Below are 57,671 nucleotides of genomic sequence, written 5' to 3'. Positions count from 1 at the left end.
GTCCGGAAACCTCCAATGCCCGGATCGCCAGAGCTGCGTTCATGAGCTGGTAGGGAGCTGCAAATGGGATCTCAAACAAAATCTCTTCACCACGATAGGAAAAGCTCATTTCCTGATGTCCTGCCACGCCCGGATCCGGAGATTTTACGAGACAAGGCCGGATCCCGCGACAGACTTCATCCGGCGTCACTGGAAATCCTTCAGATTTCATCTCCTTTGCTTTCGCAAAGATCACCGCCGCTGCTTCCGATGAACTGTCATCATACACCACAGGACGCCGGGACTTCATGATCCCCGCTTTATGTGCCGTGATCTCCGGGATCGTGGATCCTAAAAACGCTGTATGATCGATGCTGATGGACGTGATGACGGAGACAAGCGGATTTTCCACAACATTCGTCACATCGTAAGTTCCGCCCATTCCTGTCTCTAACACGAGCACCCTCACACCCGCGTTCCGGAATATGCAGAGTCCCATGTAAAATAAAAATTCAAAATAGGTGGGATGGGGCTCTCCTCTCCTTTCCCATATTCTGCAGGCATGCTGTACCTCCAGAAATGCCCTGATAAAATCCGGCTCCGGGACTATCTCCCCGTTTATAAGGAACCGCTCCCGGATATCCACAAGATGAGGGGACACGAATGTCCCGCAGGGAATTTTTGCTTCCCGGATCATGGAGGTGAGGAATGCACAGACGGAACCCTTTCCGTTGGTTCCCGCCACATGGATCACCTGAAATTCCCGGTCCGGTTCTCCAAGAAGACCAAGAAATTCCCGTACTTTTAAAAGACTGCTCTTTTTTCTCGCATATCCCGGGATCGCCTCGATCTGATCCCAGACTTCCTGCATCGTTATGTACTCCAAGAAATCGCCTCCTGTTGTGACCTGCAATCGGAACGCTGTCTGGCGTTATTCTCGGTACAGAAAATATATGCCGTAAACGGCAGCGTTTCTTTCACTTATGATACCTGTTTATGGTATTTTTTGCAACCAGAACATGTCGGAAAGATTCGACAGGATTGCTGTATCGGTTCCTGTTCCAGCCCTGAACAAACAGGAACCGCTTTTGCCGATGCTCCTCCCATAAAATGAACAGCCACAGGCTATAAAACCTGCGGCTGCCCTGACAGCAGGTCATGTTCCACCCGCTGTCCTTTCCTGCTGAAACCATTCAGCACTTTCATGCCATGGTCATATTTTCATCGATTACTTACCAAGCTGAGCCAGACGAGTCTTTACCTGCTCCATCATCTCGGTGTACTTCTGAAGTTTTGCCTTCTCCTCATCGATCTTCGCCTGCGGTGCCTTGCTTACGAACTTTTCGTTTGCAAGCATTCCGTTTACGCGGGCAAGCTCTTTTGTGAGGCGCTCTTCTTCCTTCTTTAAGCGCTCGGTCTCCTTCTCGATGTCGACAAGCTCAGCGAACGGCATATAGATCGCTGCCTTCGGGATCACTGCGGATACAGCGTCCTCACCGATTCCTGTCTTATCCTTCTGGATCACTACCTCACTGGCGGAAGCAAGGGTACTGAAGAATACACGGCTGTTCTCGAAGATATCCGTGAGATCGGCATCCTCAGTCACAACAAATACTTTTGCCTTTCTGCTCGGCGGAACGTTCATGGATGTGCGCACATTACGGATCGCGCGGACAGACTCTTTGATGACCTCTACCGCGTGCTCGTCTGCCGCGAAGTTCCACTCTTCCTTATATACCGGCCAGGAGGAGATCATGATGGACGGCTCCTCATCCTGTAAATTGCAGAAGATCTCTTCTGTGATAAACGGCATGAACGGATGTAAGAGCTTTAAGGAATTGATCAGAACCGTCTTTAAGGTCCAGATCGCAGCCGCCTTCGTCCGGTCCTCATCGTTCCAGAGACGCGGTTTTACCATCTCGATATACCAGTCACAGAATTCCTCCCATACGAAGTCGTAGACCTTCTGGAGAGCGATTCCGAGCTCGTACTTGTCCATGTTTTCCGTTACTTCCTTCGCAAGGTCATTGACCTTGGAGAGGATCCATTTATCTGCTGCTGTGAGGTCTGTAAGCTTTGCCTCGCCTGCCGGCGCTTTCTCGATATTCATCATGATGAAACGGCTTGCGTTCCATACCTTGTTTGCGAAGTTTCTGCTGGCCTCGACTCTCTCCCAGTAGAAACGCATATCGTTGCCCGGTGCGTTTCCTGTCATAAGTGTCATACGGAGAGCATCCGCGCCGTACTTGTCGATCACCTCTAACGGATCGATACCGTTTCCTAAGGACTTACTCATCTTGCGTCCCTGAGAATCGCGGACAAGACCATGGATCAGGACAGTATTGAACGGGCACTCGCCTGTCTGCTCAAGTCCCGAGAATACCATACGGATGACCCAGAAGAAGATGATATCGTATCCGGTAACGAGAACGTCGGTCGGATAGAAGTACTTCATCTCATCTGTATCCTTCGGCCAGCCCAGTGTGGAGAACGGCCATAACGCGGAGGAGAACCAGGTATCAAGGGTGTCCTCATCCTGCTTTAAATGTGTGCAGCCGCACTTCGGGCACTTCTCCGGCATCATCTTCGCAACGGTCATCTCGCCGCACTCTTCACAGTAGTAAGCCGGGATTCTGTGTCCCCACCAGAGCTGTCTGGAGATACACCAGTCGCGGATCCCCTCAAGCCAGTGGAGATATGTCTTACCGAAACTCTCCGGAACGAATCTTAATTTGCCGCTCTTTAATGCCTCGATGGCCGGTCTTGCCATCTCATCCATCTTTACAAACCACTGCGGTTTTACCATCGGCTCTACAGTTGTGCCGCAGCGGTCGTGGGTACCAACGTTGTGGCTGTGCGGAACGATTTTTACGAGAAGGCCCATTTCCTTTAAGTCCTCGACCATGGCTTTTCTCGCCTCGTAGCGGTCCATGCCGAAATACTTGCCCGGAACATTGATGGTCGCGTCATCGTTCATGATGCAGATCTCTTCCAGGTTGTGGCGTTTTCCGACCTCGAAGTCATTCGGGTCGTGGGCCGGTGTGATCTTTACGCAGCCGGTTCCGAATTCCTTGTCAACATACTCGTCGGCGATCACCGGGATCTCGCGGTCTGTGAGCGGAAGCTTTAACATCTTTCCGATGATGTCTTTGTAACGCTCGTCCTCCGGGTTTACAGCAACGGCGGTATCGCCGAGCAGTGTCTCCGGTCTCGTTGTGGCGATCTCGACAAATCTTCCCTCTTCACCCACGATCGGGTAGTTGATGTGCCAGAAGAAGCCGTCCTGCTCCTTGTGCTCTACCTCAGCATCGGAGATGGATGTCTTGCAGACCGGACACCAGTTGATGATCCTGGATCCTTTGTAGATATATCCTTTTTCATAAAGGCGTGTAAATACTTCTAAAACAGCCTCAGAACAGCCTGCGTCCATGGTGAAACGCTCTCTGTCCCAGTCAGCGGAGGAGCCGAGCTTGTGGAGCTGTTTGATGATCCGTGTGCCGTACTCATCTTTCCATTTCCAGGCCTCTTTTAAGAATCCCTCACGTCCAAGGTCATTCTTGTTGATGCCCTCTTTTTTTAACTTGTCGATGACTTTGACCTCGGTAGCGATCGCCGCATGGTCCGTTCCCGGCTGCCAGAGTGCCTCATAGCCCTGCATTCTCTTGTAACGGATCAGGATATCCTGCATCGTATTGTCGAGGGCATGTCCCATATGGAGCTGTCCTGTGATATTCGGCGGCGGCATTACGATCGTGAACGGCTTTTTGCCCTCGCGTCTTCCTCTCTCCGCGTCAGCGTGGAAATATTTGTTGTCCAGCCATTTCTGGTACAGACGGTCCTCAATGTCCGCCGGATTGTAGGTCTTTTCCAGTTCTTTCATGGTCTTCTCCTTAAAACTTTATCAACATGTTTCTTTTTTGTAACTGCAAAAATGTGGAGCAGTTACTGCTTTTCAATTTACTTTTTTATTATCAGCGCAAAATGCGCAGACTCACAAAATTATCTCGTTTACATCTGTTTTCTTACAACAGCGTACTCATCATCTGCCTGGTAAAAACCGCAGGAAAAGTCACTTCCGCGGAGGAACGCGGACATCTCGTCCTCGTCGAGATCTGCCTCACAGACATAATATCCATACTCGTCATCATATGTGTAAAAGGTGCAGGTCTCGCAGTTCGTGATCCGTACTTTTTTCTGTTTTGCATCTTTTTTTACCATCATGTACTCCTCTCGAAAGGCTGCTGCTGTGCGCCTGCCGGGCACTCCCTCAGCTGCTGCCAACATTCGTAATCCGGGCTATCGCCCTGCTTACTCATATAAGAAAAGCCCTCTGCACTCTCATGCAAAGGGCGAATCACCGCGTTACCACCTTTATTTACTGTCCGGATCCAGAACGATCCTCCAAACAGCATCTCTTCGTTCTTAACGAGGTCTCTCCCCGGGAACAGCTACTTTTTATTTCACCATTCCGGCTCCGAAGCTACCTTCCATTTTTGCATTCCCGGACCGACTTCCAGCCTGTGATCAGTCCTCTCTGAAGGTGCAGAAAATGTACTCCTCTTCTTCCCAGCCTTTCTTATATTCCATGGAGCAGGTCTCTTTATCAGCCGCCTGTTCCATATCACGGTCATCTGATTTTTCCGGCCGCTCTTACATAATATAGTAGAATCCTGATAAAATGTCAAGGGAAACTACAGCATTCTCCTGTATTCCATCTTCCACTGATTCAGGATATCCCCCGCCGCTGCGATCCGGCCAGCCGGGTCTTTCTCGAATACGGCGGCAAGCTTCAGCGTCTCCGGCGCCTTCTCTGACTCTTCTCTCGCCTCTTCCACTTCTTTATTCCAGACTTCCTTATCGTCCTCCCCGATCATCTCCCGGAATTTATCCTTAAGCGAAAGCTCCGGATTCAGTATCGTGAGGAAGTACATGCGTTTCACATACTCCGCCTCCGGCTTCGCATTCCAGGCATTCTCGTAGGCATGCATAGCTTTCTGGTAACAGAAGAGTTTCGCGTAGCAGGCCGCGATATTGTTCCAGACTTTTCCCCGGAAATCCCCGGAGAGATGGCGTCCGGCCCCATCTAAGATCTGCTCGTAGATCGTGACCGCTTTTCCGAAAAGATCCAGACCATAGAAATAATCTGCGCGGCGCTTCTCGTACTCTTCCTCTGAGAGTTTTTTCAGTCCGTTCACGGTCTGTCGGTAAGCCGCCTGCTCCTTCGGGGTATAATAATTGCATTCCTTGAGGATCAGGTACAGGATCTCCTCCGTTGCCCCGTGGCTGTCCATCCATTTTTCCACCCGTTCCGCAAGAAACGGCATCCGAAGCTCGCTTCTTAAAAACTCAGTCAGGCGTTTATCAATAAATCCCTCCAGCACCAGCAGCGGATTGTTGTAGATCACATAGCAGAGCTCCTGGGAGGAGTAGAGATGGATCCCAAGATCCTCGATATAAAGCGGAACCGTTACCGGTTCCTGTCTGCAGAGAATCAGGCTCATAATGTCACCTCCTGACGGACCACCGCGTCCGTTTTCGGGAACAGTTCCCCAAATCCCTGGTCCGTGAGCTTGACCACCATAGTCTTCTCATCTAAGAATCCCACAGCCACCCGGATCTTCGTCGTCTTATTCGGGCGGTCCGGGAATCCCTCCAGGGGGATCTTCACGGTCCGTTTTTTCTTCGGCTCCTGCTGCGGTGTGATCGTAAAGCAGATCTCCTTCTCCCCGTCCGGGATCACTTCCACCACACTTCTCGCCTCGTACCAGCTCTCACCGGCGGATGCCAGACTGATCTCCGTCTTTGTATCCCGCTTCATAACCTCCAGAGAGACTGTGGACTTTAATTTTCCCTCGCAGAGACATACAAAGGATCCGGAACCGCTCTCGTTTAAGTAATCCTCAGCCTTCATGGCCGCACCTTTTGCGAAGATAGCTGTCTCCACGAAGACTCTTCTCCGGTTACAGATCTGCTTCATAAATTCCGGCGCCCAGTCGGTTCTCGCGAAACCTTTTCCCGTCAGGAAGATCGAGGAAAAGATCTTTTTCTGTAAAAACCGCTCTCCGCAGGCGCACAGGATCTTGTCTGCCATCTTTGCCCCGGAGCCTGTATCGAGAACGCTGAGGCTGAAGCCCTCTTCCAGCTCCTCATGCTCCGCGATGGCTGTCATCCGGCGCGGTCCTCTCGTGACCTTCAGTTCATAGTAACGCAGGTCCTCATCGGATAAGGAAAACATGCCAACCTGACCGCCCCAGACATCTCTTCTCTGGTTCAGCACATAGTAGACGAAGCATTCCGTGTGGCTTGCGATATGGACATTTTCTCTCGGGATCCCAAGAGCTTCCACGCTGGCCGTAAGTCCCTCCAAAAGCTTCATCTCCAAATTTTTGAGGCTGATGACCAGCTCATCGATCCTCTGTCCGGCATACTCCGCACGCACCATGGCGAGGATGCTGCCTAAAAATCTCTGCAGCAGTTCCATTCCACCGTACTTTACGCCTCCAATGGTGGATGTTCCTTCTTTTGCTGCCAGGCTTAGGAGCTTATCAACGATGACGCCCTCGCCCACCAGCGTATATTTATATGCATCTTCCCCCACATACCACTCTTCCGCGGATTTTTTTCTGCAGATGACGGTCGGGAGCATCCACGCCTCCTCACGGCCCAGAACAGCCGCCTGAGTGTAGGTATCACAGAGGTCGATGCCAACGATCAGTTTCTCCATTTATTTGTCCTCATTATGCCAGACGGAACAGCTTTTTCGCGGTCTGACTATCCATCACGTATTCTGTCATGCTTTCTTTTAATTTCCGGTCATCCTTCATTCCGAGATAGAGGTTCATGGCATTTAAAGCCGTGAAGCGGTTTCCTTTATCCCCCGTTGCCGGTTCGCTGCAGGTCACTTCGCCCTCCGCCTTTTTCACCAGTCTTCCGTCCTCATTCTCCCAGATCTCGTACTCCATGATCTCACCATCAAACAGGAGTTTCTGGCGCACATAGATCCCTTTATAGACCATGTTCATCTCTTCCTCATGGAACTCTTCCTCGTCCGGCAGGATCCGGATCTTTAAGATCGGTCTTCCGTCCGGTCGTCCATGGTACTCGATGATCTCCTTATCCATGACCTCGCCCGGCATATCCACATATTTTGCAAGATCCTTGTACCACGCGAATACCATACCTCTGGCGGAAAGGATATCCATCATCCGGGATAGCAGGGCCTTCTGCTCCTCAGTGATCTGTGCCAGAGTCGAATAAAATTTCGCCAGCGCCAGAAGATAGATCTCCGGCACCTTCCGAAGCTCCATACCGTGGATCGCGCCTTCCAGATACGCGAATACCTTATCCCCCGGGACTGTGTCACGCAGGAAGTATTCCGTACACTTCACTGTAAAGTACGCCTTCACGATCACATCACTGGTCTCTTTTCTCGACGCGTAAAGGTCAAATACCGTGTCCATATGCTTCTCACAGCCGGAGAAAAGGCACTGGGCCAGCAGGCGCTCCTCAAGGTCGTATGTCTCCACATGGGTCTTCACTGCTTCCGCAAGGATCCTGAACATAGATTCCCCGCTGCCGTTATAATGCTCGCAGAGATAATCCAGGATCACGCTGTCCCCGTGTCCGTCCGAAAATACACGCCCCGCAAGGTGGAGGAGCAGGTCATCCTCCTCGAACATCCGGTCTAAGATCAGCTGGGATACCAGAGCCGCGAGACGTTTCACACGGATCTGCTCCTCGCCGAACTCCTTTATCATCTCGTATGCCTGAACCATGTAATTCTGGACGATCAGTGTCTCGCAGACATCCACACGTTCCGGTCTGGAGAGTGTCCTCTTGTCAAGCTTTAAGAGGTACGCTCCACCCTCCGCATCCATGGCCTCATCGTCGCCGAAAAGCGCCGCACGGTAGTAGGAAATGATCCTCGTCAGCATTTTCTGCTGGTAGGCCGGCTTCACCGGGAGTGTATCCAGAACAGTCTCGATCCCGGTCACATCTTCCTTCTCAAGGTCCTTTTTCTCCATGATCTCCAGACACGCCTTCATCTTTAACATCGGGTGGTCCGGGTACATCTCAAAGCATTTTTCTTCCAGTTCCTTCTCATCGAGAACCGGCTCCTTCGTATATTCCACGTCCATGTACCTGTTTCCGAAGGTATCCTGGAACATGATCACGCTGTCTTCAAAGAACAACGGCACATAGGCGGTCTGATTCTGCAACGGGTAGGCATCCTCACCGGTCAGGATCTCGTTGGAAACGATCACATACTTCATCGCCGCATCCTTCACCTGGATCCGGTTTGCCTTTAAGATACCGGGCAGCACCCGGGCCACCTGATTATCGATCATATCGCGGTAAATGATATGTTTGTAGATCACCGCAAGTCTCCTGTTGATCCGGGACTCGAAAAGCTGCTCCATGGCAAACTTTTCCATCTCCCGCTCGTACTTTTTATAGAGCGGATCGTCCTGCGGAATATAGGCCGCCACATTGGCATAGAGGGCTGCACGGCTCTTCTGGTCCAGATGGGCGCACTCATAGGAGAAGTACAGCAGTACCTGACGCGGCATCATCTTCTCATAATCATCCGGCAGAGCGTAGAGGAAATATTCGTAGATCCTCGTGAGGCTGATCTCCTCATTGATTCCCTTCTCATACCAGGAGAAGCTCTCTTTTCCGCGGACATTTCCCTTAATTAACAGACAGCACACCGCCGTCAGCATGTCCTTCGTCGGGTATTTCTCGTAGAGCTTTGCAAGCAGGCGGTAATACAGGCGGTGGAAGAACTTCGCTCCCGGCGCCAGCGCGCAGATCCGCTCCGCCAGTTCCTGCCCCACGAGGCCATTCATGACTCCGTAGTAGAGGGCATGGATCTCAAAGGCATCCATCGTCTTTAAGAGTTCCGGATTCTTCCCGAAGAGACGCACCGTCTCAATATAGAGGAACGGGCTGCGGCAGCCATTCTTATACTGCATCTTAAAGCTCTCCGCGAGGGCTTCCTCCTCCTCGTACATCTCCGGCAGCATCTTTAACTGCAAAAGCTGCAGATAGAACCGGCCGTTGACGTCCTCCAGCTTTTTCCTGAACAGGCGGACCACAGCGTCCTTCTTCTCCTCGTCCGGTTCCAGACGGTACTGCAGGTACTGGTAATAACAATAGAGTGTTCCGATCCGGTCTCTGAGGGCAGAAACGGTATCCCACGCATCGTCCAGACATAAAGCCGCCTGATCCGGTCTCTCCGCGTCCAGATAAGTCTCCGCCTGCAGGAGGGACAGGATCACAGAACCGCCGTTTGCGCCGCGAATGGCATCCAGCTCGTTCTGGATCTTTCCGAGGACAGCTTTTTTCTCGTAGAGACCGCTCTCGTAGGCCTCACGGAGTTTCATGTACCGGCAGACACCGGCTTTGCTGATCTCGCCCTCAGCGCGCTTTCGATCCGGCTCCTCTCCCATAGCCTCGATCCGGATCACGGTGTCACCGTGGACGGTAAGAAGGCGGATCGCACCGAGGTTCTTTCCCTTGTGCATCCTCTCCGGGTGGATCCTGAATCGCAGATCCAGACGGTCCTCTTCGAAATCCGCCTGAGTGATGACCTTCTTCGGGATCTCGATGAAATCGCCGTCAGCGCGGACTTCCATGTAGAGATAGCCCCAGGTATTTTTCCGCAGGACGACCTTGTCATTCACGATATCCTTCGGCTTGTCATAGATCTTCTTTGCCGTGGATAAGGTCAGCTCGATGGGTTCCTTCACTCCTGTCGCCAGAAAGAATTCCTCCAGGGCATTCTGGCGGTTTCCGTGTCCCCTTAATCCTTCATAGATCGTGCGGATCCGCAGATCCTTAAAAAGCGGCGCTTCCGTAAAATCCCGGTACTCCATGAGGCGCAGCGCCAGTTCCATATCCTTTTTCGCCAGCTCCACAAAATCATCCATAGATTTTAATGTGGACAGGACACGGACAGACTCGATCATTTCCACACGAAAAAGAAAAGGAACCTCCAGTTCTCCGCTGTTTGTTACAAGCGTGAAGTTTCCCTTGATCAGGTCTCCGTTCTCGCACCAGGAGGTGTCGACTTCGTAGACAATATGGTTTCTCAGGCCTCCGAAGGCGCTCTTTAAGATCTTCACACGGCTGTGGCTTGAGTAGGCAAGGCCTTTGATATATAAATTGTTCTCACTTGCTAAGTATAGCTCTCTTTTATAAACCGTATCGCTCCCCAGAGTCTCCTCGATCTTCACAGGATCCAGAAACAGCTTCGGCATCTCCGCGTCCACGATTCCTCTGGAAAGGCGCATGATCCGTTCTCTCATATATTTTTCACCTTATATTTATAATCCGATTATGTACGAAGGCTGCAGGTTCCGCCAACGCTTCCGATTCCGCATCGTCAGAACCAGCTGCCGGTCTGAACTTTCTTATGGTCATCGCAGGCATATGCTCAGACCTGCTGATTTATTACGTGGTATCATCATAGCACATTTCCTGATCAAATTCACTACAAATTTCGACCTTTTTCATACGATGGAGGAAAAAGGGCTTGAATACCGCTGTGGAAACCTGTAAAATAGATGTATTCGCAGTGATTAAAAGGAGCTTCCCGTGTTCTGCCTGTAAGACCGGTTCCGCCTGATCACTGGATTCCGTGTAACTGTATTTTTCACCGTTACCAACGATTTTTTGCCAAAGGAGCCCCTGCGTATGTTATCTGATCCGATCACGCTCTACAAATTAATGATCCTCTACATGCTGGACCACGTCAATTTTCCGCTGACAAACTCCCAGCTCACGGATTTCTTTCTGGATCACGAATATACGACATACTTTACGCTCCAGCAGGCGTTAAACGAACTGAAAGAAGCGGGGCTGATCCGGATGGAATCCACCCACAACTCCTCCCGCTATGAGATCACCAAAGAGGGCGATGACACTCTCTCCTTCTTCGGAAACAATATCTCCCCGGCGATCATCGAGGATATCGACAGCTACTTAAAGGAGAACAAATTCCGCTTAAGAAACGAGGTCGGCGTCATCTCCGATTTCTATAAATCCACAAATCAGGACTATATCGTCCACTGTGAAGTCCGGGAAGGCAAATCTGTCCTCATCGGCTTCGACCTCTCCGTCCCCGACAAGGATCAAGCGGAGACTATGGCCAGCCACTGGAAGGAGCGGAGTCAGGATATCTACGCTTATGTGATGAAGACCTTGATGAAAGGTTAAGATATGCGTTTTGAAGTCTGCCTCCGGCAAATTTTCTGAATTGTACGCGAAAACGGCACCTGCCGCAGGGAAATTTCTGCGGCGGGTGCCGTTTTTCAGTACTTCTAAAATTTAAAGGTTCTGCTGCGCCTCTTTCGCCGCCTTCTTCGCCGCCCACTCCGCAGCTTTCTCCGCCTGGATCTCCTCCTCGGCGGTCAGAAGATCTTCTCCTGCTGCCATCTTGTCAATAAGATTCCAGATGTCCTCCCGGCCCTGTTTTGTCTCGGCGGAGAACGGGATCAGGATATCCTGTTTTTCCATGCCGAGACCGGTGCGGATGAGTTTTACCTGCTTCTGGATCTGGCTGCGCTTGATCTTGTCAAGCTTTGTGGCAATGATGACCGGACGGAATCCGTTGTAAACGACCCAGTCGTACATGGTCTTGTCGTTGGCGGACGGCTCGTGACGGATGTCCACAAGAAGGAAAACACACTTTAACATCTGGGATTTGTGGAGATAATTCTCGATCATCCTGCCCCATTTTACCTTCTCAGACTGCGGGACCTTCGCGTAACCGTAGCCGGGGAGATCCACATAGTAGAGAGCTCCGTTGATATTATAAAAGTTGATCGTCTGGGTCTTTCCCGGCTGGGAGGACGTTCTCGCCAGCGCCTTCCGGTTCATGAGCGCGTTGATCAGGGAAGATTTTCCCACATTTGATTTTCCCGCGAAGGCGAACTCCGGCAGCGTGTTCTCCGGCAGCGTGCTCGTCACACCGCAGACGGTCTCAAGTTCCACATTTCTGATTACCATATATTTCTCCTTGTATGTAACACTTCAGCACTTTCCTTGTCACACGCAAAAATCCATTTCAGAATGACTTTGTCGCTGGGATTTCTGCCTGTCAAACTATGCTTTCTTACAGTCGGCGCGGCACATGCGCAGACCCTCAGAACCGTTACCCTTGTTTTTACATACCAGAGTCAACAGCCCTCCAACAGGCAGGACCTGTCAGAAAGCCGCCAACCTTTGTATCCTGGCATTACACGAACGCCTCGCGTACTACGTCATCCATAGTCTTCACAAACACGATCTCCATGCCTTTCGTGATCTCCTTCGAGATCTCTGCCATATCCGGACGGTTCTTATCCGGCACGAGAACCTTCTTCATATGTGCCATTCTTGCTGCCAATGTCTTTTCCTTTAAACCGCCGATCGGCAGTACCCGGCCTCTCAATGTGATCTCACCGGTCATGGCAACGCTTGCGCAAACCTTCTTTCCGGTCACCGCGGAGAGCATGGCTGTTGCCATCGTAATGCCCGCAGACGGACCATCTTTCGGCACGGCACCCTCCGGGATATGTAAATGCAGGTCATGTTCCTTAAAATACCTGCTCTCCACACCGTACCGGTCTGCCACGGAACGAACGTAAGTCAGCGCGATCTGCGCGGATTCCTTCATGACATCACCCATCTGTCCTGTCATCTGGAGCTTTCCATCACCCGGCATTACATTCACTTCGATCTGAAGTGTGTCGCCGCCGACGCTTGTCCACGCAAGACCTCTTACGATTCCGACCTCGTCCTCCTCATTGGCATTCTCGAAGGTGATCTTCTCTTTTCCGAGATACTTCTGAAGATTTCCCTCTGTGATATGCACAGTTTTTTTCTTCTTTTCCAGAAACTCCCTCGCCGCTTTTCTGCAGATCTCACCGATCCGGCGCTCCAGATTTCTCACACCGGCCTCTCTCGTATAGTTGTGGATGATCTTCTCCAATGCCTTATCGCTGAAGGAAAGCATCTCCTCCGTAAGGCCGTTTCTCTCTAACTGTTTCGGAATGAGATACTTCTTTGCGATATGGAACTTCTCGTTCTCTGTATAGCTGGATACCTCGATAACCTCCATACGGTCAAGGAGCGGTCTCGGGATTGTCGACGCATCATTTGCCGTCGCGATAAAGAGAACGCCTGAGAGATCCAGCGAGATCTCCAGATAGTGGTCGCGGAACTTCACGTTCTGCTCCCCATCAAGGACCTCCAAAAGTGCTGAGGAGACATCTCCCCGATAGTCGGCAGAGACCTTATCGATCTCATCTAAAAGCATTAACGGGTTTGACACGCCTGCCTGACGCATTGCATCGGCGATACGGCCCGGCATCGCTCCCACGTATGTCTTTCTGTGTCCGCGTATCTCCGCCTCGTCGTGAATGCCGCCAAGGCTGAACCGGACATACTTCTTTCCGAGGGCGCGGGCAACCGATCTCGCGATGGAGGTCTTACCTGTTCCGGGCGGTCCCACAAGGCAGAGGATCGGGCTTGTGCCTTTCTTTGTGAGGGCACGGACCGCAAGGAATTCCAGTACACGGTCCTTAACCTTCTCCAGACCATAATGATCCTCCTCCAGGATCTCTTTCGCGTGAATGATATCCTGATTATCCCTTGAGACCTTCTTCCACGGCATCTCAAGCACCGTCTCGATATAGGTACGGAGAACATTCGCCTCCTGACTTCCTCCCGGCATACCCTTGAAACGCTGAATTTCTTTTTTGATCTTTTCCTTCGTTTCCTTGTCCGCGTTCAGCTTTTCCAGCTGTTCCATATATCCGTCGGCATCTTCCGTCCCGCTGTCATCTCCCAGTTCCTCACGGATCACTTTTAATTCTTCCCTTAAAATATAATCCCTCTGGTTCTTATCGATGTGCTCCTTCACTTTTCCCTGATAATCCCGCTTGATCATAAGGATCTCGAGTTCCCGCATCAGGTAGTACACGATCCGGTCATACAGATGGCTCCAGTAATCACACTCCAGCATCTCCTGCTTCACAGCAAAATCCCACGGAAATTCATTTGCTGTCTGGGTCAGAAGCTGCTCCAGATCCGTGATCACAAGAAGACTTCCGATAAAATCTTTCACAGCCTTCGGATTCGCGTTTCCGAATTCCTCTAATTTTTCCTTAACGATCCGGCTCATGGCTTCCTTCACAGTGTCGGTAAGCTGTTCTTCCTGCATCGGCGCTTCCTCGACCTCAGCTTCCAGATACGGTCCCTCCTCAAACAGAGTGAGAAGCGCCGCTCTCTTTTCGCCTTCCACCATCACACGGATGATACCGCCCGGCATTTTCACGAGCTGTTTGATCTGGGAGATCGTTCCCATCTGGTACAGATCCGCGACCGCAGGTGTTTCCTGCTCCGGATGACGCTGGGTCACGAGATATACCTTCTGGTTTCCCATCATGGCTGTCTCAATGGCGCGGATCGATTTTTCCCGGCTGATGTCGAAATGCTGTACCATTCCCGGAAGGATCGTAAGTCCGCGGAGTGCCACCGCCGGCATCGTAATTTTCTTATCTTCCATTATTTCTCCTATGAACGCAACTGCCCGGCTTCTTTCCGATGCCTGTCAGCAGTTACGGGCAAATTTCTGTTGTGTAAAAAGGCTGCCGTGACATTTCTGTGCGCAGCAGCCCCTCTTATCTGCGGGATACGGGTCCTGCAGGTACAATTTTTCTCATACGGGAACGCCGTCCGTTACGCGATCTCCCCGTTACTCTCTTTTCTGGATCTTCCGGCCAATGCTTTTTTCGGCACCGTCACGTCGCGGTAAACGACTTCCGGCTTTTCCTTTCCGTCCACCGCGTCCTTCGTCACGGTGCAGATTCCCACATTGGAATCAGACGGAACCTCGTACATCGTATCCATCATGACGGATTCCATGATCGCGCGGAGTCCTCTGGCGCCTGTCTTTCTCTCTACTGCCATATGGGCAATCTCATGGACGGCATCCGGAGTGAACTCCAGCTTCACATCATCCAGCTCGAATAACTTCTGGTACTGCTTTACGAGGGCATTCTTCGGCTCTGTGAGGATCCGCACAAGGGCATCCTCATCCAGAAGGTCTAAGGATACCATAACCGGAACTCTTCCCACAAACTCCGGGATCAGGCCGAATTTCGTGAGATCCTGCGGCATCGCCTGCTTTAACAGCTTGCTGATATCCGTATTTTTCTTATCCACGATCTTCGCGCCGAAACCGATGGAACTTGTCTCCAGTCTGGATTCGATGATCCGCTCCAGACCGTCGAAAGCACCTCCGCAGATGAACAGGATGTTTGTCGTATCGATCTGGATCAGCTCCTGCTGCGGATGCTTTCTGCCGCCCTGAGGTGGAACGCTTGCAACAGTACCTTCCAGAATCTTTAACAGCGCCTGCTGGACGCCCTCGCCGGAAACATCACGGGTAATGGACACATTCTCGGATTTTTTTGTGATCTTATCGATCTCATCGATGTAAATAATACCGTACTCCGCACGGCTCACATCATTATCTGCTGCCTGGATCAATTTTAAGAGGATGTTCTCCACGTCCTCGCCGACATAACCGGCCTCAGTCAGCGTCGTTGCATCTGCGATTGCAAACGGAACACCTAAAAGCTTCGCAAGTGTCTGCGCAAGATAAGTCTTGCCGGAGCCGGTCGGACCGAGCATCAGGATGTTGCTCTTCTGAAGATCAACATCACTTTCCATCTTCGATGTGATTCTCTTATAATGATTGTAAACAGCCACGGAAAGAACTTTCTTCGCCTCATCCTGTCCGATCACATAGTCGTCCAGAAATTCTTTGATCTCCTTCGGTTTTAAGAGGTTGATTCCGGAGAAATCCGGTCTCTCCTCCTCCTCGTTTCCGAGTTCTTCCTCAAGGATCTCACTGCAGAGTTCGATACACTCATCACAGATATAGACGCCGTTGGTACCGGCGATCATTTTTCTGACCTGATCCTGATTCTTTCCGCAGAAGGAACATCTGATCTTTTCCTCTGGTCTTACTGGCATGTTCGCACCTCAATTCTAAATTCTTTATGTCTCGCTGCGCTCCGGCACTGTTTTCCGCCTTCGCGCCGTCCGGTCCTAGTGGCCGGAGATCACGCGGTCGATCAGACCGTATGCGGCAGCTTCCTCGGCTGTCATGTAGTTGTCTCTCTCTGTGTCGCGGGCAATCACGTCGAGCGGCTGTCCGGTGTTTGCAGCCAGGATCTTGTTGAGCTTCTCTTTTGTCTTTAAGATCTGCTCTGCGACGATCTTGATCTCGGTCGCCTGTCCCTGGGCTCCACCGGACGGCTGATGGATCATGACCTCAGCGTTCGGAAGTGCGAAGCGTTTGCCCTTCGCGCCGCTGGAGAGAAGGAACGCGCCCATACTTGCAGCCATACCGATACAGGTGGTGCACACGTCACATTTAATGTAATTCATCGTATCATAGATCGCCATACCGGCCGTTACAGAACCACCCGGGCTGTTGATGTAAAGGTTGATGTCCTTATTCGGATCCTCGGACTCCAGGAAAAGAAGCTGTGCAACAACAAGGCTTGCTGTCACGTCGTTTACTTCCTCCCCGAGGAAAATGATACGGTCTTTTAATAATCTGGAATAGATATCGTAGGAACGCTCTCCTCTGCTTGTAGATTCAAGCACGTAAGGTACTAAGCTCATATTTTTTCCTCCATCTTTTCTTTTATATCTGTTACCAAAGTATTCCTTTTTATGCATTTTCCGGGTTACTGTACACGGGTAGGAATTTTCTGAACTGAAAATTCCGTACAATACAGTGGCGGTAGTGGATTTTGCCGATTCGGAATGCGAAGCATCGGCAAAATCAGTTACTGTTTGCGCAAGGCGTGAACAGTAACTTTTCCGGTGAAGCTGTCGCCTGTGTCTGGGACCGGCCCGGCAGAAATCCACCTTTTTTCACATATTTTGGAACTATCCCTGTATAACCGATGAGGGATTGCCGCAGAAAAACTCTCCGCAGCAACCCCCTCTGTATGTGGTTTTTGGCCCTCTGTCGGACCATTCCCCACCATGTTTTCCGTGCAGATTAGTCGTAAAGTATGTTGCTTTACTTAGTCAACGAACTTAGCCTCAGCTACAAGGAAGTCGATTGCTTTCTGAACTGCAAGGTCTTCCTTTAACTGTGCCATCTGCTCTTCGCCGAACATACCCTTGATCTGTTCTTTATCCATCTTGAAGTCCTCAGCCATCTTGTCGAACTGCTCTTCAACCGCTGCGTCGTCAGCCTGGATGTTCTCAGCCTTTACAACTGCCTCAAGAACGAGTCTTGTCTGGATTCTCTTGATCGCCTGCGGCTTCATCTGCTCGCCGATCTTCTCAGCTGTCATGCCTGTGATCTCAACGTACTGCTTGAAGGAAATTCCCTGGCTCTCAAGTCTGCGCGCATAGTCGTTCACCATGCCGTTTACCTGCTCCTCAACCATCTGATCCGGAATCTCCATTGTTGCGTTCTCAATCACCTTAGCAACGACCTTGTCCTCGTCCGCTGTCTTAGCTGCTTCAATCTTCTCAGCCTGTAACTTCTCTGTAAGGTCCTTCTTGTACTCTTCCATTGTATCGAAATCAGATACCTCGCTTGCGAAATCATCGTTAGCTTCCGGAAGCTCTTTTCTCTGGATCTCTTTTACTTTTACTTTGAATACAGCCGGTTTGTTCTTTAACTCTTCTACATGGTACTCAGCCGGGAATGTTACGTTTACTTCGCACTCTTCGCCAGTTGTCTTACCAATTAACTGCTCCTCGAAGTTATCGATAAATGTGTGGGAACCGATCGTAAGCGGATAGTCCTCAGCCTTGCCACCCTCAAATCTCTTTCCGTCTACGGAACCGTCGAAATCGATCGTTACCTGATCTCCATCCTCGATACCTCTGTCCTCAACAGTGATAAGGCGGGAGTTTTTCTCTCTTGCGCGCTTGATCTCTGTCTCGATATCTTCCTCTGTAACCTCAGATTTTGTCTTCTGGACTTCTACGCCCTTGTACTCGCCAAGAGTAACTTCCGGCTTAACAGCTACAACTGCTGTGTAAACGAAAGCTTTGCCTTCCTCGATCTCCTCAATGGAAATAGACGGACGGGAAACGATCTCAAGACCGCTCTCTTTTGCAGCGTCCGGATAGCTTGCGTCGATCACTTCATCAACAGCATCCTCGTAGAATACGCCAACGCCGTACATTTTTTTGATCATGTTGAACGGAGCTTTTCCTTTTCTGAAGCCCGGGATATTGAATTTACCCTTATTCTTATTATAGGAGTGCTGTACAGCCTCCTCAAACTTTTCTGCCGGCACTTCAATTGTAAGTTTTGCCGTATTCTTCTCTAAATTCTCCACCTGTACGCTCATTTTATGAGTTCCTCCTTAAATATATCGATAGCGGGGAATAGAAATTTCCCGCCCGTATAATCTCGTAACTGCCGCTTTTTGGCGTTACACGTTTTCCGGCATTATGACCGCCGCTCAGCGAAAAATCCGCCCGCAGGCATCACTTCTCCGTCACGCGCACATAGCACCGCTTGGAATTATAACATAAGACGTTTGAAAAGACCAGACCTAAATTGTAAAAATTCCAGAAAAACACAGGGGTTTTACGGTTTTTCTTAATTTTTTCCAGGCGCAGACTGCCGTATCTGCTGTTCCTGACATTCTTTCAGCGGCCTGCCGCGCCAAAAAGGAATGCCCTGGTGCACCGGGCATTCCAAAACTTTCTGATGAATACCTGTATTTACACAAACATACGGCTATTTTATGTATTGGATCGCTGCCTTGATCCTTTCAGCCTCCTCTTCGCTGACCAAGAGTTTGATAAGCTCTAAACCAAGGTCGATTGCCCAGCCCATACCGCGCCCGGTGCTGATCAGGCGGTCTGTGATGATGCCGTCACCTCTGCAGTCCGCGCCCTCCATCTTCGTCTCAAAGCCCGGATAGCATGTGGCGCGGTGGCCTTTCACGAGGCCAAGCTCCCCTAAGATACTCGGTGCCGCGCAGATCGCAGCCAGGCGTTTTCCTGCTGTCGCATGGGCTTTTAACATCTCTGCAAGTCCCTCATGCGCCTTCAGATTGTTCGTTCCGGCAAGTCCGCCCGGAAGGAACAATACGTCAGCATCGTCCGTGATTTCCTCGAACAGGCTGTCCGCCTCGATCTTAAATCCATGGGAACCTGTCACCATCTTTCTTCCCATGATGGATACAAGCTTCACATCCACCTTTGCTCTTCTCAAGCAATCACACACAGCCAGGCACTCTACCTCTTCCATGCCGTCTGCCACAAACGCGTATACTTTTGCCATTTAAAACTTCTCACCTTTCTTTGCCAATCTGCCTCCGGAAGTTTTCCAGAGGTTACTGCTCGCTTTTCTCATCATCCGTATACGAATAAAATTTTCCATTCAGATAATATCCGCGTCCCGGTCCACCTTCCGATTTTTTCACATCCGTTCCGCGGTCATTTGCAGCGGCCTGCCCTGAAACAGACGGATTGATGGTCTGCTCCGGTCCGTTGTACTTATATGTCTCCTTCGGCACATCACTCCAGCTGTCCGGAGCGCTGTTCTGGTTCTGTCCATTTCCATTTCCATAGAAACCATAACCACCGTAATTTCCACTTTCACCGACATCTCTCACACTGTCCGGCTCCACATACTGACCACCGTAACGCGCGTTATTCTGTACAAACGGTTCCCCTCCGAATCCATTCAGGCGTCCCGAATATGGTCCGCGAAGCACTGCGTAAAGCTCCGCAAAGGTTGCATCCACATATGGCTGAACGAAGAAGGTTCCGATACCGCAGAGCAGGGTTCCTAAAAGCTGCCATCCCAGGAAGGAAAGGCCGAGTACAAAGGCGTTCCATTTCTGTCCATCCATCATCTCTTTCGAGAGTCTTAAAACTTCCATCGTCTTCATATCCGGGTTTTCAGCAAGAATATATGGAACCATCAGATAGCAGTACTGGAAATAAACAGAAACAAAAGCTCCTATCGTAGCGCATATCATTACTGCCCAAAATACACTACCGATCCATTCAACACCATTAAACAAGATCACAAGAAATCCCAACAGACTGGCCAGGATCACAACACTCTCTGTGATCAGTCCCCGAAGGAACTGGGTCCCCACAAGCTTTAAATATCCGTTGGAAAATCCCCAGAAAAGTTTTCCAATGCCCGCCGACTGTCCCGTCACGCGGCTCTCCATATAAAATCTGTTTCGTCCGATCTCAAACAATGGCTGTACAAAAATTCCGATCACGACGGAAATGATCACAATAACGATCACAGCCCCCGCAAAAAGCCGGTAAAACAGGTTGCTCGCAACCATAGATCCGGCATTTCCGGCTCCCGGTCCGTAGGCATCACCAAGTCCCGGGACAAGCTCGATCCCGCTGGCAAGACCACTCCCAGTATTTCCGCTAAGACTTCCATCTCCTCCCAGTTCGCCAGGGATGAGACTACTCTGATCGGTCTGACTGTTTCCTGATTCATTCTGCTCCAGATAACTTGTAATCCTCTGGGTATTCGCGTTCGATCCGCCAAATCCACTGAGGATCGCAAAGATCAGGCTCACAAGAAACGCCGCCCAGTAATAACGGCTCAGACACATTTTCGCTCTGTCTTTTAATTCTGCCCTTGTCCACATACGCTGTTCCTCCTTCTGTTTTCATCATCAAAGTATGACCAGTTGCCAGATATTTTTCTTTTTCCTGTTGCTGTTCGGGGATTTTTCATTCATAAACAGCAACTTTTCTTACAATGATTGTACCATATTTGCAAATAAAAGACCTTACTTTTTCCTTGCAATATGGTATGATTTATTACAATATGTTACTGTTCCCGCCTTGCGCAGGCAGCAGCCGAAAATCCAGAAAGGACATAATTATGGAAATCGAACGCAAATTTCTTGTCATGACCCCGCCTGAAAACTATGAGTCTTTCCCCTGTCATGAAATCGAACAGGCCTACCTCTGCACAGAGCCGGTAATCCGGGTACGTAAGGAGGATGATACCTGCTACCTCACCTACAAATCCAAAGGACTTCTCGCCAGAGAGGAATATAATCTCCCACTGACAAAAGAAGCCTACACCCATCTTCTCACAAAAGCTGACGGAAATATTCTCACAAAAAAGCGCTACCTGATCCCGGTTCCGGGTCGTGAGGATCTCACTGTGGAATTCGATGTCTTCGAGGGAAAATTCGCCGGTCTCATGCTTGCGGAGATCGAGTTTACCTGCGAGGAGGATGCCAGAGAATTCCCGCCTCTCTCCTGGTTCGACCGGGATGTAACCTGGTCCGGGGAATACCAGAACAGCAGGCTCTCAAAAATGCCCTGAACTGTTCGTATTTTTATATGACAGGGAATTTCCTGTTACATGAAAAAGGCCACCGACGGCTCACAGAACCGCCGATGGCTTTATTAATTTTCCTAAAATTTTGCAGTTTCGGAGATGGATTACATCATTCCGCCCATTCCGCCTGCACCTGCCGGCATTGCCGGAGTCTCTTCTTTGATGTTTGCAACAACAGACTCTGTTGTAAGAAGTGTGGAAGCAACGCTTGTTGCGTTCTGTAATGCACTTCTTGTAACCTTAGCCGGATCAAGGATACCCGCTTTGATCATATCAACAAAAATCTCATTGTAAGCATCGAAGCCCTGGCCAACCGGGAGCTCTTTAACTTTGTTAACGATCACAGCGCCCTCAAGGCCTGCGTTGGATACGATATGGAATAACGGAGCTTCAAGAGCCTTTAAGATGATCTTTCCGCCTGTCTTCTCGTCGCCTTCCATCTCATTTACAACGGCTGCAACCTTCTCTGCTGCGTGAACATAAGCAGAACCGCCGCCTGCGATGATACCTTCCTCGACAGCTGCCTTCGTAGCTGCAAGAGCATCTTCCATACGGAGCTTTGCTTCCTTCATCTCTGTTTCAGTAGCAGCACCTACGCGGATAACTGCAACGCCGCCAGCGAGTTTCGCAAGTCTCTCCTGAAGTTTCTCTCTGTCGAAATCGGACTTTGTCTCTTCGATCTGGCCCTTGATCTGGGCAACTCTGTCAGCGATCTCTTTCTTGTCGCCGAGACCGTCAACGATGATGGTGTTCTCTTTCTGAACCTTAACGGATTTTGCACGGCCAAGCTGCTCCATTGTAGCATCCTTGAGGTCAAGACCAAGCTCATCGGAGATCACAGTACCGCCTGTTAAGATCGCGATATCCTTTAACATCTCTTTTCTTCTGTCGCCGTAGCCCGGTGCCTTAACACCTACAACGCTGAATGTACCTCTTAACTTGTTGACGATAAGAGTTGTGAGAGCCTCACCCTCGATATCTTCAGCGATGATAAGAAGCTTTGCGCCTGTCTTTACGATCTGCTCAAGGAGCGGAAGGATATCGTTGATGTTAGCGATCTTCTTGTCTGTGATCAGGATATACGGATCGTCAAGAGTTGCCTCCATCTTCTCCATATCTGTGCACATATATGCGGAAATGTATCCACGGTCGAACTGCATACCTTCTACAAGGTCAAGCTCTGTCTTCATTGTCTTGGACTCTTCGATGGTGATAACGCCGTCGTTTGTAACCTTCTCCATTGCGTCTGCAACCATCTCACCGACCTCATCGCTTGCTGCAGAGATTGCTGCAACTCTTGCGATCTGGTCTTTGCTGCTGATCGGCTCGCTCATCTCTGCGATTGCTTTGACAGCCTCGTCTGTGGCTTTCTTCATACCCTTTCTTAATACGATCGGGTTAGCGCCTGCAGCCAGGTTCTTCATACCTTCGTTTACCATCGCCTGTGCGAGAACGGTAGCTGTTGTTGTACCATCACCGGCAACATCGTTTGTCTTTGTGGCAACCTCTTTTAAGAGCTGTGCGCCCATGTTCTCAAACGGGTCTTCTAACTCGATCTCTTTCGCGATGGTAACACCATCGTTTGTGATCAGCGGAGCGCCGAAGGATTTATCGAGAACAACGTTTCTTCCTTTCGGTCCGATCGTTACGCGGACAGTATCAGCAAGTTTATTTACACCAGCTTCAAGAGCTTTTCTGGCTTCAACGCCATATTTAATTTCCTTAGCCATGTTAAAATTCCTCCAATCAAGATTTCCTGTAACCATTTTCCGGTTACTTCGTTCTGAATTCTGAATTTCAGACCGCCCTGAGCGCTTCGCACACGCGGTCCCGGATATAATTTCTCCGATTATTCGATCACTGCAAGGATATCATTCTGCTTAACGATGATATAATCCTCTTCCTCTACCTTTACTTCTGTTCCGGAGTACTTGGAGTAGATTACCTTATCGCCCGGTTTTACCTGCATCTTGATCTCTTTGCCGTCAACAACTCCACCAGGACCAACAGCGATCACTTCTGCCTGCTGCGGTTTTTCCTTTGCCTGACCCGGAAGAACGATACCGGATTTTGTGGTCTCTTCTGCAACTAACTGTTTTAAAACAACTCTGTCAAATAATGGTACTAATTTCATTACTGACTCCTCCCTGTCATTTTACAAGCTCTTGCGACTATCCTGTAATTTCAGTCACAATTCTTTTTCATTTTTATCTTCTTCAGTCTGACTCAGGTCTTTTCCCTGACCCCTCGTCACAAGTCATGTTATAGCACATGTTGTTAGCACTGTCAAGTCACGAGTGCTAATTATTTTATGAAAAATTTGTGAACCTCTCTGCGGGTCTGCATGCCGCTGTGCTGTCTAGTTCCCGTTTTCTGGTGAAATCCGGCAATTTACTTGAATAATTTATACATTTTTTTAACTTTTTTCATAATTATGTCTTTCATTTTCCCTGGAATTCGATTATGATTATAAATAGCAGACTGGCGGCTGCAGGCGGAATCCTCAGATTTTCGGAACCGCGTAATGCAGCGGAAAGGAGAATAAACCATGTCAAAAAAGAAATCAGGCCTTCTTATCGCATTTGGCGCGATGCTCGGCGGCGCAGTTGCGGCCGGTATCTCCTACTATCTGAAATTAAAATCCTTCAACGATGAGCTGGACCAGGATTTTCATGAATACGAGGAAGAGGAGACCCCTTCTGAGGAAACAGAAGAAAAGACGGAACCTGCTCCAGAGAGAACTTATATTACAATCAATTCCGGAAAAGACACAAACGCTGCGGATGATTCCGTAAAAAAAGAAGAGACTAAAGATTCCGAAGAGACGGCATGTCCGGAACCCACAGACGAAAAAGACTCTGTAAAAGAGGAAAACGTACCGGAAGAAAAAACATCCTCCGTTGTAGTTGAGGACGATACGGAGGAAGGAAAAACCGAATGATACAAAGTCTTCTCCGCTCCATGGAGCTATTGGAAGTCCTGAAAGAAAAAAACCGCAATTTCTCAATCGCGGAACTGGCGGAGGCGATGGATCTGCCCCCGAGCACGGTTCACCGGATTCTGCAGACATTCTGTGAGAAGAAATATGTGATCCGCGACGACAGATCCCACACCTACCGTCTTGGCCCGGCGCTGATTCCTCTGGGAAAAGCCGCTGCAAGAGGGATCCGTCTCCAGGATGCCGCCCACGGTATCCTGGCACAGCTGGCAAAACAGACAAAAGAAGACGCATACCTCGTAATTCCAGTGGGAAATAAGGGACTTGTGATTGAAAAGGTAGATGGTCCGAGCCACTTAAAAGTTGTTGAAGAGTTCGGCTATGAGATGTATATGCACTGCGGCGCGATCCGTAAGGTCCTCCTCGCATGGCAGACACCGGCCTTCATCGACGAATACTTCAAAAACATTATTCTCCACGATCAGGCTTTCCCTCATGTCCGCCCGGATGACCTGCGCGAGGAATTAAAAAAGATCCGCCAGGATGGCTACGCCATCACTCACGGAGAGTATGTCACCGACGCCCTTGGAATCGGGGCACCGGTCTTCAACTCCGACGGTGAACTCGCCGGTTCCATTGGAATCATCGCCCCGGAGATCCGGGTCGATACTCCGGAGTTTCTTGACACCCAGAAAGATCTCGTACAGTTCTACGCATCATCCCTTTCCGCCGATCTCGGATATGAGAAGCATGATGTGTTCCAGTAAACGGAATCAATCCTTGGGATACGCATTTTCGGATGCGTATCCCGTTTTTTTGCGCTTTGTTCCCATGCACGCCTGGTCACAAGCATATGCCCTGTCCCAATCTCTCCCCCAGTGCAGCTGTCTGTAAAACCTAATCTTGACTTAAGTCCGAAAAAAGCTGGCGCGCGTCTTTGCATACCAGCTTTCTTCTATCCAATCCGCTTATTCTTTACTCAAGAGCTTTCCGTAAAAGGTCTACTCCTTTTCGGATTTCCTCCTCCGTGAGTCCTGCATATCCGAGAACGATCGTACTCATCTCCTTCGCCTGCGCTCTCTCCATATAGAACCCGGAAAGTCCGTAGACGCGGACTTTTTTTTCTGCTGCTTTTTCTAAAAGCTGCTGTTCCGGCTCCTTCTTCCTGTCTTTTAAGAGCACATGAAGTCCCGCGAATTCTCCTGTGATCTCAAACCGCTTTTCCAGCGGCTTTAATTCCCCTAAAAGCGCGTCATGTTTTCCCTTATAGATCTCGCGCATCCTGTTCAGATGGCGCTCAAAATATCCGCCGGAAATAAATTTCGCCAGGATCCTCTGGTCGACCCTGGACACGGTGGAGGAATAAAATCTTCCTTTCGCCAGGTATACCGACAGCAGCGCCTCCGGCAGCACCATATATCCCACACGGATTGCCGGAGCAATGGCCTTCGAGAATGTTCCCATGTAGATGACACATCCGTTCTGGTCCATCCCCTGAAGTGCCGGGATCGGTTTTCCCTTGTAACGGAATTCACTGTCATAGTCATCCTCGATCAGGTATCTTCCGGGCTGCTCTCCCGCCCAGAAAAGGAGCTCCTGTCTTCTTCTCACCGGCATTACGGTTCCTGTCGGGAACTGGTGGGACGGCATCACATAGGCTGCCTGTACATCCTGCCCCTCAAGTTCCTTCACGCAGAATCCATTCTTATCGATCCCCACCGGCAGTACCTTATGTCCCACACCGGATAGCACCCGGTATGCCTGGCGGTAGGTGGGATTCTCCATGGCGATCACCGCGTCCCTTCCGATGATCTGGGAAAGCAGCATCAGAAGATATTCGTTTCCCGCGCCAATGATGATCTGGGAAACATCGCAGTTTACGCCGCGGGCTGCATGGAGATACTCCCGGATCGCCTCCCTGAGGATCAGATCTCCCTGGGGCTCTCCCTTCAAAAACAGCTCCCGGTCCTCTTCTTTTAAGACCGAGCGGCTGATCTTTCTCCAGGTCGCATAGGGAAATCCTTCCAGATCGATGCCTCTGGGAGAAAAATCGACTTCAAATTTTTCACGAAAAAGCTGCCCCCGGACACTTTCCTTTTCCATGCCCAAAGACAGCTCTTTTTTCTGATCCGGCCGGGCAGCAACAGACTGCGCCACCGGCGGAAAGATTCCGTCCAGTGACGCCACAAAATAGCCTTTTCTCGGAACCGCCTCAAGGTAGCCCTCGGACACCAGCTGCTCGTAGGCGAGCTGCGTTGTGCTCCGGCTGACCTTCAGGCTCTTCGCAAGCTCCCTGGATGAAGGGAGCTGCTTTTCCGGCCTGATATTGCCCTTTCGGATCTCATCTTTGATATACTGATAGATCTGTTCGTACAAGGGTCTCCCCCCCTGTACGTTTAACGGTACGATCAATTCCATAAATCTTTATTTCGGAAGCTTGAAGGAGCTCTTTAAGGAAACGATACGGTTATATACCGGCTGTCCTTCCTTGCTGTCCTTGCAGTCTACGCAGTAGTAACCGTTTCTCATGAACTGGAAGCTGTCGTATGCCTTTGCTTCCATGAGTTTTGGCTCTACATAGGCAGTTGTGATTGTCTTGGAGTTCGGATTTAAGTTCAGGGTTCCGTCAGCGTTCAGCTTGCCTTTCTCCTCATCGACGATATTCTCGTAGAGACGGCACTCTACCTTTCCGGCTGTCGGAGCGGATACCCAGTGGATCGTTCCTTTTACCTTTCTGCCGGTAAAGCCGGAACCACTCTTTGTCTCCGGATCGTATGTGCAGTGGATCTCTGTCACATTTCCGTTCTCGTCCTTCTCGAAGCCTGTGCATGTCACGAAATATGCGCCCATGAGACGTACTTCGTTGCCCGGGAAAAGGCGGAAATACTTCTTCGGCGGATTCTCCATGAAGTCCTCACGCTCGATATAGAGTTCTCTGGAGAACGGAACCTCACGCTCGCCCATCTCTGGATTCTCAAGGTTATTCGGGATGCTCAACATCTCTGTCTGTCCTTCCGGATAGTTGTCAATGATCAGCTTTACCGGATCAAGGACAGCCATCATTCTCGGACGTTTTAACTTCAGATCCTCACGGATACAGTACTCCAGCATCGCGTAGTCTACGGAGCTGTTTGCCTTGGAAACGCCCACGAGTTCTACGAACATTCTCAGAGCTTCCGGTGTGTATCCTCTTCTTCTGAGGGCTGCGATCGTTACAAGACGCGGGTCATCCCAGCCGTCTACGATTCCATCCTCAACGAGCTTCTTAATATAACGCTTACCCGTTACCACGTTTGTCAGGTACATCTTCGCAAACTCGATCTGGCGCGGCGGGTTCTCGAACTCGCACTCTCTTACGACCCAGTCGTAGAGCGGTCTGTGATCCTCGAACTCAAGAGTACAGATAGAGTGTGTGATGTGCTCAACCGCGTCCTCGATCGGATGAGCGAAGTCGTACATCGGATAGATGCACCACTTGTCACCGGTATTGTGGTGTGTCATGTGAGCGACACGGTAGATGACCGGATCACGCATGTTGATATTCGGCGATGCCATATCGATCTTTGCGCGGAGAACCTTCTCTCCGTCCTTGTACATGCCGTTCTTCATGTTCTCAAATAACTGGAGGTTTTCCTCGACAGAACGGTCACGGTACGGGCTGTTCTTACCAGGTGTTGTGAAGTCACCACGGTATTCCTTGATCTGATCAGCAGAGAGATCACAGACGAAAGCTTTTCCCTTTTTAATTAACTTTACAGCGCACTCGTACATCGTATCGAAGTAGTCGGAAGCAAAGAACAGTCTGTCCTCAAAGTCAGCTCCGAGCCACTTTACATCCTCCGTGATGGAGTGCACGAACTCCGTCTTCTCCTTCGTCGGGTTCGTATCATCAAAACGAAGATTGAACTTTCCGCCGTACTCTTTTGCGAGACCGGAGTTTAAGATGATCGATTTTGCATGTCCGATATGAAGGTAGCCGTTTGGCTCCGGTGGGAACCGGGTCTGGACATGGTCATATACTCCTTCCGCAAGATCTTTATCGATTTCCTGCTCGATAAAGTTTTTGGAAACTACTTCTTTTGTTTCCTCAGCCGGTGTCATATTCTCAGCCATATCAATTCCTCCATTTCGTTTTTTCAATAACATGCCCGTACATCTTTCTTCTATTATTTTAACTCCTGCCATTTTCCAGCAGGACCAGATATCGAACTGTTATATATAATATTTAATACTATCACATTTTTCCGAAGAATTAAAGGGGGAATTTCACATGTTTTTCTCATGTTTCCATCAAATTGATTCCTGCATCTGCATTCCGGTCGGTTCTTTCAGTTTTCTTGAAAATTATAGGCGAAAAACACAGAAAATCCTTTGACGAATTCCGTTTCTGGGATTATACTGTGAGTATAGTATGCTAAAAATTTCACAAAACATATAGAACCCGGAGGAAATGATATGGATAAGAATTCTTTCGATCTGATCACATTTGGCGAGATTATGCTGCGTCTCTCCCCGCCGCGCCATGCCCGCATCGTCGATGGCGATATTTTTGAAAAACGTGCCGGCGGAGCAGAACTCAACGTTGCTTCCGGCGTTGCCCTTTTGGGACTTCGTACCGGTATCGTTTCCAAGCTTCCGCAGAATGAGCTCGGAACTTTTATCAAGAACAGGATCCGTTTTGTCGGAGTATCCGATGACTATCTGGTCTACGATGATACGCCGGACGCAAGACTCGGTCTCTACTACTACGAGATGGGCGCCGCTCCGAGAAAGCCTACGATCGTGTATGACCGCCACCAGGCTTCCGTCACAAGGATCAAGATGAGCGAGATCCCGGAGGACATCTACCACTCCGCGAGAATGTTCCACACAAGCGGAATCTCCCTGGCTCTCTGCCAGAACATGCAGAATGTCGCTGTGGAACTGATCCGAAGGTTCAAATCTGCCGGAGCTACGATCTCCTTCGACGTAAACTACCGTGCGAACTTATGGGGTGAGGAGGAAGCGAGAAAAACCATCGAGGAGATCCTTCCGTTAGTCGATGTTCTCTTCATATCTGAGGAGACAAGCCGCCGCATGTTCAAGAAGACCGGTGACCTGAAGGATATCATGAAGAGCTATGCCACTGATTACGGCGTAAAGATCGTTGCCACCACCCAGCGCACGGTCATCAGTCCAAGAAAACACAACTTCACCTCCATCGTCTACGATGCCCGCTCCGATAAATTTTACACGGAAGCGCCGTACAACGATATCGATGTGATCGACCGCATCGGTTCCGGTGATGCCTATGTCGCCGGTGTTCTCTTCGGTCTCTTAAAATATGGAGATCCGGAAAAGGCCATGCAGTTCGGAAACGCCACATCCAGCGTCAAGAACACCGTTCCGGGCGACCTCCCGTCCTCTGACTTCAAGGAAATCGACCGGATCATCCATGAGCATCATTCCACAGGACCTGTCAGTGAGATGAACCGGTAATTACAAATTTGCTCCGTATGAGAGAAAAGGTCTGAGTTTCAGCAGAAATCAGACCTTTTTCTTTTTCATCCAAATTTTTCTTTTTAAATCGATCTGATATACCGTTCTGATGCCGCTGAAAAATTGTTGCCAATAGTTTGTTTCGAGTACGCGACAACCGAAAAATGCCGTGAGAAGATTGCTTTTACCTCTCACGGCATTTTTATTATACTCTTTTACAGATCCAGATCGATAAACTCGAAGTCATCGTCATCCTCGTTTCTCTTCTCAGCCGGTGCCGCTTTCGGCGCTGCCTTCGCGGCCTCCTTCGCAAGGTTCTTTGACAGATCTTTTTCCATATCCGCCACATTCTTTCTCACCGGTCTCTCCGGAGTGTCTGTTCTCTCTGGAACATTCTCTGTCCTCACAGCTTCCCGTCTCTTCGCTGCCGGCCGGCGTGTCTCGGCTGCCTCCGGTCTTCTTCGCGGGATCTGGATTTCTTCCTCTTCCTCATCGAAAAGCTCTTCCCCGCGGGCAGCCGGTCTGGACGCAGCTCTTCTCTCCGGCGCTTTCTCGGACTTTCCGGTCTTCTGCGCCTTTTTCGGCTCGGACTTTCTGTTTTTCCGTCCGCCCTCGTAGTCACCGTAATCGTCATCATATCCGCCGCGGCCCGGATTCTTCGGTGCCTTCGGCTTTCTGAGTAAGAGAACGATAATGATGATCACTAAGAGAATACTGAGTGCAAAAAGCCCGATCACGAACATTCCGCGGATCTCGTAATCCTTAAGCAGACTGTTGTAATCCTCAGCAACCTTTAAGTACTTGCTGCGGGCATCTGCTGCGTCCGGATCCTGGAAGTAACGCTGGAGCGTCATCTCCTTCTGATCGTAGCGGTAGAAGCCTTCCTCACCGTTCTCGTTACGTCCGTAAACGACACAATACTCCGGTGCGGAATCTCCGCTGTCTTTCCAGATCCAGCCGTGGACTGTGTGATCTCCGATATCGATGGTGCACTCGGCAAAACCGTCCGGGAGTGCTGTTCCCTCCGGGATGCACTCAGGCGGAAGCACTACGACTGTCTTCTCTGCCATCTTCACGACTACATAAGCAGATAAAGTGCCTGTCTCGCTGTTGTATACAAAGAAGTCCCCGTTGCCGGAATCATCTGTCATATAAAGTAAGGTCATTCCAGAATCATCTGTAGCTGCCTTTACAGTTCTGCCCTCATACTCGATCTCCGTCGCTGTAAATCCTGACGGAAGCTCAGAATCATCAAAGGTATCCGCAACAGTCCAGCTGCCGTCCTCACCGATGACTCCTGCGTTCGTCTCTGCGGAATCCGCGTCTGTCTCACCGGCGGAAGCTGCCGCGTCGTCAGACTTTGTGACAACGATGGTGTAGGTCTTTGTTGTCTCCCCATCCTCCGCTGTTACGGTACAAGTGATGGTGTTCTCTCCGTCCTGGAGATCATCATTTCCGCTGACAGTCACCTTTGCGCCGCCGTCCTTTGCCGGTGCGCTGACCGTGATGGATGTCACATCGCTTGGAACCGCAGCGGTATACTCGGTCGTATCCGCGGAGAACGCCGGTTTTAAAGTACCCGGTGAGATCGTGAGGGACGCTAAGGACGCGTCCCTGGAAGAAGTATCCGCCGCGTTGATCTTTACGGAAGAGCTTCCAATATGGTTGAGAGTCACTGCCTTGGAGTCGGCATCGTAAACTTCCTGGGATTTCACCGTGATGGAGGAAGTTCCAGCCTTTAAGGCATTAAATTTTAATGTAAAGCTGAACGTCTTCTGGTCCGCAGCCTCCGCAGAACCGATGACGCGGACAGATCCTGCTCCGCCATTGGAGTTCGTACCGCTGACAAATTCAAGGGCATCCGCATCATACTGAAGCATCACATCGGAAGAACCGAGCGCTGCGTCCGCGACGATCTTCATCGTGACGGATATCTGGTCTCCCACCGAAACGGTCGGGTCGGAAAACGAAAGTTTTCCGCTGGCCGCAAATGAAACCACCACGCCAGCCGGCAACAGCATGACCATCAGTGCGAACGCCAACAGCCCCGCCGCCAGTTTTTTCATGTATTTGTTCATATTTCTTTATCTCCTATTCCAGCTTTTTCCAGGCTGATCATTGTCTTGTTTCCATAATTTCCGCCTGTACTTCCAAGCATAGTCTTTCCTGAAATGGATCTTTTTATGACCCGATATTCCCATATCAGTTGCCGGTCACAAGCTTTCCGCTGCCGGTCGCGCCCTCCGGATAAGAGCCGCTCGTTCCTGTCGATGACGTCACGAGCTTTCCAGATCCGGATGCGCCTTCTGGATAAGAACTCTGTGATCCGGAATTTGTGCTTCCAGGGCCAGTGGTGCCGAAACTGCTCCCGCTATTGGATATTCCGGTCGATCCGCCAGGGCCTACCGTAGATCCGGTCGTCGTAAAGCCCGAGGACGAAGAACCTGTGGAACTTCCCGTCGACGGGGAAACTACGGTGGTGCTGCCGTTTCCGTTTCCTTTCGCAATGGAAACCTGGTATGTGCGGACATCACCGTTCTCCGCCTTCACCTGAATCTTCACGATCGTCGTTCCGCTTCCGAGACTGATCGATCCTGCTCCACTGACTGCTGCCTTGGAGTCGATAGCCGTAGCACGGATATTTACAGAGGAAACTGAAGAGTCTACAATGAGATCATACTTCTCCGTATCTTTATTGAAGGTTGGTGTCAGGGAATATCCGTCGATGGTGATCCCTGACAGCTTGTTGTTCGGGCTTCCCGTCACGGTCGGCTTCGCGCAGGCAGTTTCCGGCATGTTGTTGAATACCGGGATCTTGAACACGAGCGCCTGTTTCTTCATCTCATCCGTATAGGCCCTCGCGAGCTTCGCGCCCTCCCCGGCCGCTCCTTCCACGTTTGTCATATACTGATGCTTGTAGGGGCTGCTGCCCTGCACATTAAATTTCTTTAAATAGAAGGTATCCTGTCCATTTTTCAGGAAATTCTCACTGTAGTAGGTCGCGCCGCCGATGATGGACTTTTCGATAGAATTCCACGGTCTTCCGTAGCTTCCCGACTGGGACGCGTACCAAAGACCTCTCGTGACGGCTGACATGGAGCCGGAAGCAAAAGCGCCGATATTAAAGAAATTATAGTAGCCTTCATAGCCGGAGGTCTTTCCTGAAATACTTCCGGATTTACCTATCCCCTGCTCCTGAAGGATCATAGCGCCAAGGACATACGGGTTGACGCCAGTCTGGGCCGCCGCCTTCATAATAATATCCACATAAGTCTGTCCCGTCGGTACCGGTGAAGTGTTTGACGCGCCGGTATTGTCATCAGTGATGGCAGACGCGTCCATTCCCGGACCATACTCTACCTCCGGGAGTGCCGTTGTATACATCTTTCTCTGGCTGATCGTGGAGCTCACCGTAGAACCCGGCCCCTCAAGGCTCACACCCTGATTTTCGCTGCCAGAGCTTATGTTGCCGCTTCCATAAGGACTTCCGCCGGACGTTCCAGAACTCATTCCCGGTCCGTAGTTTTCCCCCTGCTGCAGGGAGCCGGAAACTTCAGTATTCGTTTTACTGTTTATGACTGCCGCTGTACCGGACCCCGAAGTCTCCTGGATACTCTGGGCTGCCGTCGTCTCCTCCGGCGTCTTTTCCAGGAATGTTCCCGTGATCAGGCTCGTAAGTCCCGCTCTCGTCTGGGTATTGCTGTCGAAGGCGTGATGCAGAAACTGGAATACATAGGTATCGTTTAGGAAATTTCTCGGATCCATATAGTAGGCGACAATGTCCTTGGATGCCGCCACCCAGGAAGAACCGTCGAATCCGGTCCAGGTGCTTGTATTCCAGTCGTAAGCGCCGTAGTCTGTGGATTTCCAGGATGAAATGCTCGCCTTCGATACCAGATTCGTTCCGACTGCTCCTTCCGCCTCCATCACATCGCTCCAGTTAAGCCCCGTCTTCTGGGCCTGGAAGACCCAGGTCGGATGTTCCGTGTGAAGGGTCCGCAGAGACGTCTTGTAGCTTTCCGGGAATCCCTGGCTGTTTAAATAGCTCTCAAAGTTCGCGTCATAGCTGTAGGATACCGGGAATTTGATATAGTCTGAACGGACATAGCCTCCCTGTGTCCCTGAACTGGAGGAAAACTGGATCTTATACCAGATCTTCCCGTCGGATCCCGTTGTCTCGGAAACCACTGTCACAGCAGCTCCGTAGGCAAGTTTTTTTACGATAGATCCCGTCGTCCCCGGTGTACTCCGCACATTCAGAGTCGTGGCATTTACTGTCGCCGAGCCTGTCGCCGCGTATACGGAAGACAGCCCGGATATCATCGTTCCGGTGTGAGCCGCACAATCTCCCAAAAGGACCGCCCCCAGCATCAGCGCCAGAAATCTTTTTTGTCTCTTTGTCATGTTTTTCTTCTCTCCCACTGCCGGTTTCGTGAAATTTTGCATAAAATCGACATCATATCCATTATAATGATAAAGGCACTTTTCTGTCAACCGCGCAGGAGAAACTTCACACAAATTCCAAATATTGCCGCATTTTCTTAATAAAAACTTAAAAAAGAAACTATAACCTGCAGAAGCTTCCACCGCCAGTTTCTTTCGAATGCATGACAGCACAAAAGCCCGGCATCTCCTCATGGAAACGCCGGGCCTCATGTTTTTTCGTCAATTACACTTCAGATTTACTGCAAAATTATACCGGGTAAGCTTTATTTGCTTTGTCTGCAGTCTTCTGGTCAACCTTCGTCTGCTGGGCTTCACGGTACTCGAAGAAGTCTTTTGCTACAGCCGGGAACAGAGCATAGGATAATACATCCTCATCCTGCTGCTTCCACTGTGCGCATTCCTTCTCGAATTTCGGTAACTGCGGCTCGATCAGATCTGCTGGACGACAGGTGATCGGAGTCGCGTCACCGATGATCTTCTTCTGGACTTCTTTGTTGAACGGTTTCACCGTCTTACCAAATTCACCCATCATGATCTTCTTGGACTCCTTCGGAACCATCTTATATCTCTCGCCGGCAAGAACGTTCATGACAGCCTGTGTGCCAACGATCTGGGAGGACGGAGTTACAAGCGGCGGCTCACCGAAGTCTTTTCTTACTCTCGGGATCTCCTCAAGCACTGCGCGGTACTTGTCTTCCTGACCAGCTTCCTTTAACTGGGAAACAAGGTTGGAAAGCATTCCGCCCGGTACCTGATACTGGAGCGTCTTGATGTTTACACCGAGAACCTTCGGGTTCAGAAGGCCGCTCTTTAAAGCTTCCTCACGGATCGGTGTGAAGTAATCGGTGATCTCTGCAAGCAGATTCTGGTCATAGCCAGTATCATACTTGGTGCCGCGGAATGTCTCAACCATAACTTCAGTTGCCGGCTGGGATGTACCGAGAGCCAGCGGAGACATTGCGCAGTCAATGATATCGCAGCCTGCTTCCACAGCCTTTAAATATGTCATGGAAGCAACACCGGAGGTATAGTGTGTATGCAGGTCGATCGGCAGCTTTGTGCCCTGTTTCAATGCCGTAACAAGCTCGGAAGCCGCGTACGGAGTTAAAAGACCTGCCATATCCTTGATGCAGAGGGAATCAGCGCCCATGCTCTCGATCTCGGAAGCGATATTCTTCCAGTAATCAAGTGTATACGCATCGCCTAATGTATAGCAAAGGGCGATCTGGGCATGTCCGCCTTCCTTTTTTGTTGCCTTAACGGCAGTCTCAAGGTTTCTGATATCATTCAGGCAGTCAAAAATACGGATAATATCAATACCATTTGCGATGGATTTCTGTACAAAGTACTCAACCACATCATCTGCATAATGATTGTATCCAAGGATATTCTGACCACGGAACAGCATCTGGAGCTTCGTGTTCTTGAATCCAGCTCTCAGTTTTCTGAGTCTCTCCCACGGATCTTCCTTCAGGAAACGCAGGCAGGCATCAAAAGTAGCGCCGCCCCAGCATTCTACTGCGTGGTAGCCAACTTTATCCATTTTGTCAACGATCGGAAGCATCTGATCAGTCGTCATTCTTGTTGCAAGGAGAGACTGATGCGCATCACGAAGAACGGTCTCAACGATCTTAACCGGCTTTTTCTGAACTTCTGCCATTTTATTATCCTCCTACCGGGAGATCTGCCCGGGCAGACCTCCCTATATTAAAAGTTTCGGTTCCAATTAAACTCCGAAGATAGCCATGAAGGTACCTGCAGCAACTGCTGTACCGATAACGCCGGCTACGTTCGGTCCCATTGCGTGCATAAGAAGGAAGTTTGTCGGATCTGCCTCAGAACCAACCTTCTGGGATACACGGGCTGCCATCGGAACTGCGGATACTCCGGCAGAACCGATTAACGGATTAACCTTACCACCAGTTACCTTGCACATGAGCTTACCAAAGATAACGCCGGCTGCTGTACCGAACGCGAACGCGATAAGTCCAAGGATAACGATCTTGATAGTTGTAACTTTTAAGAATCTCTCAGCACTTGTTGTAGCGCCAACGGAAAGACCGAGAACGATTACAACGATGTACATAAGAGCGTTGGAAGCTGTCTCCTGTAACTGTTTAACAACGCCGGACTCACGGAAGAGGTTACCAACCATAAGCATACCAACGAGCGGAGCTGTTGTCGGAAGGATCATACAAACTACGATCGTAACGATAACCGGGAAGAGGATCTTCTCAAGTTTGGATACCGGACGAAGCTGTTCCATCTTGATCTTTCTCTCTTCTTCCGTTGTTAAGAGTTTCATGATCGGCGGCTGAATGATCGGAACGAGAGCCATGTAGGAGTAAGCTGCTACGGCGATCGGTCCCATGAACTCAGTCTGTCCAAGCTTACCTGCAAGGAAGATGGATGTTGGGCCATCAGCACCACCGATGATGGAGATCGCAGCTGCTGCCTTGTCGTTGAAGCCCATGAAAATAGCCATAAAGTAAGCGGCGTAGATACCGAACTGAGCGGCAGCGCCTAAAAGGAAGCTCTTCGGGTTAGCGATGAGCGGACCGAAGTCTGTCATCGCGCCGACACCCATGAAGATCAGGGACGGGAGAATACTCCACTCGTCCAGTAAATAGAAGTAGTGAAGAAGTCCTCCAACACCGTTGGAAGAATCTTCAATGCTCAGCATAATATCCGGATAGATATTTACGAGCAGCATACCAAAGGAAATCGGCACAAGAAGAAGCGGCTCGAACCCTTTACCGATTGCAAGGTAAAGGAAGATACACGCAACTAAGATCATGATCAGGTTTCCTACGCTTAAGTTCAGGAATGCTGTCTGCTGAAGAAGATTCAAAAGTGTATTTTGAATGTATTCCATGTTAATCCCTCCATGTGGAATCTGCAGTCAGCAGAAAATTAGTTTAATGTAGCGAGTGTAGCACCCGGCTCTACGGAATCACCAACAGCAACGTTGATTGTTGCAACAGTGCCGTCCTGCGGAGCAACGATCTCGTTCTCCATCTTCATAGCTTCAAGGATCAGGAGGACCTGACCTCTCTTAACAGCCTGACCTGCAGATGCCTTAACGCCAAGGATCTTACCCGGCATCGGAGCTGTAACTGCTACTGCGCCTGCTGCGCCAGCCTGAGCTGCCGGAGCTGCTGCCGGTGCCGGAGCTGCCTTCGGTGCTGCTGCCGGTGCTGCCTTCGGTGCTGCTGCCTTCGGTGCGGAAGCTGCGCCTGTGAAGCCCTCTTCTACTGTTACTTCATATACATTACCGTTTACTGTGATTGTATAATTTTTCATTGTGATTTCCTCCTGATAATATTAATTCCAGTTTCTGTTAGAAACACGTTTGATGGAGCGGACTACAAGTCCGTTGTCAACAGTCTCTTTTCCCTCATAAGCTGCGATTGCTGCTGTGATCACGGAAACGAGTTCTGTATCATCGGTAAGGTTCTCCTCCTCAGCCGGAGCTGCTGTCGGAGCCGGTGCTGCTGCAGGGGCCGGAGCTGCCGGTGCTGCCACAGGTGCTGCCGCTGCCGCATTTTTCTTTGCTTTCATCTTCGCCTCAAATACGCTGATGTATTTGAACATGCTGATCAGCCAGCTGATGAAGATCAGGACTGCGAATACAACGCCCATACCCATTAAGGTATTCATTCCGGCTTTCGCCATCTTCTCGCCTGTTGTGTAAACCGGGGAGAAGGAAATTGTCTCAACTTTGCTGAGATCTTCGTCCGCGATCAGAGTGAATTCCATCGCTCTCTTCTCGTAAACGGTGTTCATTCTTGCGATATAGCCGTCATCACCTTTTGTAACGACTGCTGTCTCGCTGGAAACGAACGCGCCAAGGTCATCCTTAATGGAATCCCAGGATTTTAACGCATTCTCCATAACAGTATCTTTGTTCTTTACGCTTGTTGCAAGGGCCTGTTCGATGGAAGCGTCATCCATCTGGTTGAACAGATCCAGGTACTGCTGGGAGCCGGACTGCATCGCCATTTCGATCTGCGGATCGATCGTTTCAGCGGTGTCAACGGCTGCAGAGCATCCTGCAAGCGCGAAGAGGCAAACTGCCATGCAGAGTGCAAGCCAGATTCTTCTAATTCTCTGTTTCATATTTCAGCCACCTCATATTAGATCGTTCCGTGCTTTTTGGACGGACGATCCTCTCTTTTTGTGAACAGCATCTCAAATGCAGCAGCTACACGCTGTCTTGTCTCGGAAGCCTCGATGATATCGTCTACATATCCTCTCTTTGCTGCCGCAAGTGCGCTTGCCTGCATCTCATTATACTGTGCTGCTTTTTCATTGATCAGGGCTGCCGCATTGTCAGCCTTTGTGATCTCGTCAGCATACATGATCTTCACAGCCGGTGCTGCTTCCATGACACCGATCTTCGCGTTCTTCCATGCGTATACAATGTCAGAACCGATGGACTTGCTGTTCATGGTAAGACCTGCTGTTCCGTTTGCCTTGCCGACAACGACAGTTACCTTCGGAACGTCAGCGTTTGCGAATGCGTAGGTCAGGCGTGCTGCCGCCTTCGCGATCTTCTTCTCGTTGCATTTGCAGTTCTTGTAACCATCTACATTGACGAGTGTAAGTACCGGGATCTCGAAAGCGTTGCAGAAGTTTACAAATGCTGCTGCTTTCTCACATCCTGCTGCGGTAAGGGCTGCGTCATAAGTAGCAGTCTTCTCGCCGTCTGTATAAACTTCGCTGCGATTTGCAACACAGCCAACGGTAGCTCCGTTTAAGCGGATAAATGCCGTTACCATCTCCGGTGCGTAGTCCTTCTTCATTTCCATGTAGAAGCTGTCATCAGAGATCATGGACAGTGCGATGGATGTATCGCCTGCGCAGTTCTCGATATCTGTGCAGATTCTGTTTAAGTCATCCTCACATTCGCTGTAAGACATGTCATCCTCGTTGTTAGCCGGAAGGATGGAAACAAGGTTTCTGATCTCTGTGAAAATTTCTTTCTCGGAGCCAGTCGCGCATACGTTTCCTGTCTCTTTTGCCTGATACTCAGCGCTGGAATTATCAGCATCGTTCTCAGCGATTACAAACGGAGCATTCACAAACATTTTTGCGTCCTGTTCCATAAATGTGAAATCAGCCATTTCAGATGCCACAGCCATTCCGCCGCCGCAGTTTCCAAACACAGCCTGGATCTGCGGGATCACACCGGATGCCATTGCCTGGCAGACATAAAGTTTGCCGAAGCCGTCCAGGGCATCCATGCTTTCCTGGAGTCTGAATCCTGCACAGTCTACCAGGGCAACAATGGGTGCGCCCATTTTCATGGCCATACTATAGAGCTTCTCGATCTTCTTTGCGTGCATTTCGCCGATGGATCCGCCCATTACGGACGCGTCCTGGCTGTACACATAGACGAGAGCGCCATTGATAGTACCATAACCGGTAACAACACCATCTGCAGGGGTTTCCTGAGACTGCATGTTGTAATCAGTGCTTCTGGCAGTAATATAAGCACCAACCTCAACAAAGCTGTTGTCATCAAGCAATTCATGAATTCTGTTGATTGCCGACGTTTTTGTCATTTTGCTGTCCTCCATTATTCCTTAAATTGACGAAAATCAAATTTCTGCCTAGTGTAATAATAAACGGATTTGATGCAAAATTCAAGGAGTTTTTCCCCGCCTTAGCAACATTTTTATCCCTTTTCGTCAGAAAAATTTAAGAAACTTTTTTTCTAATGCCTGTCTCGTGATGCAGTTAATTTTTTAAACCTTCTGCTTCCAGATGACGTTTCATCTCAGTAAAGCCCCGCCCGCGGACTTCTCCGACCTGGTGAACCACCATGAATGCTTCCGGATCGATGTCCATCACGATGCGGTTTAATTTCTGAAGTTCCCTGCCGGAAACTACGGTGACGACGGCCATGGACGTCTTTCTTAAGTGCCCGCCCTCGATCTGGAATAATGTGGTTCCACGGTCAAGCTGTTCCTGCACTGCGATATTGATCTCCTCGTATTTCTCGCTGATGATCTTCGCCTGTACCTGCTTTTTGCCCATCATGAGCATCTTGTCCAAGATCACGGTGTAGACCATGACCATGATAATCCCGTAGAGGATCTTTTCCCGGTCGCGGAACAAAAGCTGGGATAAGAGGATCGCCACATCGAAAACGTACATGGACACAGATACCGGAACCTTAAAGCGTTTCTGCAGGACAAGCGGAGGGATGTCCATGCCGCCGGTGGAGGCACCGGAGCGGATCACGAACCCCAGAGCGAATCCGATCATGATCCCAGCAAAGATGGCACAGAGCATGGGATCCGTTGTGAATACGAAGTCTCCCGCCAGGGCGGTCAGGCGGTCAAGGATGAACGGGTAATAAAATGTCGCAAGCAGGGTTGTTGCCGCAAATTTTTTTCCCAGCTCCAGCCAGCCGAGACCGAACATGATAATATTGAAGACTGCCACGAAGCCAGAAAGAGGGATCCCGAAGAAATGCTGTGCCATAAGGCCAAGTCCTGTGGTTCCCGCGGCGATCATGTCCAACGGCAGAATGAAGAGGACGACTCCCGCAGCGTAGACCGTGAGACCGAACAGGATAACCGCAGTCTGGATAACGGCAGATGCTGCCCTGTTCTGTTTTGTTTCTGATGTTTCCATTTATTTTTGTTTCCTTTCTCTTTATATTCTGTTTATTGTTGTTTGTATTGTTTATATATTTTATATTATTTAATTTTTTCCTTTGCAATTTTCCACGTTTTCTATTCTTTTCACTACCTCTTTATCACAGAAAAGCGCGCAAAAAAAGGACGCCCGAAGGCGTCCTCATGAATTTTCCTTATTTGCCGAAAACTGCTTCATAGTCTTTACGGAATTTCTCAATTCCCTGGTCAGTTAACGGGTGATGTGTCATCTGCTCGATTACTTTGTACGGAACCGTCGCGATATCGGCACCTGCGAGTGCGCACTCTGTTACATGCATGGTGTGTCGTACGCTTGCCGCGATGATCTCTGTCTCGATATCATGGAGAGCGAAGATCTCTGCAACAGTGTCGATGAGATCGATACCCGGCTGGGAGATATCATCGAGACGTCCTACGAACGGGGACACATAAGCTGCGCCTGCTCTGGCTGCAAGAAGTGCCTGGTTGGCGGAGAAGATCAGGGTCACATTCACCTTGATGCCTTCGGAAGAAAGCACTTTTGTCGCCTTTAAGCCTTCCACCGTCATCGGGATCTTTACGACCATATTCGAATGGATCTTCGCGATCTCACGTCCCTCTGCGATCATTCCCTCCGCGTCAGTTGTTGTCGCCTTTACCTCACCGCTGATCGGTCCGTCTACGATAGAAGCGATCTCTTTTAAAGTCTCAACATAATCTTTTCCTTCTTTTGCGATCAGTGACGGATTTGTTGTAACTCCACAGATCACTCCCATGTCATTTGCTTTGCGGATCTCATCCACATTGGCTGTATCAATGAAAAACTTCATTGGTTCCCCCTCCTGTTTTTTCTAATAATCGTAACTGCCCGGTATTTTCGCAGCTACAAACCGTCATATAAGTCCATTTTAACATGAGGACATGTTTTGTCAATGCATTTCGACGTTTTTCCCGGATTCTGTCCATTCCCGAATGCGTGTTCGTGAACAGATGCAGATCACAGCAGGTGAGCGCGTTTGGTGTGGAAATCCACCAGGAGACATCCTTTTTATCCGGCATACGGGATAAATTCAAAACAATCCTCTTCATACACCCCGTCGATCTCGAATCCCCAGCCTTTATCCGACTTTCCCACCGCCAGACGGCATCTGCGTCCATCGGAAAGCTCCATGTCCACAAAACTTTCCAGATCCGTTGCCCGGACATAATACTTTGTTCCGGCAGGAAGCTTTTCCTCTTTCCCGCTGCCATCCGCGTCGAAGACTGTCACCGGAAGCTCCCTCGTGGATACCAGCGCCGCCTCATCCTCCTTTGAATCGCAGACATTGACTTTTGTATACACATCATTCTCTGCCACCGGCATCCCGCTCTCACCCACATGGAATTTCCGGTAAGCGTCATATGTTCCCAGGGCATCCACTCTGCGGGTAAGGTAAAATCCATCCGGATCATTTAACAGGGCGCCATGAGGACTGTCATTCGATGTACCAACATGGCAGATCTCTTCTCCCTTCAGGTCAAAGACTTCCATGGTCCTCCAGTCATTCTCACTCTGGATCTCCGTGTAGAGATATGGGTGCCCGTCATCTGTCATGACGATCCAGCCGTACTGGGGCTGTCCATAGAGTTCCATCGTGAATTCTTTCTTCTTTCCACCCTGTTCCCGCTCGATCGTGATATTTCTCGCGTCATACCCGTCTGCGGCATCATCAAAATGATAACTCACAGAAGTATCGTTTTCCTCGTGCTCATACGTCACAGTCTCCCATGGACTGATCTTTTCTGCCCAGCCTTCTGAAGCTTTCCCTATATAGTCTGTCTGGAACATCGCTTCATTTCCGGCAAACGGAACCTCCACTTCAACAGCTCCTGCCGCATATGAGGCGATAACATACTGATCAAAATGAATGCACACACCTGTTTTTGTGATGCACCATCCCAGTGGCCCATATCCATCCGTCCCCGCAAACAGACTGTCCACAGTCATTTCATAATCTTCGAATAATTCCTTCTCCTCCTTCTGGTCAGAAAGCTCCTCCTCCACATATTTCCGGAATCCCGGAAGATCTTTTACTACATCGCAAAGTTCCAGCTCTTTTCCTGTCTGCGTATCGAAATTGTGGTATTCCGTCACAGAGCTTGGATGCGCGCCTCCCAGATCATAATATTTCAGCCAGTACATACTGACGACCGTATGGTCGAAGCGGACCGGATTAAATTCATAATTGCAGACATATGACTGCTTCCTGTCCGGGTAATTGTTCCGCATATCCTCAGCTTCTTTTTTATAGGAGACATACTCCTCTTTATTCTGGCTGACCAGGTTTTTATTCAGGAAAATGAGCGACTGCTTCAGCGCATCATATCCGTCCCCCTGTACATAGACCTTGTCGCAGCGCGATGTGATGATTGGAGTCTGGTCTGTGTCATCCCATTCCCCGTCATATTCCCCGCTTACCGCGATAGGGATCAGGGTGAAGCGGTCCGTCTGGGCATCCGCGCCCGTATTCCCATTTTGATCAGTGCCCGATATGCTCTCCACCGCACTCTCCGGCTCACGTTCCGCTGTGGATCCAGTCTCACCGCTCTCCTGTGTCGTCTCCGCCGCTGTATCCACCGTCACTATATCTTTTTTCTGACAGCCGGTCATGAGACTCATTGCGATCAGGAGATATAGACCATATTTTCTCATACTGTTTCCTCCCTTTATCAATTTTTATAACCATTCGATTTTATTTGCCGATGACATGCAGCATTCACATTCTGTTTCCCTTTGCAGCCGAAATTTTCCTGTATCAGGATTATTCCTTTTTATAGCCTTATCTTATCGCACATGCTCCGGGGAATCCATTTCTTTTCCCTTACGAATTCTTAAAACAAAGCGGAAGAAAACAGAACGTACAGCGGATCTCCCCCTCTTGCAAAAAATTTCGGCATATTTGGGCATAAAAATACCGGAAACAGGCAGTTCCCCATTTCCGGCATTTTCATCATATTCTCATATATCTATTTTATCTGCGCGCCGCGTCTCTACAGCATCCAATCCTTCAAAACATCGTGATCACGCAGAAGTTTTCCAACGATCGTCTTATCGATCTTTCTGAGCAGCGGCTTTTTCAACATTTCAAACGGCATCGGAAGCTTCATCTCAAGCGGGGACTTTCCGTCCATGAGCTTCACCGTGCTGTCTAAGAGCTCTCTCACATCATAGACACTGCCCCATACCTCCGGCACACCGCGGTCCACTCCACAGAGTCCGTATACTGCCTCCATGGCGGTACGGACAGAATACTCTGTGGTAAAGATCGTATCTCTCGGAGTCTCCGCAAACTGTCCAAGGAAAGCTGCATTTACAGAACCGTCCGGAATCACATCCGGGCGGTCTCCGGCAGCTCTCGGCATAAAGAACGCTGTGATATATGGCATCATGGTCGGCGTGCAGTTGCACTCTTCTCCTGCCAGTCTCCCGATGTCCTCCACCGGGATTCCGAGATGATACAGCCACTCGGCGGTGATCTCCTTACCGGTACACTCCTTCATGGGTTTCTTCACATAGTCGCCCGGGACATCGGTGAACAGGCTGTATACCCATACACACACCTCATCCTTCTTCTGATTCTTGAACTGTCCCTGGCGGTTGATGGTCCAGCTCAAAAGCCACTTGGAATCGCGGCAGCTCACGATACCGCCGGTAACAACTTTGCCTGTCCTCGGGTCGCGCTTGCAGATTTTCTTGATCTGGTCGATGATCTCTTCATTTGCGGTGGTGACCGTCGCAGACTCCCAGTTCGTCTTCTTGATATCGGAGCAGAATTTTTCCGGATGACCGAAGGACGGATCCTGTGCTGCAATTTTCTTCCAGAGGCTCCAGCAGCCGCTGCTTCTCACTTCCGCGTCACCCACCGGCGCATGGTTCTGGTCACCGTAGATCGTGCCTTCTGTACAGCTTCCGTTTGTGATAAACACAAGGTCCTTTTCCGTCAGCGGGATCTCCGTGTCCCCGGTCTTCGTGCGGCACTCGATAGCGCGGGCCGTCTTCTTTCCGTCCGTGATCTCAAAGCGGACGTTTGTGACCTCTGTGCCGAACCGAAACTCCACGCCTGCCGCCTCCAGGTATTTCTGCATCGGCAGAATCAGGGATTCGTACTGGTTGTAGCGGGTGAATTTCAGAGCGGAGAAGTCCGGAAGGCCGCCGATATGGTGGATAAATCTCTGGAAGTACCGCTTCATCTCCAGGGCGCTGTGCCAGTTTTCAAAGGCGAACATGGTTCTCCAGTAAAGCCAGAATTGGGAGCCGAATACCTCATCATCGAACACATCCTCGATGGTTTTGTCATAGAGATCCTCATCCTTCGTGAAGAAGAGCTTCATGATCTCCATACTGCCCTTCTGGCTCAGACCAAACTTTCCGTCCGTATGGGCATCCTCGCCGCGGCGCTCTGTGGCACGACAGAGAGAATAGTTCGGGTCATGCTTGTTTAACCAGTAATACTCATCGAGAACGGACGCGCCTGGAACCTCCAGGGACGGGATGCTGTGGAACAGATCCCAGAGGCACTCGAAATGATCCTCCATTTCGCGGCCGCCGCGCATCACATATCCTCTTGTCGGATCATCGATTCCGTCGCAGGCACCTCCGGCGATATCCATGGCCTCTAAGATGTGGATGTTCTTTCCCGGCATCTGGGCATCGCGGACGAGAAAGCATGCCGCTGCCAGGGATGCGAGACCGCTTCCCACAAGGTACGCGGACTTCTCCTCGATTCCCGCCGGCTTCTCCGGGCGGGCGAACGCTTCGTAGTTTCCGTTTGTGTAGTAGATTCCCTTGCTGTTCTTATCATGTTTTCCGAGTTCTGTGTTGCGGTAATCGTATCTGCTTCCATGGGAAGTCTTTTTCATCTTATCCATTTCCATGTTTCCGCGCTTCTTCGCCGCGAGTACCGCTGTGATTCCAGCTCCGGCCGCCAGAACTGCTCCGGCTTTCCATCCTTTTTTGCTCATCGTTTCTGGTTTCCTTTCCTGTTTATTTCATTTCTACATTCCGTATCATGTAGTTTTCATAACTATATTGCTGCTTTTGATAGTAATCCTTTCCACGGGCTTTGTCAAGCTTTCCATTCAAATATTTTGAACGCAAAAGTTTTTTCTGCGCTTCCCGCCTTTTATCTTCTCCTTTTTTCTGATTTTCATTCAAAAAGTACCCCGCCCGCTGTCTCTATAGGGGCAGCGAACAGGGTACTAAAAAGGGGAGGATAAGTATTAATCTTTTTCTTTTGTACTGGTCATAGGATTGCCCGTTTTTCCGTTTTTATACATTCATCATTGATTTTCCATACACATTTTTTTATAATAAGCTTACGGAATACATTCAGATTGGAGAATACAGAAATCATGAAAAATCTTGTAATCGGACAGTCCGGCGGACCTACCGCCGTCATCAACGCGAGCCTTTATGGTGCGGTAAAAGCATTCAGGGAATCCGGCGCGGACGGGCATGTTCTCGGAATGATCAACGGAATCGAGGGATTCCTCGCTGACCATGTGATGGACCTTTCCACGGACCTCTCTGACAAGGAACTTGAGCTCTTAAAGCTCACTCCGGCCGCATACCTTGGTTCCTGCCGTTATAAACTTCCGGCAGATTTAGACAGTGAAGTTTACCCTGCGATCTTCGATAACTTCCGTGAGATGAACATCGGATACTTCCTCTATGTGGGCGGAAACGACTCCATGGATACCGTGGACAAGCTCTCCCGCTATGCGGAGAAGATTGGAAGCGATGTGAAATTCATCGGAATCCCGAAGACCATCGACAACGATCTTGTCCTCACCGACCACACACCGGGCTTCGGAAGCGCCGCAAAGTATGTTGCCTCCACCGTCCGCGAGATCGTCCTCGACGCCTCCGTCTATCAGCAGAGATCCGTCACCATCGTCGAGATCATGGGACGCCACGCAGGATGGCTCACCGCTGCTTCCAGGCTTGCAAGAAAATATGAGGGCGACAACCCATGCCTTATCTACCTCCCGGAGACTCCGTTCTCCTTAGAGCAGTTCTATAATGACCTGGACGCTGCATTCAAGAAATCCCCGAACCTCGTTGTCTGCGTCTCCGAGGGAATTGCCGATGAGGGCGGCACCTTTGTCTGCGAGTACTCCGACGCAGCGAAGCTCGATTCCTTCGGTCACAAGATGCTCACCGGCTGCGGTGAGGTCTTGGAAAGCTTTGTCCGCGACAAGTTCGGCGTGAAAGTCCGCTCCATCGAGTTAAATGTCAACCAGCGCTGCAGCGGCATGATGGTATCTGAGACGGATATCGAGGAAGCTGCCATGGCAGGCGCTGCCGGTGTGAAGGCAGTTCTCGCCGGGGAGACAAAGAAGATGATCGCCTTCAAGCGTGACTCCGACATGCCGTACAAGATGCACTGCACACCGGAGGATGTAAGCCTCATCTGCAATCAGGAAAAGAAATTCCCAAAGGAATGGATCAACGCGGCAGGAAACGATATCACCGATGACTTCTCAGCTTACGCTCTCCCGCTGATCCAGGGCGAGCCGAAGCGCGTGATGGAGAACGGGGTGCCGAAATACCTGTACAGAAAGTAAGTTTGGTATTATCACCCATAACCGCGAATTTTAACAAAACTCTTCAACAAAAGCAAAAGCCCGTGAAAACATGCTTCCACGGGCTTTTTCCTTTTCTTTCCTTGGTAAGAACTCTCCCACTTCCTGTCCCAGACTTATTCAAGATCGAAACAGCCCTGCACCGCTGCCAAACGAAATCCACTTTTCCATTTAACTGCTGCACAGAGCTGTTTATTTTTCATATTCCATTAATTCACTTCACTGATATCCATCAGCCCGCACCCGTCATAGAAGAACTTTAAAATCTCCTGGCAGGTCTTTCCCTGCTTTGCCATGCCCTGGGCACCGTTCTGGCTCATGCCGACACCGTGTCCGAAGCCGCCTCCGTAGATTGTGAAGGTCGTCACCTGATTTTCATCGGTTCCGTTGTTCTCGATATAGATGAAACCGCTGGGAAGTGTATCCCATCCCGTAGATGTGGAACCGTCTTTCCTGTTGTATACAAGTGATACATTTCCGAGAATGCTGCGGATCCTGCTCTGCCCGGAAAATGTCTTGGAACCTTCCGTTCCAACGACCTTCAGGGTCTTCGCGTATCCACCCGCTCCCCTGGATGTGATCGTAAGTCCCGTGATCCTGCCGCCCCCGCCGATCTTTTCGTCCAGGATCGTGCTGGTGGTCTTCGTGTTCCAACGGAACATCGGGAAGTCAGAGTCGTAGGCATCTGTGTTCTCGTCCTTGATAAAGCTCTCAAAGGCCTCGTTGGATGTCAGATCCAGCTTCTTCGCCTTGTTGTTGATCGTGACTGCCCTGAGGTACGGCGTGTTGGACGCATCCGCTCCCCACACACTTCCGTCGGTTCCATGCCCGTCAGATGTGGAGTAATAGAACGCCTCGATGGGATCCCCGTTGTATTCCAGAAGCTGACCAAAGGTCTCATTCACAGCGGTATCCGTGGAATCGAAGGTCAGCGTGTTGTTGTACACCTGGAAATTCGTGCTGTCATCCACATGGGCACCGTAGGTCGAGTAGGCATTGCCCTGAATCTGCCTCCATGCGTAGGTTCTCGCACAGACCGCCTGGGCCTTCAGCGCCTCCAGCTCATAAGTCGGCGGCATCTCGCTCGGTGTCACCCGCTTTAAATATTCCTCGAGATCCACCTCGTTTAAGAGAAGCAGGCCGTCGCTCTCCTCCGTGATCTCCATATGTCCCGGATAGACGGGCATTCCCTGAGCGCGCTCCAGACTGTGTACCGTGATCATTCCGCCTTCATTTGCGGAACGGAATGTGAGACGCCCACTTGCGACCCTTGAATCTCCCGGTTTTATCGTCACCGTCTCCCCTGCTGCGATGGACTCCGTCTTTGCATCCTTCTCATCTCCGTACTCCAACACTGCCATGGAGTCGCAGGAAAGTGTGATCGTATCATGGAACAGTGACTTAAATCCGTTCGTCATGATAAGCACGCGGATCATGTCGATATCCGGTTTCTCCGTCGTCAGGGCCGCACAGATCTTTCCATCCGCCACCACAAATTCCTGCATGTGGTAGCCGACGAGAATATCCTTCTTCTGCTGTTCCCTGAGAACACCGTAGGTCCGATAGATCTTAAACTGATCCGCCAGCGGCACGCTGCCGTAGCCGTCGATCTCAATCTCTGTGTCGCGGACCGCAAGGACCGTTCCGGTGATCTTCTCTTTCTTCAGCACCAGTCGTTTTGGGGTTCCGCCCTTTAAGTACAGATCTCCGATCTGACCGGAGATCTCGCTCTCATCCTTTAAAACTCCCTTTACCGGAAATTCCCTCTGGATATTTCCGATAAAGACCGTCACTGTCTTTCCGGAGAATCCCGAGATCCAGGCATTCTCGTAGACGATCTCGTCCGAGACCATCTCCTCCACCTTTAAGATCTCATCGTCTCTCGCCAGAAACCGGATCTTCTGATCAATATATCCGTCGAGGTAAAGTCCCTCAAACTGAAAAATACCGTCCCTCGTGTAGGCTGTCCATGCAGGCGCACCATCCACATTGTCCGGTGTTCCGTAAAGGTCCGTCTCCACCTCGGCCACAGCTCTGTCCGGATCCACCGCCGCGCGGAACGCGTCATAGAACTTCCAGAAATTCTCACTGGAGACCGCCTTTTTCGCCCGGTCACCGGAATCCACATAAGAAAGGAGCGCATCTGTTTCCCCTTTTCCCTCTTCCGATGCCTTTTTTGCCCAGTCTGAAAGAACCGCGTATGTAACTGCGGACGTAGCGCTCCGCTCGTCCGCTTTGACCGATCCGCTGTCAAGATATCCCTGACCATAGAGGTAGTCCATATATTTCACATACCACTGGTCCGATAGATCTTCATCAAAATTCGACGTCTCCGGCGCATTTTCAAGAATTCCATCCCCCGACTCCAGTGTCAGTGCCACCGTCCGGGATGCCGCTGCCAGGGAGACTCCATCCTCTTCCCTGTCCAGAAGTACGATCACGATCAGCAGAACCACGATGAACGTCGTGACTCCCGCCATCCAGTTTATCAGTTTCCTTCTCTCGTTCATAATTCCTTTCCCGACCAGAACCAGCTACTGTTCGTCACCGTGTTTTTTTATACTCGCCGTTCTGTTCGTCGATCCGCTTCAGATTTACATAGTCCTCTTCTTTTATGCTCAGACTCTTCTTTGAAAGGAGATATTCCTGAATCTGATTATAAATATGAATGATGACTGCCATCAACGGAACCGCAATGATCATTCCCACAAATCCGCACAATCCGCCGAACAGCAGGATCGAAAACAGTACACCAAAGCTGGAAACACCTGTGGAATTTCCCAGGATCTTCGGTCCTAAAATATTTCCGTCAAACTGCTGAAGCACAAGGATCAGCCCGATAAAGTACAGACACTGTTTCGGACTGATGAGGAATACGAGGATCGCGCACGGAGCTGCTCCAATAAATGGTCCGAAGAACGGTATCACATTCGTCACTCCGATGATCACGCTGATCAGCAGCTCATACGGCAGCTTAAACAGATGCATCAGGATAAAGCAGAGAATTCCGATGATCAGGGAATCGATCAGTTTTCCGATAATAAAGCCGGAAAACGCTTTTTTAATAAACTGGAATTCAGCCACAACGATATTGGCCGCTTTCAGTGGAAGAACGGAATAAATAAATTTTTTTCCCTGCGCTGATAGGGATTCCTTGATATTTAACAGATAGATCATAACGATCAATCCGATCAGCATGTTTTTTGTCAGCGTGATCACATTCATGACTCCGCTGGATACGCCGCCGACAATCTTCTCAATATTCTGGAAGTTCTGGAAATTGGAGAGATTCGACATTAAGTCCGTCTCCATCCAGCTCTGAAAATACTGGGCTGACTGCTCGTAAATATTTAAGATTGCCTGCTCCACCGGCGGGTTGTTCACGAAGAATTCCGTCAGCCAGTCATACACGTTCTGGAAATAAACCGGCATCATGTTGATGATCCCCACGATACTGGAATAGAGCTGCGGGATGATCATGCTGGAAAGGCTTACGACCACCACGATCAGAAACGCAAGGCTTATCACTGTTCCAACGGCTTTTCCAAGGAAATTGCCGAAGGATTCACTCTTGAACCGTTTCTTTGGCGCGATCTTCTTTTCCTCGTCCTCTTTTTTCTTGTCGTCATCGTGCACATACACGACTGTATTGTAGCACCAGTTATAGACCGGAGACATTAAAAAAGCAAGTACAGCGCCGTAGATCACCGGTGCCAGGACAAACCGCACTTTTCCCAGAAAGGCAAACACTGCATTCCTCTCCAGAAACAGAAAGACGACAAACACCGCTGCGATCAGTACCAGGATTGCCGTCACCCCCATGTAAATGTATCGTTCGAACCGTTCATTTTTCATAAAAAAGTTTCTCCTTTGCAGTTGTTTCTTCCATTCATATCATATGTATCGAAACCTGTTTGCACCCATAATATCATACTTCCCATGTTTAGAAAAGAGCATTTGCGAAATCTAAACCCCCGTCATGCGCGGAAATCATGCGTCGTTCATCCATGTAAAATAACGCCATGTTATATCCCACTATATGAAAAGAAGCAGCGATCTCTCGCTGCTTTTTTATCTTTCGCAATCCCAAAATGCCGTTTCCTGAATAATTGACGCCTAGCAATGCTAGGTGGGCATCCGCACTTAAACATCTGCCTTCCACTCTTTGGAGGCCTGACATCCGTTCAAAAATATAGGAATCCCGTATGTCAAAATGTAGGTTCAAAATAGACAGGAGTGTCGAACATCCCAGGAATCACATTCCCTTTAACTGAGAACTATTATAGCGCATCACGGATCATTTTTCAAGTTCCATTTCCTGGTGTCATGTATTTTTCTGCGACTCATAATTACAACTCCCGACATAGCTGTAAACCGGATCTTCGATCCCTGCTGTACTGTCTGTCTTGTCTTTAACACAGACAAAGCATCCCAAATATCGGCTGATCTTTTTTTACATCATACCTTTTAAGAGCTTTGCTGTCTCCTCCGGTGTCTCACAGAGGTAATCTGTCCCGGCGCTCTGGAGTTCTTCACGGCTTCCATATCCGTAAAGCACGCCGATCACGGAAAGTCCCGTTTTCTTCGCACCGTATACATCATGTTCCCGGTCACCCACCATGATCACGGAAGGCTTCTCCTCCTCGCTGATGCAGTTTTCTTCCAGGACATAGCGGATCACATCGTCCTTATTCACACGCGCTTCATCCATGGACGCGCCGCCGATAAATTTAAAATACTCTGTCAGTTGGAAATATTCCAGGACTTTCTTTGCGGTCTCCTCCGGCTTCGATGTTGCCACATAGAGTTCGAGGCCAGCCTCCTTTAAGGTCTTTAACATATCTTCCACGCCATCGAACGGCGCATTATCCATCCAGCCTTTCACATCGTAGTATTCCCGGAACACATAGATCGCATCATTTGCGTCCTTATCTGAAAAATTATAATATCTCTTAAAGCTGTCGAAGAGCGGCGGTCCCACAAACGGTTTCAAGACCGAAAGGTCATCCACATGGATGCCGTAATGTTTCAGCGCATACTGAACACCCCTCGTGATCCCTGGCATGGAATCCGTCAGTGTGCCGTCAAGATCAAAAAATACTCTTTTTAACTTCATCATTTTTCCTCTTTCACGTATTTCCAATTTCATGAGTTTTATTATCCCATGCCCCCATTTAAATGTCAATTATAAAATCCTGTACTGCCCTTCCGCCAACCTCCACTATTTTCCATGGCTATCGACTTTTCGTTTTCAAACCGACAGAATATATCACCTGTATTCTATTTCAGATCTGCAGCTGCAAAAAAGCGGCACCCACCAGAACCGCTTTTTTACGGTTCTGGCACATGCCGCCTTTCCCTTATCCTTTTTATCTGACCCGGAGTTTACCGGAAAAACTCGTGATTTCCATGTTTAAACAGGAATTCCAGATGTCTGTCAAACCAGCTGGCGTTCTTTTTTGATGACGCATGCCGGTTCATAAAATACAGGGCACCGTCCGTCAGATCTTCACCTGAGAGCGCCCGCCCTACGGCCTCCACCGTCTCGGCTGTGACCCTGCATCTCTTGATGGAGCCGTTGGACACCGGTGAAAACTGGTGTTTCTGGTAGACAACTTTCGTGATCGTGTTCGGGAATGAGTCATTCTCCACACGGTTTAAGATCACGTTCGCCACCATGACACGGCCTTCCATGTCACAGTTTCCAGCTTCCGCCTGCACGATCCGTAGAAGAACATCGTAGTCGCTGTCAGAGTAGCCGGTGAAAACTTCCCTTGCAGGCTCCTCCGCCGCAGTCTCTTCCGCTTCCGCCTGTACCTCTGTCACAGGTGAGCCTTCTGCTTCCGCCTCAACCTGCACAGCTCCGGTCTCTGCGTTTCCCGCAGTTTCCACTTCCGGCCCCGCAGACTCATCCTGAGCCCCATTGCTCTCGTCTGCTTTTTCCGAAGCTCCTGCGTCCTCGGCGCTGTTCTTATCATTCGTCTCTGTATTTTCAGTTTCTCTCTCGATATCTGCTTCCGTCTCCGCGGATGATGCTTCATCCGCCGTCGTCTCATCCTCTAAAACATTTCCGTCTGTTTCCGGAAGAGCAGTATCTTCTGTCTCCTCCAGACTGTCTTCATCCGAACCTCCCTGCGTCTCTGCAAACGCTACGATCGCGTTTTTGCCTCCGCCCTGGAAGTCCACCGCTGTAAATGGAATCACTGCAATCAGTGTTGCGCCCATCGTGAGAATTGCCGCATTCCGGTGCATCTTCTTTGTCACACCGGTGAAGAGTGATTTCACAAACTGAAAGACTGTCTGAAGAAATGAGTTCCATGGATTCATTTTTGAATACCCTCTTTCTCCGTCCTGTCGCCGGTTGTTCATTCCGACCGTTTTCCGGCCGGTGTCTGTGATTATAGGAGAATGAGAGGGCAAATGTCAATAAGCCATGGCCAACTTTGTTACATTTTACAGCCCGTTTTTTAATGATTGTTACATTTTATTAATATCTTTTCCAAATATTATCGGCATAAAACCTAAATTTTTGGTGGTATTGGCAAGTATAAAATATTGCAAATGTTACAATTTTGTTAAATATTGATTCCCCACTTTCAGGTGGTTTCCGATAACTTTTTCATTTATGTTAACCATTTTGCTGCAAATCCAGCAGTTTTGCTCCCACATAGTCCGCGAGAGTCTGCGGGGAAAGCAGTACCTGGAATCCCCTCTGGCCCGCGCTGACAGCGATCGTTTCGTATTTTAACGCCGCCTCATCAATAAAAGTCGGGAACTTTTTCTTCATTCCGATAGGAGAACAGCCACCGCGGATGTACCCCGTTGTGGCTAAAAGATCCTTCATCGGAAGCATCTCCACCTTCTTATCTCCCGCCGCTTTCGCCGCCTTTTTTAAATCTACTTCACCGTCCACAGGAATACAGCAGACGAGAAATCCGGTGCGTTCTCCCTTCAGTACAAGGGTCTTAAACACGCTTCCATGATCCACACCCAGCATGTCCGCCGCATGGCTTCCGGAGAGATCGTTCTCATCCACCGGGTACTCCTTCGCCTCGTAAGGGATTTTCGCGGCATCTAAAAGCCGCATCACATTTGTCTTTGTTTTATCATTTTTTGCAGATCTGCTCATAAATATTTCCTCCTGAACACAGCCTTTTCCCTGCGCCGCATCTGCCCGCAGTCCGGTATTTAATCCTTTTAGGCTGCACATCATTTATACAACGGAATACGCAAAAAAGCAATAATAAAGAATGTGCCTTGGCACATTTTCGCGCCTCGCGCGGTCGCTTGCGACAATCTACATCTTCGCGCGAGTGCGCATCATTGGCACATGAGTGCCTTTTATGTAATAGAGAATTCCTCGGAATTTCCTATTACACAAAAAACGGCAGCAAACTCTGTAATCTGCTTACAGATATCCGCTGCCGTTTATCTACTTTTCGACCTGTTTCTTCTATATATATGGCCCCTACGACAGGATCATACGGTCGTTCGCAAGTTCGCCGCCTGCAGCTTCCTCAAACTTCGCAAGAAGATCCTGGACTGTCAGGTGTTTCTTCTCCTCTCCGGCCACATCATAGATCACGTGGCCTGCGTTCATCATGATCAGACGGTTCCCGTGGGCGATCGCATCGCGCATGTTGTGAGTGATCATGAGTGTTGTCAGATGCTCACTGTTTACGATCGTATCGGTTGTCTCAAGAACCTTCGCTGCCGTCTTCGGGTCGAGGGCTGCCGTGTGCTCGTCTAAAAGGAGAAGTCTCGGCTTCTTTAAGGTTGCCATGAGAAGGGTCAGCGCCTGTCTCTGTCCGCCGGAGAGAAGTCCGACTTTTGATGTGAGGCGGTCCTCAAGACCAAGGCCTAAGATCTTTAACTGCCCCCTGTAGAACTCACGCTCTTTTGCGGTGATTCCGGCCTTCAGAGAACGTGTCATTCCTCTTCTTGCTGCTAATGCCATGTTCTCCTCGATCTGCATGGTGGCAGCCGTTCCTGTCATCGGATCCTGGAATACACGTCCGAGATACTTCGCACGCTTGTGCTCCGGGAGCTTTGTCACGTCGATATCATCGATGGTGATTTTTCCCTCATCCACAAACCACGTTCCTGCGACCGCATTTAACATGGTAGATTTTCCAGCTCCGTTTCCACCGATGACGGTGACAAAATCGCCTTCGTTTAAATGAAGATTTAATCCGTTTAACGCAGTCTTTTCATTGACGGTTCCCGCGTTGAAGGTTTTATAAATACTGTGAAGATCAAGCACGAGGTGCACCTCCTCTTTTTACCGGTTTAGAGAAATATTTGCCTTTCATGTACGGGATCGCAAGGAATACCGCAACGACAAGAGCTGACAGGAGTTTTAAATCGTTGGAATTTAATCCCATCCAGAGTACGACCTGAAGGACCAGATAGTAAATGATCGCGCCGAAGGCAACGGAGAACAGCTTGAAGCCGAAGTTCTGGCTGATCTTTCCGAAAACGACCTCCCCGATGATAACGGCTGCAAGACCGATCACGATGGCACCGCGGCCTGCGTTGACATCTGCAAAGCCCTGATACTGGGCATATAAGCCGCTCGCAAAGGCAACGATCCCGTTGGAGATCATAAGACCTAAGATCTTTGTGAAATCGGTATTGATACCCTGGGCACGTGACATGTTCTGATTGGAGCCTGTGGCACGGATGGAACATCCGATCTCCGTTCCGAAGAACCAGTAGAGGACTCCGATCAGGATCACAATGATTAATGCTGTCACGAAGATCGTGTTCTTATAAAAAGCGACTCCCTTTACATAACGGAGAGACACTAAAAGATCATACTTATCCACGCTGATGGCCTGATTTGCCTTACCACCCATAATGCGAAGGTTGATGGAGTAGAGACCAAGCTGAGTCAGGATTCCCGCGAGGATCGCCGGGATCCCCATCGCCGTGTGAAAGATTCCGGTCACCAGACCCGCGATCATTCCCGCGATAAAGGCTGCAAACAGGGATACCCCTACGGAATGCCCGTTTAACATGAAAATGATGCAGACAGCACCACCCGTACACATGGTTCCGTCCACGGTAAGGTCCGCAAGATCAAGGATCTTATATGTAATATAAACGCCGATCGCCATGATGCCCCAGATGAGTCCCTGTGCACAGGCACCCGGCAATGCATTAAACAATGTTGCAAAATTCACGTTTCTTTCCTCCTATGGCTAATGATAACAAACAGGGTGACAAAATTTTTTGCTGTTTGCCACCCTGATGTCCTCATAATGTAAAGCGGACATTCGCAATCCGCTTCGCTACTTGCTCATGAACGCAGTCGCTTCGCGATCTGTCAGTGGGAGCTTTCAACTCCCACTGACATAAGCATCCCACTCACCCACCGCTTAGTGCTCCGCGCACTTGAAGCGGGGGAATGCTTATCTGCGTTCAAGTCGTTATTATTCTTCGATCACAACGTAGTCATCCGGAACCGTGATTCCAAGTGCCTCACAGTTTGCCTTATTGTATTTCTTTGTTACCTCCGGTGCAAACTCGATCGGCATTTCCTTTACGTCCTTGCCGTCCATCAGGATCTCTGCGCCCATCTCACCGGCTTTGTATCCGATATCGTAGTAGTCGATGGAAAGAGTTGCAACGCCGCATCCGGAGCAGATTCCTTCTTCACCTGCAATTACCGGAACTTTCGCCGGAAGGCAGATATTGTTTATGATCTCTGCATTGGAAGCAGCCGTATTGTCAGTCGGAACATAGAGAACATCGTTCTCTCCTGCTGCTGTTGTTGTTACGGAAGCGATATCGTTGGAGTCTGCGAAGGTGTATTCCTTACAGGTATATCCAAGCTCCTCCAGATATCCTTTTACGGTTGTTGCCTGATATTTGGAGTTCGGCTCTGCGGAGCAGTATAATAAGCCGACATTCTTTGCGTCCGGGAACAGCTCGTTGAGCATCGCAGCCTGCTGGTCAAGCGGTGCGAGATCGGAGGTTCCGGAAATGTTAAGACCTGTCGTACCGGTCCAGTTATCGATGTCAAGAGCAGTCGCATAGTCTGTGATGGAAGTTCCGAGGATCGGGATCTCGCTGGTTCCTGCCGCTGCGGCCTGAAGAGCTGCAGTCGCGTTTGCAAGGATCAGATCTACGTCGTTGGAAACGAACTGGTTGATGATCGTTGCGCATGTTGCGG

43 protein-coding genes, 1 other RNA gene and 1 other annotated feature (2 of these 45 cut by a window edge) are annotated in these 57,671 nt (G+C 49.8%); of the genes, 6 read left to right on the top strand and 38 right to left on the bottom strand.

Going from position 1 to position 57,671, the window contains the following annotated elements:
• From DW677_RS02860 to DW677_RS02830, 6 genes are all read right to left on the bottom strand, one after another.
• On the bottom strand, positions 1-865 hold the 5' portion of the coding sequence (locus tag DW677_RS02860) for a folylpolyglutamate synthase/dihydrofolate synthase family protein (RefSeq protein ID WP_147324917.1). Its footprint begins 491 nt before the window's first position; only the first 865 of its 1,356 coding nucleotides appear in the window; its start codon is at positions 863-865; its stop codon lies beyond the left edge, outside the window.
• Positions 866-1,207: 342 nt separating this feature from the next.
• Positions 1,208-3,859: a valine--tRNA ligase gene (locus DW677_RS02855; protein ID WP_117566453.1), complete on the bottom strand. Its 2,652-nt coding sequence runs from the start codon at positions 3,857-3,859 to the stop codon at positions 1,208-1,210.
• 128 nt (positions 3,860-3,987) lie between these two features.
• The gene (locus tag DW677_RS02850; RefSeq protein ID WP_117469826.1) at positions 3,988-4,197 is read right to left on the bottom strand and encodes a DUF6472 family protein; all 210 of its coding nucleotides are present in this window, start codon (positions 4,195-4,197) and stop codon (positions 3,988-3,990) included.
• Positions 4,198-4,321: 124 nt separating this feature from the next.
• Positions 4,322-4,556 (bottom strand) — a binding site (T-box leader).
• Positions 4,557-4,670: 114 nt separating this feature from the next.
• Entirely contained in the window at positions 4,671-5,480 is an 810-nt protein-coding gene (locus DW677_RS02840) for a hypothetical protein (protein ID WP_117566452.1), read from the bottom strand.
• A complete protein-coding gene (locus tag DW677_RS02835; protein ID WP_117566451.1) occupies positions 5,477-6,703 on the bottom strand; it encodes a DUF5716 family protein in 1,227 nt (408 codons plus the stop codon). The genes DW677_RS02840 and DW677_RS02835 overlap by 4 nt, the downstream gene beginning before the upstream one ends.
• Positions 6,704-6,716: 13 nt before the next feature.
• A complete protein-coding gene (locus tag DW677_RS02830) occupies positions 6,717-10,289 on the bottom strand; it encodes a DUF5717 family protein (RefSeq protein WP_117566450.1) in 3,573 nt (1,190 codons plus the stop codon).
• A 388-nt stretch (positions 10,290-10,677) separates the two neighbouring features.
• Here DW677_RS02830 and DW677_RS02825 point away from each other — a divergent pair, with 388 nt between their 5' ends.
• On the top strand, positions 10,678-11,199 hold the full coding sequence (locus DW677_RS02825) for a DUF4364 family protein (protein WP_015554826.1): 522 nt from the start codon (positions 10,678-10,680) through the stop codon (positions 11,197-11,199).
• A gap of 111 nt (positions 11,200-11,310) precedes the next feature.
• Here DW677_RS02825 and yihA read toward each other — a convergent pair whose 3' ends face one another.
• The 7 genes from yihA to DW677_RS02790 form a co-directional block, all read right to left on the bottom strand.
• Entirely contained in the window at positions 11,311-11,991 is a 681-nt protein-coding gene (gene yihA / locus DW677_RS02820) for a ribosome biogenesis GTP-binding protein YihA/YsxC (protein ID WP_117469830.1), read from the bottom strand.
• A 229-nt stretch (positions 11,992-12,220) separates the two neighbouring features.
• Positions 12,221-14,533 (bottom strand): endopeptidase La, encoded by a 2,313-nt coding sequence (gene lon / locus DW677_RS02815; protein ID WP_117566449.1) that lies wholly within the window; start codon positions 14,531-14,533, stop codon positions 12,221-12,223.
• A gap of 173 nt (positions 14,534-14,706) precedes the next feature.
• Entirely contained in the window at positions 14,707-16,008 is a 1,302-nt protein-coding gene (gene clpX, locus DW677_RS02810) for an ATP-dependent Clp protease ATP-binding subunit ClpX (protein WP_117469831.1), read from the bottom strand.
• Positions 16,009-16,083: 75 nt separating this feature from the next.
• Positions 16,084-16,665 carry an ATP-dependent Clp endopeptidase proteolytic subunit ClpP gene (gene clpP / locus DW677_RS02805; protein ID WP_015554830.1) on the bottom strand — a complete coding sequence of 194 codons (582 nt, stop codon included), beginning with the start codon at positions 16,663-16,665 and terminating at the stop codon, positions 16,084-16,086.
• Between the two features lie 410 nt (positions 16,666-17,075).
• A complete protein-coding gene (tig, locus tag DW677_RS02800) occupies positions 17,076-18,365 on the bottom strand; it encodes a trigger factor (RefSeq protein WP_117469832.1) in 1,290 nt (429 codons plus the stop codon).
• Positions 18,366-18,760: 395 nt separating this feature from the next.
• A complete protein-coding gene (locus tag DW677_RS02795; RefSeq protein WP_015554832.1) occupies positions 18,761-19,309 on the bottom strand; it encodes a DJ-1 family glyoxalase III in 549 nt (182 codons plus the stop codon).
• Between the two features lie 52 nt (positions 19,310-19,361).
• Positions 19,362-20,654, bottom strand: a complete 1,293-nt coding sequence (locus tag DW677_RS02790) for a DUF975 family protein (protein ID WP_117471850.1) — start codon at positions 20,652-20,654, stop codon at positions 19,362-19,364.
• A gap of 239 nt (positions 20,655-20,893) precedes the next feature.
• On the opposite strand from DW677_RS02790, the gene DW677_RS02785 reads away from it, so the two are divergent.
• Positions 20,894-21,346, top strand: a complete 453-nt coding sequence (locus DW677_RS02785; RefSeq protein WP_117471849.1) for a CYTH domain-containing protein — start codon at positions 20,894-20,896, stop codon at positions 21,344-21,346.
• Between the two features lie 119 nt (positions 21,347-21,465).
• Here the strand turns inward: DW677_RS02785 and groL are convergent, their stop codons facing one another.
• Together groL and DW677_RS02775 are read right to left on the bottom strand one after the other, a co-directional pair.
• Complete coding sequence (gene groL, locus DW677_RS02780; RefSeq protein ID WP_015554835.1) at positions 21,466-23,091, bottom strand: chaperonin GroEL; 1,626 nt, start codon at positions 23,089-23,091, stop codon at positions 21,466-21,468.
• Between the two features lie 119 nt (positions 23,092-23,210).
• On the bottom strand, positions 23,211-23,495 hold the full coding sequence (locus DW677_RS02775; protein ID WP_015554836.1) for a co-chaperone GroES: 285 nt from the start codon (positions 23,493-23,495) through the stop codon (positions 23,211-23,213).
• Positions 23,496-23,909: 414 nt separating this feature from the next.
• Here DW677_RS02775 and DW677_RS02770 point away from each other — a divergent pair, with 414 nt between their 5' ends.
• Together DW677_RS02770 and DW677_RS02765 are read left to right on the top strand one after the other, a co-directional pair.
• Positions 23,910-24,302, top strand: a complete 393-nt coding sequence (locus DW677_RS02770) for a hypothetical protein (RefSeq protein WP_015554837.1) — start codon at positions 23,910-23,912, stop codon at positions 24,300-24,302.
• Positions 24,299-25,066 carry an IclR family transcriptional regulator gene (locus DW677_RS02765; RefSeq protein WP_015554838.1) on the top strand — a complete coding sequence of 256 codons (768 nt, stop codon included), beginning with the start codon at positions 24,299-24,301 and terminating at the stop codon, positions 25,064-25,066. The genes DW677_RS02770 and DW677_RS02765 overlap by 4 nt, the downstream gene beginning before the upstream one ends.
• 208 nt (positions 25,067-25,274) lie before the next feature.
• Here the strand turns inward: DW677_RS02765 and DW677_RS02760 are convergent, their stop codons facing one another.
• On the bottom strand, positions 25,275-26,675 hold the full coding sequence (locus tag DW677_RS02760) for a PLP-dependent aminotransferase family protein (protein ID WP_347473013.1): 1,401 nt from the start codon (positions 26,673-26,675) through the stop codon (positions 25,275-25,277).
• A 48-nt stretch (positions 26,676-26,723) separates the two neighbouring features.
• Complete coding sequence (locus tag DW677_RS02755) at positions 26,724-28,412, bottom strand: glutamine--tRNA ligase/YqeY domain fusion protein (protein WP_021906026.1); 1,689 nt, start codon at positions 28,410-28,412, stop codon at positions 26,724-26,726.
• 342 nt (positions 28,413-28,754) lie between these two features.
• Here DW677_RS02755 and DW677_RS02750 point away from each other — a divergent pair, with 342 nt between their 5' ends.
• Positions 28,755-29,777, top strand: a complete 1,023-nt coding sequence (locus DW677_RS02750) for a sugar kinase (RefSeq protein ID WP_117566447.1) — start codon at positions 28,755-28,757, stop codon at positions 29,775-29,777.
• A gap of 215 nt (positions 29,778-29,992) precedes the next feature.
• Here DW677_RS02750 and DW677_RS02745 read toward each other — a convergent pair whose 3' ends face one another.
• The 12 genes from DW677_RS02745 to DW677_RS18220 all read right to left on the bottom strand — a co-directional run bounded on the left by DW677_RS02745 (position 29,993) and on the right by DW677_RS18220 (position 46,064).
• On the bottom strand, positions 29,993-31,855 hold the full coding sequence (locus tag DW677_RS02745; protein WP_117566446.1) for a cadherin-like beta sandwich domain-containing protein: 1,863 nt from the start codon (positions 31,853-31,855) through the stop codon (positions 29,993-29,995).
• Positions 31,856-31,979: 124 nt separating this feature from the next.
• Entirely contained in the window at positions 31,980-34,181 is a 2,202-nt protein-coding gene (locus tag DW677_RS02740; protein ID WP_117566493.1) for an SH3 domain-containing protein, read from the bottom strand.
• A gap of 289 nt (positions 34,182-34,470) precedes the next feature.
• A complete protein-coding gene (locus tag DW677_RS02735) occupies positions 34,471-35,883 on the bottom strand; it encodes an oxaloacetate decarboxylase subunit alpha (RefSeq protein ID WP_117566445.1) in 1,413 nt (470 codons plus the stop codon).
• A gap of 66 nt (positions 35,884-35,949) precedes the next feature.
• Positions 35,950-37,098, bottom strand: a complete 1,149-nt coding sequence (locus tag DW677_RS02730; protein ID WP_015554843.1) for a sodium ion-translocating decarboxylase subunit beta — start codon at positions 37,096-37,098, stop codon at positions 35,950-35,952.
• Between the two features lie 38 nt (positions 37,099-37,136).
• Positions 37,137-37,526, bottom strand: a complete 390-nt coding sequence (locus tag DW677_RS02725; protein WP_117566444.1) for a biotin/lipoyl-containing protein — start codon at positions 37,524-37,526, stop codon at positions 37,137-37,139.
• Between the two features lie 21 nt (positions 37,527-37,547).
• Positions 37,548-38,342: an OadG family transporter subunit gene (locus tag DW677_RS02720; RefSeq protein WP_117566443.1), complete on the bottom strand. Its 795-nt coding sequence runs from the start codon at positions 38,340-38,342 to the stop codon at positions 37,548-37,550.
• Between the two features lie 17 nt (positions 38,343-38,359).
• Complete coding sequence (locus DW677_RS02715) at positions 38,360-39,790, bottom strand: carboxyl transferase domain-containing protein (RefSeq protein WP_242992099.1); 1,431 nt, start codon at positions 39,788-39,790, stop codon at positions 38,360-38,362.
• 175 nt (positions 39,791-39,965) lie between these two features.
• Positions 39,966-40,868, bottom strand: coding sequence for a YitT family protein (locus tag DW677_RS02710; RefSeq protein WP_117566441.1), 903 nt, complete (start codon positions 40,866-40,868; stop codon positions 39,966-39,968).
• A gap of 178 nt (positions 40,869-41,046) precedes the next feature.
• Complete coding sequence (gene fsa / locus DW677_RS02705) at positions 41,047-41,700, bottom strand: fructose-6-phosphate aldolase (RefSeq protein ID WP_117552186.1); 654 nt, start codon at positions 41,698-41,700, stop codon at positions 41,047-41,049.
• Positions 41,701-41,918: 218 nt separating this feature from the next.
• Positions 41,919-43,562, bottom strand: a complete 1,644-nt coding sequence (locus tag DW677_RS02695; protein WP_117566440.1) for a DUF3298 and DUF4163 domain-containing protein — start codon at positions 43,560-43,562, stop codon at positions 41,919-41,921.
• A gap of 338 nt (positions 43,563-43,900) precedes the next feature.
• Positions 43,901-45,871 (bottom strand): oleate hydratase, encoded by a 1,971-nt coding sequence (locus DW677_RS02690; RefSeq protein WP_117566439.1) that lies wholly within the window; start codon positions 45,869-45,871, stop codon positions 43,901-43,903.
• A 22-nt stretch (positions 45,872-45,893) separates the two neighbouring features.
• Entirely contained in the window at positions 45,894-46,064 is a 171-nt protein-coding gene (locus DW677_RS18220) for a hypothetical protein (protein WP_158552983.1), read from the bottom strand.
• Between the two features lie 197 nt (positions 46,065-46,261).
• Between DW677_RS18220 and DW677_RS02685 the strand changes: the two genes are divergently transcribed.
• Positions 46,262-47,476 carry a 6-phosphofructokinase gene (locus DW677_RS02685; RefSeq protein WP_252196285.1) on the top strand — a complete coding sequence of 405 codons (1,215 nt, stop codon included), beginning with the start codon at positions 46,262-46,264 and terminating at the stop codon, positions 47,474-47,476.
• A gap of 227 nt (positions 47,477-47,703) precedes the next feature.
• Here DW677_RS02685 and DW677_RS02680 read toward each other — a convergent pair whose 3' ends face one another.
• From DW677_RS02680 to DW677_RS02640, 9 genes are all read right to left on the bottom strand, one after another.
• Positions 47,704-50,004 carry a SpoIID/LytB domain-containing protein gene (locus DW677_RS02680; RefSeq protein ID WP_117566438.1) on the bottom strand — a complete coding sequence of 767 codons (2,301 nt, stop codon included), beginning with the start codon at positions 50,002-50,004 and terminating at the stop codon, positions 47,704-47,706.
• Between the two features lie 34 nt (positions 50,005-50,038).
• Positions 50,039-51,349 (bottom strand): AI-2E family transporter, encoded by a 1,311-nt coding sequence (locus DW677_RS02675; protein WP_117552191.1) that lies wholly within the window; start codon positions 51,347-51,349, stop codon positions 50,039-50,041.
• A 225-nt stretch (positions 51,350-51,574) separates the two neighbouring features.
• A non-coding RNA gene (gene ssrS / locus DW677_RS02670) (6S RNA) lies at positions 51,575-51,752 on the bottom strand.
• 195 nt (positions 51,753-51,947) lie between these two features.
• Positions 51,948-52,613 carry an HAD family hydrolase gene (locus tag DW677_RS02665; RefSeq protein ID WP_242992098.1) on the bottom strand — a complete coding sequence of 222 codons (666 nt, stop codon included), beginning with the start codon at positions 52,611-52,613 and terminating at the stop codon, positions 51,948-51,950.
• A gap of 266 nt (positions 52,614-52,879) precedes the next feature.
• On the bottom strand, positions 52,880-53,821 hold the full coding sequence (locus DW677_RS02660) for a cell wall hydrolase (RefSeq protein WP_117469852.1): 942 nt from the start codon (positions 53,819-53,821) through the stop codon (positions 52,880-52,882).
• Positions 53,822-54,122: 301 nt separating this feature from the next.
• Positions 54,123-54,623 carry a Cys-tRNA(Pro) deacylase gene (gene ybaK, locus DW677_RS02655; RefSeq protein WP_021906009.1) on the bottom strand — a complete coding sequence of 167 codons (501 nt, stop codon included), beginning with the start codon at positions 54,621-54,623 and terminating at the stop codon, positions 54,123-54,125.
• 339 nt (positions 54,624-54,962) lie between these two features.
• Positions 54,963-55,757, bottom strand: a complete 795-nt coding sequence (locus DW677_RS02650) for an ABC transporter ATP-binding protein (RefSeq protein WP_117566437.1) — start codon at positions 55,755-55,757, stop codon at positions 54,963-54,965.
• Positions 55,750-56,679, bottom strand: coding sequence for an ABC transporter permease (locus DW677_RS02645; protein WP_117469854.1), 930 nt, complete (start codon positions 56,677-56,679; stop codon positions 55,750-55,752). Before DW677_RS02645 ends, DW677_RS02650 begins: the two co-directional genes overlap by 8 nt.
• A 249-nt stretch (positions 56,680-56,928) precedes the next feature.
• On the bottom strand, positions 56,929-57,671 hold the 3' portion of the coding sequence (locus tag DW677_RS02640; protein ID WP_117566436.1) for an ABC transporter substrate-binding protein. Its footprint extends 295 nt past the window's final position; the window shows 743 of its 1,038 coding nt (coding positions 296-1,038); its start codon lies off the right edge, out of view; its stop codon occupies positions 56,929-56,931.

The organism is Clostridium sp. AM25-23AC (assembly GCF_003435125.1).
Classification (GTDB): domain Bacteria; phylum Bacillota; class Clostridia; order Lachnospirales; family Lachnospiraceae; genus Pilosibacter; species Pilosibacter fragilis.
The sequence above is the reverse complement of the archived record's forward strand: the minus strand, read 5'-3'. Positions and strand labels throughout refer to the sequence as shown.

Excerpts from the sequence above, each read along its gene's own strand:
- fsa (WP_117552186.1), bottom strand. The coding sequence starts at position 41,700 with ATGAAGTTTTTCATTGATACAGCCAATGTGGATGAGATCCGCAAAGCA.
- groL (WP_015554835.1), bottom strand. The coding sequence starts at position 23,091 with ATGGCTAAGGAAATTAAATATGGCGTTGAAGCCAGAAAAGCTCTTGAA.
- DW677_RS02775 (WP_015554836.1), bottom strand. The coding sequence starts at position 23,495 with ATGAAATTAGTACCATTATTTGACAGAGTTGTTTTAAAACAGTTAGTT.
- DW677_RS02735 (WP_117566445.1), bottom strand. The coding sequence starts at position 35,883 with ATGGCAGAAGTTCAGAAAAAGCCGGTTAAGATCGTTGAGACCGTTCTT.
- DW677_RS02680 (WP_117566438.1), bottom strand. The coding sequence starts at position 50,004 with ATGAACGAGAGAAGGAAACTGATAAACTGGATGGCGGGAGTCACGACG.
- DW677_RS02710 (WP_117566441.1), bottom strand. The coding sequence starts at position 40,868 with ATGGAAACATCAGAAACAAAACAGAACAGGGCAGCATCTGCCGTTATC.
- ybaK (WP_021906009.1), bottom strand. The coding sequence starts at position 54,623 with ATGAGCAGATCTGCAAAAAATGATAAAACAAAGACAAATGTGATGCGG.
- DW677_RS02770 (WP_015554837.1), top strand. The coding sequence starts at position 23,910 with ATGTCAAAAAAGAAATCAGGCCTTCTTATCGCATTTGGCGCGATGCTC.
- DW677_RS02830 (WP_117566450.1), bottom strand. The coding sequence starts at position 10,289 with ATGAGAGAACGGATCATGCGCCTTTCCAGAGGAATCGTGGACGCGGAG.
- DW677_RS02790 (WP_117471850.1), bottom strand. The coding sequence starts at position 20,654 with ATGTGGACAAGGGCAGAATTAAAAGACAGAGCGAAAATGTGTCTGAGC.
- DW677_RS02665 (WP_242992098.1), bottom strand. The coding sequence starts at position 52,613 with ATGATGAAGTTAAAAAGAGTATTTTTTGATCTTGACGGCACACTGACG.
- lon (WP_117566449.1), bottom strand. The coding sequence starts at position 14,533 with ATGGAAGATAAGAAAATTACGATGCCGGCGGTGGCACTCCGCGGACTT.
- DW677_RS02750 (WP_117566447.1), top strand. The coding sequence starts at position 28,755 with ATGGATAAGAATTCTTTCGATCTGATCACATTTGGCGAGATTATGCTG.
- DW677_RS02690 (WP_117566439.1), bottom strand. The coding sequence starts at position 45,871 with ATGAGCAAAAAAGGATGGAAAGCCGGAGCAGTTCTGGCGGCCGGAGCT.
- DW677_RS02745 (WP_117566446.1), bottom strand. The coding sequence starts at position 31,855 with ATGAACAAATACATGAAAAAACTGGCGGCGGGGCTGTTGGCGTTCGCA.
- DW677_RS02695 (WP_117566440.1), bottom strand. The coding sequence starts at position 43,562 with ATGAGAAAATATGGTCTATATCTCCTGATCGCAATGAGTCTCATGACC.
- DW677_RS02765 (WP_015554838.1), top strand. The coding sequence starts at position 24,299 with ATGATACAAAGTCTTCTCCGCTCCATGGAGCTATTGGAAGTCCTGAAA.
- DW677_RS02720 (WP_117566443.1), bottom strand. The coding sequence starts at position 38,342 with ATGAAACAGAGAATTAGAAGAATCTGGCTTGCACTCTGCATGGCAGTT.
- DW677_RS02855 (WP_117566453.1), bottom strand. The coding sequence starts at position 3,859 with ATGAAAGAACTGGAAAAGACCTACAATCCGGCGGACATTGAGGACCGT.
- DW677_RS02850 (WP_117469826.1), bottom strand. The coding sequence starts at position 4,197 with ATGGTAAAAAAAGATGCAAAACAGAAAAAAGTACGGATCACGAACTGC.
- tig (WP_117469832.1), bottom strand. The coding sequence starts at position 18,365 with ATGAGCGTACAGGTGGAGAATTTAGAGAAGAATACGGCAAAACTTACA.
- DW677_RS02740 (WP_117566493.1), bottom strand. The coding sequence starts at position 34,181 with ATGACAAAGAGACAAAAAAGATTTCTGGCGCTGATGCTGGGGGCGGTC.
- DW677_RS02685 (WP_252196285.1), top strand. The coding sequence starts at position 46,262 with ATGAAAAATCTTGTAATCGGACAGTCCGGCGGACCTACCGCCGTCATC.
- DW677_RS02725 (WP_117566444.1), bottom strand. The coding sequence starts at position 37,526 with ATGAAAAATTATACAATCACAGTAAACGGTAATGTATATGAAGTAACA.
- DW677_RS02675 (WP_117552191.1), bottom strand. The coding sequence starts at position 51,349 with ATGAAAAATGAACGGTTCGAACGATACATTTACATGGGGGTGACGGCA.
- DW677_RS02755 (WP_021906026.1), bottom strand. The coding sequence starts at position 28,412 with ATGGCTGAGAATATGACACCGGCTGAGGAAACAAAAGAAGTAGTTTCC.
- DW677_RS02825 (WP_015554826.1), top strand. The coding sequence starts at position 10,678 with ATGTTATCTGATCCGATCACGCTCTACAAATTAATGATCCTCTACATG.
- DW677_RS02840 (WP_117566452.1), bottom strand. The coding sequence starts at position 5,480 with ATGAGCCTGATTCTCTGCAGACAGGAACCGGTAACGGTTCCGCTTTAT.
- DW677_RS02785 (WP_117471849.1), top strand. The coding sequence starts at position 20,894 with ATGGAAATCGAACGCAAATTTCTTGTCATGACCCCGCCTGAAAACTAT.
- DW677_RS02730 (WP_015554843.1), bottom strand. The coding sequence starts at position 37,098 with ATGGAATACATTCAAAATACACTTTTGAATCTTCTTCAGCAGACAGCA.
- clpX (WP_117469831.1), bottom strand. The coding sequence starts at position 16,008 with ATGCCAGTAAGACCAGAGGAAAAGATCAGATGTTCCTTCTGCGGAAAG.
- DW677_RS02795 (WP_015554832.1), bottom strand. The coding sequence starts at position 19,309 with ATGGCAAAAGTATACGCGTTTGTGGCAGACGGCATGGAAGAGGTAGAG.
- DW677_RS02660 (WP_117469852.1), bottom strand. The coding sequence starts at position 53,821 with ATGAATCCATGGAACTCATTTCTTCAGACAGTCTTTCAGTTTGTGAAA.
- clpP (WP_015554830.1), bottom strand. The coding sequence starts at position 16,665 with ATGAGCTTAGTACCTTACGTGCTTGAATCTACAAGCAGAGGAGAGCGT.
- DW677_RS02715 (WP_242992099.1), bottom strand. The coding sequence starts at position 39,790 with ATGACAAAAACGTCGGCAATCAACAGAATTCATGAATTGCTTGATGAC.
- yihA (WP_117469830.1), bottom strand. The coding sequence starts at position 11,991 with ATGGTAATCAGAAATGTGGAACTTGAGACCGTCTGCGGTGTGACGAGC.
- DW677_RS02835 (WP_117566451.1), bottom strand. The coding sequence starts at position 6,703 with ATGGAGAAACTGATCGTTGGCATCGACCTCTGTGATACCTACACTCAG.